Below are 56886 nucleotides of genomic sequence, written 5' to 3' on the forward strand. Positions count from 1 at the left end.
CGTCGAGATGCGGCACCTGCGCGCGGAGCGTCGCGCGCACCTTCTCCAGCACCGCGCTGGAGGCCAGCGGCTGGTGGAAGTCGCAGCCCTGCGCGCCGGCCAGCAACTCGATGCCGATGACGCCGACGGCGTTCTCCACCATGCCGGCAAGCCGGCGCGCGCCATGGGCGGCCATCGAGACGTGGTCCTCCTGGTTCGCCGAGGTCGGGATCGAATCGACGCTGGCCGGATAGGCCTTCTGCTTGTTCTCCGAGACGAGGGCCGCCGCCGTCACCTGCGGGATCATGAAGCCGGAGTTGAGGCCCGGCTTGGGGGTGAGGAAGGCCGGCATGCCCGACAGCGCCGGGTCGACCAGCATGGCGATGCGGCGCTCCGAGAGCGAGCCTATTTCACATACGGCCAATGCGATCATGTCGGCGGCGAAGGCCACCGGCTCGGCGTGGAAATTGCCGCCGGACAGCGCCACCCCGTCCTCGGCGAAGATCAGCGGATTGTCGGAGACGCCGTTCGCCTCGGTCTCCAGCGTGGCGGCGGCCTGCCGCAGCACGTCGAGCGCGGCGCCCATCACCTGCGGCTGGCAGCGCAGGCAATAGGGGTCCTGCACCCGCTCGTCGCCGACGAGGTGCGAGGCGCGGATCGCCGAGCCGGTCATCAGCAGCCGCAGCGCCTGCGCGGTCTCGATCTGGCCGCGATGCTTGCGCAGCGCGTGGATGCGCGGGTCGAACGGGGCATCGGAGCCGCGGGCGGCATCGGTGGACAGCGCGCCGGTGACCAGGGCGGAGCGGAAGAGGTTCTCCGCCTCGAACAGGCCGGCCAGCGCATTGGCGGTGGAGAACTGGGTGCCGTTGAGCAGCGCCAGCCCTTCCTTCGGCCCGAGCTGCGCCGGCGCGAGCCCGGCATCGGCGAGCGCGATGTCGGCGGGCAGGCGGGCGCCGCCGACGAAGATCTCGCCGACGCCGATCATGGTCGCGGTCATGTGCGCCAGCGGAGCGAGGTCGCCCGAGGCGCCGACCGAGCCCTGGCACGGCACCACGGGGGTGAGGCCCTTGGCGAGCATGGTTTCCAGCAGCGCCAGCGTGTCGGGATGGATGCCGGAGGCGCCCTGCGCCAGGCTGGCGAGCTTCAGCGCCATCATCAGCCGGGCGATCGGCACCGGCATCGGCTCGCCGACACCGGCGGCATGCGAGAGCACGATGTTGCGCTGGAGCGTGGCGAGGTCGGCATCGCCGATCTTCACCGTGGCGAGCTTTCCGAAGCCGGTATTGATGCCGTAGACCGGCTGGCCCTTGGCGAGGATGTCCGCCACCGCCTGGGCCGAGCGCGCCACCGCCGGGCCGCAGGACGGGTCGAGCCGGGCATCGGCGCCCCTATAGATGGCGCGCCACTCGCTGAGCGGGACGGCGCCGGGCTTTAGGACGATCTCGGTCATTTTCCCCTCCACACCCGCGCATGAAGCGGGTTGAAACCCATGCGGTAGACGAGCTCGGCCGGGCGCTCGATGTCCCAGATCGCGAGGTCGCAGGACTTGCCTTCCTCCAGCGTGCCGACCGAATCGAGCCGGCCGAGGGCGCGGGCGGCCTCGCGGGTCACCCCGGCGAGGCATTCCTCGACGGTCATGCGGAACAGGGTGGCGCCCATGTTCATCGTCAGCAGCAGCGAGGTGAGCGGCGAGGTGCCGGGATTGCAGTCGGTGGCGAGCGCCATGCGGGTGCCGTGGGCGCGGAACAGCTCGATCGGCGGCACCCTGGTCTCGCGGATGAAATAGAACGCGCCGGGCAGCAGCACCGCGACGGTGCCGGCCCGCGCCATGGCGGCGGCGCCTTCCGCGTCGGTATGTTCGAGATGGTCGGCCGACAGCGCGCCGAAATCCGCCGCCAGCTTCGCGCCATGCAGGTTGGAGAGCTGGTCGGCATGCAGCTTCACCCTCAGGCCGAGATCGCCGGCGGCCCTGAACAGGCGCGCCACGTCCTCGGGGGCGAAGGCGATGCCCTCGCAAAAGGCGTCGACGGCGTCGGCGAGGCCCTGTTCGGCGATGGCCGGCAGCAGGGCGATCATCCGGTCGATATAGGCGGCCTTGTCGCCATTGGCTTCCGGCGGCAGCGCATGGGCGCCGAGGAAGCTGGTCGTCACCGATACCGGCCGGGCACGGCCGAGCGCGCGGGCGGCCGCGAGGCTCTTCAGCTCGGCGTCTTCGGAGAGGCCGTAGCCGGACTTGACCTCGACGGTGGTGACGCCCTCGGCGATCAGCGCGTCGAGCCGGGCGAGGGCGGAGGCGACGAGCTCGTGCTCGCTGGCGGCCCGCGTGGCCTTCATGGTGGAGACGATGCCGCCGCCGGCGCGGGCGATCTCCTCATAGGAGGCGCCGGCGAGGCGCAGCTCGAATTCATGGGCGCGGTCGCCGCCGAACACCAGATGGGTGTGGCAGTCGATCAGGCCGGGGGTGATCCAGCGGCCCTCGACGTCGACGGTCTCGTCCGCCTCGAAGGCGGGCGCCTCGGAGGCCGGGCCGGCATGGAGGATGCGGCCGTCCTTCGCCGCGACCAGGCCGTCCTCGACGAGGCCGAGGCCGGGCAGGGACGGGGAGAGGGTGGCAAGCCGCGCGCGGCGCCAGACACGATCGCATCGCATGTCGTAGCCTCCCCAGAAGTGCCGGTCGACGAAAGCCGTTGGCAACGAAAGCCGTTGGCAACGGCATCAATATGTATATACATAAACAGACGCGAAGCGGCTTGTCCATATCGAATGCAAGAATGAGGCGGCGATGGCGAAGGCAGGGACTGGAATCTGGTGCGAGAGCGCGCTGCTTCCCGCGGGCTGGGCGCGGCAGGTGCGGATCGACATCGCCGACGGCAGGATTGCCGGCATCGAGGCCGGGGCGGCGCCGCAGCCGGGCGACGAGCCGGTGGCGGCGCTGGTTCCCGGCCTGCCGAACCTGCACAGCCACGCCTTCCAGCGGGTGATGGCCGGCCTCACCGAGGTGCGCGGGCCGGCGGGCGACAGTTTCTGGACCTGGCGCGAGCAGATGTACCGCGCCGTCGACCGGCTCGACCCCGACGACGTCGAGGCGATTGCCGCGCTCGCCTATGTCGAGATGCTGGAGGCGGGCTTCACCCGCGTCGGCGAGTTCCACTACCTGCACCATGACCTCGACGGGCGCGCCTACGCCGATATCGGCGAGCTCTCCGCCCGCATCGCCGCCGCCGCGTCGGCAACGGGAATGGCCCTCACCTTGCTGCCGGTCTTCTACGCCCATGGCGGCTTCGGCGCCGCGGGGCCCGGCCATGGCCAGCGCCGCTTCATCAACGATCTCGACGGCTTCGGCCGGCTGATGGAATCGGCCGCGCGGGCGGTGGCGGGGCTGCCGGACGCGGTGCTCGGCCTCGCGCCGCACAGCCTGCGCGCCGCGACCGCCGGGGAGATCGGCGCGCTGCTGCCGCTGACCGGCGGGCCGATCCATATCCATGTCGCCGAGCAGGTGAAGGAGGTCGACGACTGCGTGGCCTGGAGCGGACGCCGCCCGGTCGACTATCTCTACGACAACGCGCCGGTGGACGAGCGCTGGTGCCTGATCCACGCCACCCACATGACCGAGGCCGAGACCGAGCGGCTGGCTGCGAGCGGCGCGGTGGCCGGGCTGTGCCCGATTACCGAGGCCAATCTCGGCGACGGCATCTTTCCCGGCGCCCGCTTCGCCGAGCTCGGCGGCCGCTACGGCGTCGGCTCGGATTCCAACGTGCGGATCGATGCGGCGGAGGAATTGCGGCTGCTGGAATATTCGCAGCGCCTCGCCTTGCGGGCGCGCAACGTCATGGCGTTGGAGGCCGGCGCCTCCACCGGGCGGCGACTGTTCGACGCGGCGCTGGCCGGTGGGGCGCAGGCATTGGGGGCGCAGGCATTGGGCGGGAAGGCTCTGGGCGCAAAGGCGGGCCTCGCGCCCGGCAGCCCGGCCGACCTCGTCAGCCTCGCCGCCGGGGCGCCGTCGCTGTCCGGCAAGGGCGGCGACGCGCTGCTCGACGGCTGGATCTTCGCCGGCGGCCGGGCGCCGGTCGATTCGGTATGGCGTGGCGGGGCGAAGGTGGTCGCGGACGGCCGGCATCGCGACCGCGGCGCCGTCGAGGCCGGCTACCGGCGGGTGCTGCAAAAGCTGGCCGGCTGACAACCGCGGCGGAAGGGTCGCCGCCAGTCTGTATTTGGTATACTTAACGTCGGAGGGAGGACGCTCCGATGTGCCCCAACGAATCGGCGACAATGCTCGCCACCCGACAGGATGCCGGCGGCGTGCGCGATTTCCGCGTCAGCACGCGGCGCAAGGAGAGCGAGGTCATCACCTCGTTCGAGCTGGTTCCGTCCGACGGTGCCGGCCCGCCCGCCCATGTGGCCGGGCAATATCTCACCCTGTTCGCCGAGCTTCCCGGCATCGGCCCGGTGAAGCGCAACTACACGATCTCGACGGCGCCCAATGGCGACCACCTGCGCATCTCGGTAAAGCGCGAGAAGCAGGGCCAGGTGTCGCGCTGGCTGCACGACGCCGCCGAGCCCGGCACGGTGCTGAAGATCGCCCCGCCGGCCGGCGCCTTCGTGCTGCCGCAGGCGCGGGTGCGGCCGATCGTGATGGTGAGCGGCGGCGTCGGGCTGACGCCGATGATCGCCATGCTGGAGGCGCTCGTCGCCGAGGGCGCGCAGGTGCCGGTGCAGTTCGTCCATTGCACCCAGGACGGCGCCGCCCATGCCTTCGGCGCGCATGTGAGGAAGCTCGTCGCCGCGCTGCCCAATGCCCGCGCCACGGTCTTCTACAGCCGCCCGCGCCCGCAGGACCGGGCCGGGACGGATTTCGACGTCGCCGGCCGGCTGACCCTCGACTGGCTGGTGGCGGAGGCGCCGCTCGCCGAGGCGGAGGTCTATGTGTGCGGGCCGGTCGGCTTCCTGCGCGCGCTGGTGCCGGCGCTGGCCAAAGCGGGCGTCGCGCAGGAGCGGCTGCATTACGAGTTCTTCGGGCCGGTCGAGGACCTGTTCGACCCGGAAGGCGCCTCGGACGCCCCGGCGGCGTCGGCCGGCGGAGCCGTGCCGGTGTTCCGGGCGACGGCGGCCGGCGGCTTCAGCCGCGATTTCATCGCCGAAGGCCTCCTCGACAGCGCCTCCGATGCGATCGTCGCCAGCGACCGCGAGGGGCTGATCGTGCTGTGGAATCCCGGCGCGGTGCGCATTTTCGGCTTTACCGAGGCGGAGGCGCTGGGCCGCTCGCTCGACATCATCGTCCCCGAGCCGTTCCGGGCCCGTCACTGGGAGGGCTATGCCGAGACGGTGGCGAGCGGCCAGAGCCGCTACGGCGCCGGCGACCTGCTCGCCGTGCCGGGCCTGACCAAGGACGGACGGCGCATTTCGCTCGAATTCACCATCGTGCTGCTCAAGGATGAGGCAGGACGGGTGACCGGCATGGCCTCGGTGCTGCGCGACGTCACCCGCCGCTTCGAGGAAACGCGGGCGCTGAAGAAGGAGCTGGCGGCGCTGAAGGCGCCATGACGCAGGTGCCGGGCGGCAATCGGCCGACAAGCGGCCCGCCGCTTGCTTCGAAAGGCGTATGATCGCTGGTTCCTTCATCCCAGGCGTCGTCGTCCCCGTACGATGCGCCGCTCTGTCCTGCCTTGGTTCGAAACCGGTGATGCGTCGCGCCTATGTCGGCTGACCCGAGCCTGAAGATCGTCATCGTCGACGAGAGCCCGCTCCGCGCGGCCATTCTCGACGAGGGGCTGCGCGAGGCCGGCTATGTCAACGTGCTGTGCCTTACCGAGCGGCACAACCTGCTGGCGAGGCTGCACGCCATCGATCCCGACGTCATCGTCATCGACCTCGAGACCCCCTCGCGCGACGTGGTCGAGCAGATGTTCCAGGTGAGCCGCGAGGTGAAGCGCCCGGTCGCCATGTTCGTCGACCAGTCGGACAGCTCCACCATCGAGGAGGCGATCGAGGCGGGAGTGTCGGCCTATATCGTCGACGGGCTGAAGAAGGAGCGGGTGAAGCCGATCCTCGACATGACCATCAGCCGCTTCCGCGCCTTCGCCCGGCTGCGGGCCGAGCTGGAGCAGACCAAGACCCAGCTGGAGGAGCGCAAGACCGTCGACCGCGCCAAGGGCATCCTCATGCGGCTGAAGGGGCTGGACGAGGAGAAGGCCTATGCGCTGATGCGGCGCACCGCGATGAACGAGAAGAAGCGCCTCGTCGACATCGCCCAATCCGTCATCACCGCCGCGGAAATGCTGAAATGAAACGACTCGCGATCGGCTTCATCCCGCTGACCGACGCCGCCACGCTGATCGCCTGCGCCGAGCGCGGCTTCGCCATGGCCGAGGGGCTGGAGCTCGACCTCCACCGCGAGGTGTCCTGGGCCAATATCCGCGACCGCCTCAATGTCGGCCTGCTCGACGGCGCGCACATGCTGGCGCCGCAGGCCATCGCCTCCTCGCTGGGGCTCGGCCATGTCCGGGTGCCGCTGGTCGCCGCCTTTGCGCTCAACCTCAATGGCGGGGCGATCACGCTGGCGCCGGAGCTCTATGCCCGCATGGGCGGCACCGGCGAGGACCTCGCCACCGGCGCGGGCACGGCGCGGGCGCTCGGCCATGTGGTGCGCGAGCGGCAGGCGCGGGGGGAGGAGCAGTTCGCCTTCTCCTCGGTCTATCCGTTCTCCACCCACACCTATGCGCTGCGCCACCTGATGGAGGCCGGCGGCATCGACCCCGACCGCGACGTGCGCCTCGTGGTGGTGCCGCCGTCCTATACGGTGGAGAACCTGCGCAGCGGCCTCATCCACGGCTTCTGCGTCGGCTCGCCGTGGAACAGCGTCGCGGTGGAGGCCGGAGTCGGGCGCATCGCGCTGCTCGGCACCGAACTGTTCGCCCGCGCGCCGGAAAAGGTGCTGGGCGTGCATGCCCGCTTCGCCAATGCCGAGCCGGACGTGCTGCGCCGGCTGATCCGCGCGCTGGAGGCGGCGGCGCGCTGGTGCGAGGCGCCCCCGAACCGCGCCGACCTCGCCCGGCTGCTCGCCGAGCCGCGCTTCCTCGGCGTGCGCGCCGACATCATCGAGCGCACGCTCGGCGGCGAGCTGCGCGTCGGGCCGGGCGATGCCGAGCGCATCGATCCCGATTTCCTGCTGCTGCATCGCGGCGGCGTCACCCGCCCGGACCCGCGCCACGCGCTGTGGATCTACGCCCAGATGGTGCGGGCCGGGCAGGCCGCCTATGCGCCGGACGCCGCGCGCGAGGCGCAGGCGGTCTATCGTCCCGACCTCTACGATGCCGCGCTCGGCCTGCCGCACGCCGCGGCAATGGCGGAGGGCGATCCCGTGGGCACCCGTTTCGGCGTGCCCTTCGACGACGACGACGTGGAGGCCTATCTGGCCCGGCTGCAGGCCCGATAGGGCGTGGCGGTGATTTATTGCGCGGATGCGTGAAATATCCTCATAAAATGCGATGAATTGCTCACATTTTGTGCGCCGAAAAATCGGTGCCGCAATGCCGGGCAGGCGGGCCATTTCGTCTCTAACAGATTGAAACAATTCTAGTTTCAAGGTGCTGACGGGCGTTTTTGCCAGGTTGGCACGATTTGTGTATGTCTACTGGTGCCGATCGGTCAACGATGACCGCGGCATTCCCGATTTCCGCCCAGCGATGGGCTGCAGCAAAGCCGCTGCCACCGTGACGGAGCTTCTCCGTCCGCGGACCGTGGCTTGTTTGCGTTTTCATCGCCGCGCTCGAAACGGGTGCGGCTTCTGGAAGACATTCCGAGGGGCACACCCAATGACCGATCGCAAGACCATCGACAGCACCGCGACCGACAGCCTTTCCCGTCCGCAGGCCGGGGGCCAGCTGCCGTCTTCTGGCGTGTCCCGCCGCTCGCTGCTGAAATCCGGCGCCGCCGCACTCGGCTCCGCGGCGCTGTTCGACGCCGTGCGCATGGCCTTCCCCGGCGGCGTGCCCTTCGCCCATGCCGCCGCGCCGGAAACCACCAGGGCGGTGCTCGGCTATATCGCGCTGATGGACGCCGCCCCGCTGGTGATCGCCAAGGAGAAGGGGCTGTTCGCCAAGCACGGCGTGCCGGATGTCGAGGTCGCCAAGCAGGCCTCCTGGGGCGCCACCCGCGACAATCTCGTGCTCGGCGGCGCCGCCAACGGCATTGACGGCGCGCATATCCTCTCGCCGATGCCCTACCTGATCTCCGCCGGCAAGGTGACGCAGAACAACGTGCCGACGCCGATGTACCTGCTGGCGCGGCTCAATCTCGACGCGCAGGCGATCTCGGTCTCCAACGAGTACAAGGACCTCAAGGTCACAGCCGACGCCTCGGCGCTGAAGGCCGCCTTCGAGGCCAAGAAGGCCGCCGGCAAGGACGTGAAGGTCGCCATGACCTTCCCGGGCGGCACCCACGACCTGTGGATCCGCTACTGGCTGGCCTCGGCCGGCATCGACCCCGACAAGGACGTCTCCACCATCGTGGTGCCGCCGCCGCAGATGGTGGCGAACATGAAGGTCGGCAACATGGACGCCTTCTGCGTCGGCGAGCCGTGGAACGAGCAGCTGGTCAATCAGGGCATCGGCTTCACCGCCTGCACCACCGGCGAGATCTGGAAGCAGCACCCGGAAAAGGCGCTCGGCATGCGCGCCGACTTCGTCGACAAGAACCCCAATGCCACCCGCGCGATCCTGATGGCGGTGATGGAAGCCCAGCAATGGTGCGACCAGATGGCCAACAAGGAGGAGATGTCGACCATCGTCGGCAAGCGGCAATGGTTCAACGTGCCGGTCGCCGACATTCTCGGTCGCGCCCGGGGCGACATCAACTACGGCAACGGCCGGGTGGTGAAGGGCTCCGACCAGTACATGAAGTTCTGGCAGGACCAGGCCTCCTATCCGTTCAAGAGCCACGATGCCTGGTTCATCACCGAGGACATCCGCTGGGGCAAGTTCGAGCCGACCACCGACGTCAAGGCGCTGGTCGACAAGGTGAACCGCGAGGACCTCTGGCGCGGCGCCGCCAAGGAGCTCGGCGTCGCGGCCGCGGACATCCCGGCCTCGGACTCGCGCGGCAAGGAGACCTTCTTCGACGGCAAGGTGTTCGATCCCGCCGACCCGTCCGCCTATCTCGCCAGCCTCGGCATCAAGCGCATCGCCTGACGCCGCCCGCCGCGCGCGGGTGGCGCGCTTCTTCGATCCCTTCGAGCCGGGAGCTCTCCATGTCCCTGACCGCACTCAAGCGCGAGGCCGTCGCCTCGACGGTGAAGACAAGCGCCGCGCCCAAAACCGCCGCGTCCAAGACCGCGGCGTCCAAGACGGCCGAGGTGCTGAAGCTGGCGCCGGCGCGTCGTCCCGCCGCCGGGTCGCGCATGGCCGGCTATGCGCGCGGCGTCGCGGTGGCGGTGGTGCCGCCGCTCATCATGCTGGTGCTGCTGCTCGGCATCTGGGAACTGCTGTGCTCCAGCCCCGGCGCCACGCTGCCGCCGCCCTCCACCATCTGGCGGGAATCCTACGACCTCATCGTCAACCCGTTCTTCGTCAACGGCTCGCAGGATATCGGCCTCGGCTGGCGGGTGCTGATCTCGCTGCAGCGCGTCGCCATCGGCTTCGGCCTCGCGGCGGTGGTGGGCATCGTGCTCGGCGTGCTGGTCGGCCAGTCGGTCTGGGCGATGCGCGGGCTCGACCCGATCTTCCAGGTGCTGCGCACCGTGCCGCCGCTGGCCTGGCTGCCGATCGCGCTCGCCGCCTTCCGCGATTCGAGCCCTTCGGCGATCTTCGTCATCTTCATCACCGCCATCTGGCCGGTGATCATCAACACCGCGGTCGGCGTGCGCAACATCCCGCAGGACTATCGCAACGTCGCCAAGGTGCTGCGGCTCAACCCGCTGGAATTCTTCGTGAAGATCATGCTGCCCTCGGCGGCGCCGTACATCTTCACCGGCCTTCGGATCGGCGTCGGCCTCTCCTGGCTCGCCATCGTCGCGGCGGAAATGCTCACCGGCGGCGTCGGCATCGGCTTCTTCATCTGGGACGCGTGGAACTCCTCGCGCCTGTCCGACATCATCGTGGCGCTGGTCTATATCGGCGTGGTCGGGTTCATCCTCGACCGCCTCGTCGCCGGCATCGGCGCCTTCATCACCCGCGGCACCGCGGCAGCCTGAAGGAGGATCCGATGACCGCCTATCTCAAGCTCGACCATATCGACAAGGCCTTCTCCCGCGGCGGGTCCACCACCGAGGTGCTGAAGGAAGTCAGCCTCGACATCGCCAAGGGCGAGTACATCTCGATCATCGGCCATTCCGGCTGCGGCAAGTCGACCCTGCTCAACATCGTCGCCGGCCTGACCCAGGCCACCGCCGGCGGGGTGATCCTCGAGGGACGGCAGGTCGATTCACCCGGCCCGGACCGCGCGGTGGTGTTCCAGAACCATTCGCTGCTGCCCTGGCTGTCGGTCTACGACAATGTCCGCCTCGCGGTGGACAAGGTGTTCTCCGGGGTGAAGAGCCGCGCCGAGCGCCACGACTGGACGCTGCACAATCTCGACCTGGTGCAGATGGGCCATGCCCGTGACAAGCGCCCCTCGGAAGTCTCCGGCGGCATGAAGCAGCGCGTCGGCATCGCCCGCGCGCTGTCCATGGAGCCGAAGGTGCTGCTGCTCGACGAGCCGTTCGGCGCCCTCGACGCGCTCACCCGCGCGCATCTGCAGGACTCGGTGATGCAGATCCACGCCGCGCTCGGCAACACGGTGATCATGATCACCCACGATGTCGACGAGGCGGTGCTGCTCTCCGACCGCATCGTGATGATGACCAACGGCCCCTCCGCCCGCATCGGTGAGGTGCTCGCGGTGACGCTGCCGCGCCCGCGCCGCCGGCTCGAGCTGGTCACCGACCCCTCCTACCTCGCCTGCCGCGAGGCGGTGCTGAAGTTCCTTTACGAACGCCACCGCTTCGTCGAAGCGGCTTGAGGAGAGCGCCATGACCCCCGACCGCATCGCCCAGCAGCACGTCGTCCTCTTGCGCGAGAGCTTCGACAAGGTCCGCCCGATTTCCGACCAGGCCGCGGCCCTGTTCTACGGCCGGCTGTTCGAGATCGCCCCCGAGGTCCGCCCGCTGTTCAAGAGCGACATGACCGAGCAGGGCCGCAAGCTGATGGCGACGCTCTCGGTGGTGGTGAACGGCATGGACAATCTGCCGGCGCTGATCCCGGCGGTGGAGCGGCTCGGCGCCCGCCATGCCGGGCTCGGGGTCACGCCCGAGCATTTCGTGCCCGTGGGCGAGGCGCTGCTGTGGACGCTGGAGCAGGGGCTCGGCGAGGCCTTCACCCCGCCGGTGCGCGCCGCCTGGACCGAGGCCTATGGCGTGCTGTCGGCGGTGATGATCGACGCGGCCAAAGCTGCCGGGGAATCGGCGCCGGGGCAGGACCCGCAATTTGGCCGCCTCGCCGGGGTGGTCCACCTATGAGCCCCGAGCGCGTCCTCGTCATCGGCAACGGCATGGCGGCGGCGAAGCTCTGCGAGGAGCTGACCGCCCGTGCCCCCGGCCGCTTCGCGCTGACCGTGGTCGGGGCCGAGCCTCGCCTCGCCTATAACCGCGTGCTGCTCTCCTCGCTGCTGGCCGGCGAGGTGAGCGCCGCCGACCTCGTGCTGCACGAGGCCGGCTGGTGGGCGGCGCGGGGCGTCGCGCTGCATCTCGGCAACCCGGCGACGGCGATCGACACCGCGGCGAGGCAGGTGCGCCTCACCGACGGGACGGTGCTCGACTACGACAGGCTGGTGCTGGCCACCGGCTCCAACCCGATCCGCCTGCCGGTGCCGGGCATGGAACTGCCCGGCGTGATGACCTTCCGCGACATGGCGGATGTCGACGCGCTCGCCGCCGCCGCCCGGCCGGGCCTGCGCGCCATCGTCATCGGCGGCGGGCTCCTGGGGCTGGAGGCCGCGACCGGCCTCGCCGGCGCGGGGGCCGATACCGCCATCATCCATCTCGCCGACCGGCTGATGGAGCGCCAGCTCGACGCCCATGCCGCCGCGCTGCTGCGGCAGGCGGTGGAAGCGCGCGGCATCGCCGTGCATCTCGACGCCTCGACGCTGGCCATCGAGGGCGACGTGCGGGGCGAGGCACGGGTCCGGGGCTTGCGCCTGGCCGATGGGCGCGTGCTGCCGGCCGACCTCGTGGTGGTCGCCTGCGGCGTGCGGGCGAACGCCGATCTCGCCCGCGCGGCCGGCATCGGCTGCGGGCGCGGCATCCTCGTCGATGACGGGCTCGCCACCGATGTGCCCGGCGTGTTCGCCATCGGCGAATGCGCCGAGCATCGCGGCCAGGTCTACGGCCTCGTCGAGCCGGCTTACGAACAGGCGCGGGTGCTGGCCCGCCGGCTGGCGGGGGAAAGCGCGGTCGCGGGGGCGGCCTATGCCGGCAGCGTGCTCGCCACCAATCTCAAGGTCTCCGGCGTGCATGTGTTCTCGGCCGGCGATTTCCTCGGCGCCGAGGGGACGCAGGACCTCGTGCTCGCCGATCCCGGCCTCGGGCTCTATCGCCGACTGGTGCTGCGCGACGACGGCGCCGCGACTCGTCTGGTCGGGGCGGTGCTCTATGGCGATACCGCCGACGGGCTGTTCTATCTCGACCTGATGCGTTCCGGCCGCGACATCGGCCCGGCGCGTGACGCACTCGCCTTCGGGCGGGCCTATGTCGCGCTCGAATCCGACCAGGCATCCGACCACGAACTCGACCGGGAGGCCGCGTGATGGGCACCGATTTCAATCCGGAACAGAAGCGCTATCTTGAAGGCTTCGTCGCCGGTCTCGCCGCCACCCGCTCGGCCGGCGGCCTCGGTGCCGCGCCGGCCGCGCCGGCCAGGGCGGCGCCGGCCGGGGAGACCGGGCCGGACGCCAGCGCTCACCGCGCCATGGCCCGCTTCGAGGCGCAGGGGCGCAAGCTCGCCAACGAGGAGAAGGCCAAGCGCGAGGAGCTCGGCCTCGATTCCTATGGCCGCATGAAGCAGCACGCCCGCGACGGCGCCTTCCCCAAAGGCCCCGATGTGTTCCGCTGGAAGTTCCACGGCCTGTTCTACGTCGCCCCGACGCAGGACAGCTATATGTGCCGGCTGCGCATTCCCAACGGCATCGTGAAATACTGGCAGTTCGCCGGCGTCGCCGACCTCGCGGAAAAGCATGGCGGCGGCTACAGCCACGTCACCACCCGCGCCAATTTGCAGATCCGCGAGATTCCGGCGAGTGACGGGCCGGCGGTGCTGGAGGGGCTGATCGGCCTCGGCCTCACCGCCCGCGGCTCGGGGGCCGACAATATCCGCAACGTCACCGGCGGCCCGACCGCCGGCATCGACCCGCAGGAACTGATCGACACCCGCCCCTTCGCGCTGGACTGGCACTACCACATCCTCGCCGACCGCTCGCTCTACGGCCTGCCGCGCAAGTTCAACGTCGCCTTCGACGGCGGCGGGCGCATCGGCGCGCTGGAGGACACCAACGATATCGGCTTCCAGGCGGTGGAGGTGGCGGACGGCCATGGCGTCGAGCCGGGCGTGTGGTTCCGCGTAGTGCTCGGCGGCATCACCGGCCATATGGACTTCGCCCGCGACACCGGGGTGATCGTGAAGCCGGAACAGGCCAGCGACGTCGCCGACGCCATGGTGCGGGTGTTCATCGACCATGGCGACCGCACCGACCGCAAGAAGGCGCGGCTGAAATACGTGCTCGACGCTTTCGGCTTCGAGAAGTTCCTCGCCCTCACCGAGGAGAAGCTCGGCTGGAGCCTGCCGCGCGTGCCGGCCGCCGCCGTCGCCCCGCGCCCGGAGCCGGACCGGCTCGCCCATATCGGCGTGCACCGGCAGAAGCAGCCGGGCCTCAACTGGGTCGGCGTGGTGCTGCCCACCGGCAGGATGACCGTGGAGCAGATGCACGGCCTCGCCCTTCTCGCCCGCGACCTCGGCGATGGCGAATTGCGGCTCACCGTCTGGCAGAACCTCATCCTCTCCGGGGTGCCGGACGACAAGGTGGCGCTGGTCGAGGCGGCGGTGGAGGCTCTCGGCCTGTCGACCCGCGCCACCGCGATCCGCGCCGGCCTCGTCGCCTGCACCGGCTCGATCGGCTGCCGCTTCGCCAATGCCGACACCAAGGGCACTGCCGAGGCGATCGCCCGCCATTGCGAGGAACGGGTTGTCCTCGACCTGCCGGTGAACATCCACGTCACCGGCTGCCCGCACAGCTGCGCCCAGCATTATATCGGCGATATCGGCCTGGTCGGTGCCCGCGTGCCGGTGAACGAGGACGGCGACACCGTGGACGGCTTCCACCTCGTGGTCGGCGGCGGCTTCGGTTCGGATGCGACGATCGCCCGCGAGCTCTATCGCGACGTGAAGGCGGACGAGGCGCCCGTCGTCGTCGAGGGGTTGCTGCGCGCGTGGCTCGCCCACCGCGTTGACGGTGCCGAGACGCTGGCCCGCTTCACCCGCCGCCACGCGCCCGAGGCGCTGCGCGCCCTCGTCGAGGAGGAGACGCACGCATGAACGCCGCTAGCCCGACCCCGGTACCGCCCGCCATCGCCTTCTTCCCGGAGACCGCGCCCTTCAGCGAGGAGCAGCGCGCCTGGCTGAACGGCTTCTTCGCCGGCATGCTCACCCCGCAGGGCGCGCCGACCGCCTTGTCGCCGGCCGAGAACGCGGCGCTGATGCCCGGCGCGGCCGCCGAGGAGGACGACGGTGCCCCCTGGCACGACGCCTCCATGCCGCTCGACGAGCGCATGAAGCTCGCCGAGGGCCGGCCGCTCGCCCGCCGGATGATGGCGGCGATGGCGCAGCAGGATTGCGGCCAGTGCGGCTATCTCTGCGACAGCTACAGCGCCGCCATCGCGTCGGCCAAGGAGACCAAGCTCAATCTCTGCGCCCCCGGCGGCAAGGAGACGATGCGGATGCTGAAGGCGCTTGCCGCCGAGATCGGCGAGGCGCCCGCCTCCGCCCCCGCCGAGGCGGTCCCGGCCGCGCCGGCGGGGGCGCCCGGCACCTCGCGCGACAATCCGGCGCTGGTCTCCTTCGTCGCCCGCCACCGCCTCAACAAGGGCGCCTCGGAGAAGCAGACCTGGCATGTCGAGTTCGACCTCGCCAGCGCCGGGCTCGACTACACGGTCGGCGACAGTTTCGGCATCTTCCCGCTCAATGACGGCGAACTCGTCGACGCGGTGCTGGAGGCCATCGGCGCCAGCCGGCAGGACATGATCGGCGAGCGGTTCGCCCGCGACGTGCTGATGCAGGACGTCGCGCTCGGCGCCGCCCCGGACGGCCTGTTCCAGCTGCTGACCTACCACACCGGCGGCGAGATGCGCCGCAAGGCCCGCGCGCTGGCCGCCGGCGAGGACCCAGACGGCGATGCCGCCAGCCTCGACGTACTGGCGGCGCTGGAGAAATTCGGCCGCCCGCGCATCGCTGCGGAAGTGCTGGCCGAGGCGCTGGAGCCGCTGCAGCCGCGGCTCTACTCGATCTCGTCGAGCCCAAAGGCGACGCCGGGCCGGCTCTCGCTCACCGTCGACACGGTGCGCTACCGCATCGGCGCGCGCACGCGGCTCGGCGTCGGCTCGACCTTCCTCGCCGCCCGCATCCCGGAGGGCGGGCAGATGCGCGCCTATGTGCAGAAGGCGCACGGCTTCGCTTTGCCGAACGACTTGTCCCGGCCCGTCATCATGGTCGGGCCCGGCACCGGCATCGCGCCGTTCCGCGCCTTCCTGTGGGAGCGGATGGCGGTGAAGGCGCCGGGGCGCAACTGGTTGTTCTTCGGCCACCAGCGCAGCGAGTGCGACTTCTTCTACGAGGAGGAGCTGGAGGGCATGCGCGCGAGCGGCCATCTCGCGCGCCTGACGCTCGCCTGGTCGCGCGACGGCGACGAGAAGGTCTATGTGCAGGACCGCATGCGCCAGGTCGGCGCCGACCTCTATGCCTGGCTGGAGGAGGGCGCGCATTTCTACATCTGCGGCGACGCCAAGCGGATGGCGAGGGATGTCGAGCATGCGCTGGTCGATGTCGTCGCCGCGCATGGCGGCAAGTCGACCGACGAGGCGCTGGCCTATGTCGCCGCGCTGAAGAAGGCCGGGCGCTACCAGGCGGACGTCTATTGATGAACGCGCCGGTGCCGCTCGCGCTCGCCGAAGCCGCCCTCCTGCCGGCGGTGCGCACCACGGTGAAGACCACCTGCCCCTATTGCGGGGTGGGGTGCGGCGTGCTCGCCAGCCCGGACGGGGCCGGCGGCGCGGCGGTGGCGGGCGATCCCGAGCATCCGGCCAATCTCGGCCGGCTGTGCTCCAAGGGATCGGCGCTGGGCGAGACGCTGGCGCTCGGCACCCGGCTGCTGCATCCGATGGCGCAGGACGGCCGGGGGTCGCTGCTGCGGGTGTCCTGGGACGCGGCGCTCGAGCGTATCGCCGGGGCCTTCGGCCGGACCATTGCCGCTCATGGGCCGGATTCGGTGGCGCTCTATCTCTCCGGCCAGTTGCTGACCGAGGATTATTACGCCGCCAACAAGCTCGCCAAGGGCTTCCTCGGCACCGCCAATGTCGACACCAATTCGCGCCTCTGCATGGCTTCCTCGGTGGCCGGCCACAAGCGCGCCTTCGGCTCCGACACCGTGCCGGGCGCCTATGCCGACCTCGACGAGGCCGACCTCGTGGTGCTGGTCGGCTCCAACGCCGCCTGGTGCCACCCGGTGCTGTTCCGCCGGCTGGAGGCGGCGCGGGCGCGGCGGGGGACGAGGCTGGTCGTCGTCGATCCGCGCCGCACCGCGACGGCGGAGGAGGCGGACCTGTTCCTGCCGGTGGCGCCGGGCATGGATTCGGTGCTGTTCGCCGGGCTGCTGGTGCATCTGGCGGATACCGGCGCGCTCGACGAGGCCTATGTCGCCGCCCATACCGCCGGCTTCGCGCCGGCGCTTGCCGGCGCGCGGGCCCTGGCGCCGGATGTCGCGGCGGTGAGCGCCGCGACCGGCGTGCCCGCCGCCGACATTGCCCGCTTCTACGCGCTGTTCGCCGCGACCGGGCGGGTGGTCACCTGCTACTCGCAGGGGGTGAACCAGTCGGCGCAGGGCACCGACAAGGTCGGCGCGATCATCAATTGCCACCTCGCCACCGGCCGCATCGGCCGGCCGGGCATGGGGCCGTTCTCGCTCACCGGCCAGCCCAACGCCATGGGCGGGCGCGAGGTCGGCGGCCTCGCCAACCAGCTCGCCGCCCATATGGGCTTCTCGGCAGACGAGGTCGGCCGCGTGCGCCGCTTCTGGGATGCGCCGCGCATGGCGACGCGGGAGGGCCTGAAGGCGGTCGACATGATGCGGGCGGTGGCGGACGGCCGCATCAAGGCCCTGTGGGTGCTCGGCACCAATCCGGCGGTGAGCCTGCCGCGCGCCGACGAGGTGCGCAAGGCGCTGTCCGGGCTCGATTTCCTCGCCGTTTCCGACAATGTGCGCTCGAACGACACGCTGGCCTGCCGGCCGCATGTGGTGCTGCCGGCGCTCGGCTGGGGCGAGAAGGACGGCACGGTCACCAATTCCGAGCGCCGCATCTCCCGCCAGCGCGCCTTTCTCGACGCGCCGGGCGAGGCGAAGCCGGACTGGTGGGCGCTCGCCGAGGTCGGCCGGCGGCTGGGCCATGACGATGCGTTCGGCTGGCAGTCCGCGGCAGACGTGTTCCGCGAGCACGCGGCGCTCTCCGGCTTCGAGAATGGCGGCACGCGGGATTTCGACATTGGCGGCCTCGCCGGGCTGGACGATGACGGTTTCGACGCCATGGCGCCGCAGCAATGGCCGGTGCGCGCGCCGGGCGAGGGCGGCGAGAAGCGCTTCTTCGCCGAGGGCGGCTTCTTCACCCCGGACCGCCGCGCCCGTTTCATCACCCCCGCCGCGCCGGCGCTGGCAGCGTCGATCGATGAGGACTTCCCGCTATTGCTGAACACCGGCCGCATTCGCGACCAGTGGCACACCATGACCCGCACCGGGCTGTCGCCGCGCCTCGCCGGACACCTGCCGGCGCCGTTCGTCGAGCTCCATCCCGCCGATGCCGCCCCGCTCGGCGTGGCGGCGGGCGATCTGGTGCGGCTGACCTCGGCGCAGGGCAGCGCGGTGCTGGAGGCGCGGCTGTCCGACGGCCAGCGGCGCGGCGAATTATTCGCGCCGATCCACTGGTCGGACATGAACGCCGCCCATGCGCGGGTGAATGCGCTGGTGGCCGGCGCCGTCGATCCGTTCTCCGGCCAGCCGGAATCCAAGGCGGCGCCGGTGCGGGCGGAGCGGGTGACGATGCCGCTGCGCGGCTTCCTGCTCGCTCGCGGAGCCGTCGCGCCGCCGCCGGCGGCGTGGTGGGCGCGGGTGGCGCTGCCGGGCGGCGAGGGCTGGCTGATCGCCGATGACGCAGGCGCGCCGGTCTGGCGGCAGCGGGCGGACGCGCTGTTCGGGCCGGCGGAGCGGGCGGCGTTCCTCGATGCCGCCGCCGGCATCTACCGCACCGCCGTCTACGATGCCGACGGCCGGCTCGATGCGGTGCTGTTCATTGGCCCGGCGGCGGACGCGCCGTCCTGGGAGGCGATCAAGGGCTTCCTCGCCGGCGACGCGCCGACCCCGGCCGAGCGCCGCGCCGTGCTGGCGGGCCGGATGGCCGGCGCGGCGGCGTCCTGCGGGCCGCTGGTGTGCTCCTGCTTCGGCGTGCCGCTCGACCCGATCCGCGCCCTGCTGGCCGCCGAGCCGGCGGCGGATGTCGCCCGCATCGGCGCGGCGCTGAAGGCCGGCACCAATTGCGGCTCCTGCGTGCCGGAGCTCAGGCGCATCCTCGCCGGCGCGATCGCGGGCTGATCGCCTACTCGCCGAAGATCGACCAGCCCATGCGCTTGGTCAGCGCCTCCAGCGCGATGCGCCCGAGATGCGAATTGCCGACGGCGTCCAGCCCCGGCGCCCACACGGCGATCGAGGCCTCGCCCGGCGCGATGGCGAGGATGCCGCCGCCGACGCCGCTCTTGCCGGGCAGGCCGACGCGATAGGCGAACTCGCCCGAGCCGTCATAATGGCCGCAGGTGAGCATGATGGCGTTGATGCGCCGCGCCCGCTCCGGGCTCACCACCGAATGGCCGGTGGTCGGGTTCCTGCCGCGCCAGGCGAGGAAGCGGCCGGCGGCGGCGAGCTGGCGGCAGCTCATGGCGATGGAGCAATGGTGGAAATAGACGCCGAGCGTGTAGTCCACGGGGTTCTGCAGCACCCCGTAGGACTTCATGTAATTGGCGAGCGCGGCGTTGCGGAAGCCGGTGCGCCGCTCCGACGAGGCGACCTTCTCGTCGATGGCGATCGAGGTGTCGTCGGCGATGAAATGCATGAAGCGCAGGATCTCGCCCAGCGCCTCGCGCGGCTCGTGGCCGGCGAGGATCTGGTCGGTCACCGCGATGGCGCCGGCATTGATGAACGGGTTGCGCGGGATGCCCTGCTCGTATTCGAGCTGCACGATGGAATTGAAGGCGCTGCCCGAGGGCTCGCGCCCGACATGCCGCCACAGCCGGTCGCCGATCTTGCCGAGCGCCAGGGTGAGGGTGAACACCTTGGACACGCTCTGGATGGAGAACGGCACCTCGGCATCGCCGGCTGCCGCCACGCCGCCCTTCGCGTCGACCACCGCGATGCCGAACTGGTTCGGATCGACCCGCGCCAGCTCCGGGATATAGGTGGCGACCTCGCCGCGGTCGGGGCGGGTGCGCATCTCCTCGGCGATTTCCTCAACGACGGTCTTCAGATCGGGCACGGGCTGGCTTTCCTGGCGTTTCGACGATGCGACGGGGTCAGCCGGTGCGAGCGGCCGGCCGGCCGCCGGCGGGTGCGGCGAGCCGGGCGAGGACAGTCATGGCTGCGACGGTCATGGGCGGGAAACCTGGGGCTTGGATCGTTCGCGTTCTCCGGCAGGGCATGACGGCGGGCGCCTGCTGTCAAGCCCTGTCGCGCGCCCGGATCCCGCGGTGGCGGGAACGCTTGGCCGCGCGGTTCGTTGGCTAGGGGCGGGACGGCGGGATTGCAAGCGAAGGAGGACGCCATGCCGCGTGGCGACAAGTCGGCCTATACCGGCAAGCAGATCCGCAAGGCCGAGCATATCGAGGAAAGCTACAGGGATCGCGGCGTGCCGGAAGACGAGGCCGAGCGCCGGGCCTGGGCCACCGTGAACAAGGATGACGGCGGCGGCAAGAAATCCGGCTCCGGCCGCGGCACCCATACCGGCCATCCGGCCGCCCATCGCGGCGGCGAGATCGGCGGGCGGGCCTCGGCCGAACGCCCGGCGGCCGAACGCTCCGTCGCGGCCCGCAAGGCCGCCGCCACCCGCAAGCGCAACGCGGAGAAGCGCAATGCCGAGCACCGCGCCGGCTGAGGCGCGGACAGGCCGGCCCGGAAATTCCCGGCGTCCAGAAACGGAGAATCCCCATGAAAGTAAGTGATGTGATGACCCGCGACGTGCAGGTCGCCGGCCCGAACGAGACGCTGGAGCAGGCGGCGCGGATGATGGCGCTGCTCGATGCCGGCATCCTGCCGGTGGGCGAGGACAACCGGCTGGTCGGCATGATCAGCGACCGCGACATCGCGGTGCGCGGCGTCGCCCTCGGCAAGGGCCCGGCGACACTGGTGCGCGAGGTGATGACGCGCGAGGTCAAATATCGCTTCGACGATCAGGACCTCGACGAGGTAAGCCGCAACATGGGCGACCTGCAGGTACGGCGCCTGCCGGTGGTCGACCGCGAGAAGCGGCTGGTCGGCATCCTGTCGCTCGGCGACATCGCGGTGGCCGGCCGCGAGGTGATCGCCGGCAACGCGCTCGGCGACATCTCCCGGCCCGGCGGAGCCCACAGCCAGGTCATGTAGGCGGGGTCGTATAGGCGGGCCGTGCAGGCTGGCTGATGCAGGCAGGCCGTGCAAGCCGACGCAGCAAGGCGCGGCCGCACTTTAATTGCGCGCGCGGCGTCCGCGGCCGCGCGCCTCTTTCGCCCGGCGGAGGGAACTTCTCGCTGCGTTGCGGCTTCCTCTCGTGCAGCGCGACGCCCATGGTTTCTTTCGCAACGGGATGTAAATGAATCGCCGACAGCTGTTTCTCGGAGCGGCGCTCCTGCCCGCCATCGGCGTGGCCGGGGCGCCGCCGCTCTCGTTCCTCTCCACCGACGCCCAAGCGCAGGATGCCGCCGCGCCGGCGGGCAAGGCCGCTCCGCCGCCCGCTGGCGAGGCGACGCCCTTCGATGCCAATACGGTGCGCGAAGCCGCCCGGACGCTCGCCGCCAAGCCCTACAAGGCGCCGGACGCGACCTTGCCGGAGGGGCTGCAGAATCTCAGCTACGACAAGTATCGCGACATCCGCTTCAATGCCGACCGCGCGATCTGGCGCGGCCAGAACCTGCCCTATGAGATGCAGCTCCTGCATCGCGGCTTCCTGTTCAAGGAGCGGGTGGACCTGTATCTGGTCGCCGACGGCAAGGCGCAGAAGCTGGCCTATGACCGCGACTTCTTCCGCTTCGAGCACGGCCTCACCCCGCCCGACCCGAAAGTCGATCTCGGCTTTTCCGGCTTCCGCCTGCACGGGCCGCTGAACCGGCCGGATTATTTCGACGAGATCGCGGTGTTCCAGGGCGCCAGCTATTTCCGCGCGCTGGCCCGGAACCAGGTCTACGGCACCTCGGCGCGCGGCCTGTCGATCAAGACCGGCGACGCCGGCGGCGAGGAATTCCCCAGCTTCCGCGCCCACTGGATCGAGCAGCCGCGTTCGGGCGGCGATTCCATCGTCGTGCATTCGCTGATCGACAGCCCGAGCGCGGCGGCGGCTTTGCGCTTCACCATCCGGCCGGGCGACGCCACGGTGATGACGGTCGAGCTCGCGCTCTATCCGCGTGCGGACATCGACCAGGCCGGCATCGGTTCGCTGACCAGCATGTTCCTGTTCGGCCCCAATGACCGCGACAATATCGACGATTTCCGCCCGGCGGTGGGCGATGCGCAGGGGCTCGCCTTCATCAACGGCAATGGCGAGCGGGTCTGGCGGCCGCTCACCAACCCGAACCGGCTGCAGATGAGCGTGTTCGGCGACGCCAATATACGCGGCTTCGGGCTGATGCAGCGCCAGCGCTCCTTCTTCGACTACCAGGACCTGGAGGCGCGCTACGAGAAACGCCCCAGCGTCTGGATCGAGCCGATCGGCGACTGGGGCGAGGGCGCGGTGCAACTGGTCGAGATCCCGACCAAGGAAGAGGTGCACGACAATATCGTCACGTTCTGGCGGCCGAAGCAGCCGCTGCGCAAGGGCGGCGAATACACCTTCACCTATCGCCTGCACTGGACCTGGGAGAGCCCCGACCGCGATCCTATCGCCCGCTTCGGCGCCACCCGCGTCGGCGGCACCGCCGAGAAGCGGCTGTTCGTCGTCGACCTCGTCGGCGAGGGGGTGAAGGACGGCAAGACCGACGGCCTCGCCGCCAGGGTGAGCGCCGGCGAGGGCGCGATCTCCGACGTGGTGCTGCAGCCCAACCCGGATGTCGGCGGCATGCGGCTGTCCTTCGGCTTCGAGCCGGGCGGGGCGAACCTCTCGGAGCTGCGTGCCGTGGTCCAGCGCGGAGAGGAGCGGGTCAGCGAGACCTGGATCTATCGATGGACGCCCTGACGGTGGATCGCGCGGCCGGGAGGCCGCCCGGCGCGGCCGGTGCTCCGGTGACGGCTGGCTTCCTGCCGCCGCCGGCACCGCTGGACATGCCGGTGCAGTCGCTGCGGGCCAGGGGCGCGCGTGGGTTGGCGGGCGGGCTGCTGCTAGGCCGGCGCTTCCTCGTCTTCGGCGCCGCGGCGGTGCTGACCGCCTTCGCCGCCTACGAAATGTACAGGGTGCTGGAGGTCGGCGGGCTGACCTTGCTGGAAATGCTGGTTTTGGGCCTGTTCGTGGTGCTGTTCGCCTGGATCGGCCTCGCCTTCACCAGCGCGCTCGGCGGCGCCATCGCCCGGCTCGGGGGACCGGACCGCCGGCTCGGCATCTCCCCGGACGGGCCGCTGCCGGCGCTCGCCATCCGCACCGCGCTGCTGATGCCGACCTATAACGAGGCGCCGGAGCGGGTGTTCGCCGGGCTGCAGGCGATCCTCGAATCGCTGGAGGCGACCGGCCGCCTCGACCGTTTCGACCTGTTCGTACTCTCCGACACCACCGATGCCGATGTCTGGGTGGCGGAGGAGGCGGCCTTCCTCGCCCTGCGCGAGCGCACTGGCGGGGCGCGCATCTTCTACCGCCGCCGCGCCCGCAATATCGACCGTAAGGCCGGCAATATCGGCGAATGGGTCGCCCGCTTCGGCGGCGCCTACGAGGCGATGCTGGTGCTCGACGCCGACAGCGTGATGACCGGCGAGTGCATCGTCCGCCTCGCCGCCGGGCTGGAAGCCAATGAGCGCGCGGGCCTCATCCAGACGCTGCCGATGATCGTCGGCGGGCGCAGCCTGTTCGCGCGGATGCAGCAATTCGCCGGACGGCTCTACGGGCCGCTGATCGCCGAGGGGCTGGCCTGGTGGTCGGGTTCCGAGAGCAATTACTGGGGCCATAATGCCATCATCCGCACCCGCGCCTTCGCCTCCTGCGCCGGGCTGCCGCATCTGAAGGGCCGCAAGCCGTTCGGCGGCCATATCCTCAGCCACGACTTCGTCGAGGCGGCGCTGATCCGCCGCGGCGGCTGGGGCGTGCATATGGCCCCGAGGCTGGAGGGCAGCTACGAGGAGGGCCCGCCCTCGCTCACCGACCTCGCCATACGCGACCGGCGCTGGTGCCAGGGCAATCTCCAGCACGCGGCGGTGCTGCCCGCGCGCGGGCTGCACCCGGTCAGCCGGCTGCACCTGCTCACCGGCATCGGCTCCTACGTCACCGCGCCGCTCTGGCTGATCATGCTGATCGCCGGCCTGCTCACCGCCCTGCAGGCGCGCTTCGTGCCGCCGGACTATTTTCCCGCGCAGTTCTCGCTGTTCCCCGCCTGGCCGGCGCAGGACCCGGTGCGCGCCGCCTGGGTGTTCGTCGGCACCATGGCGGTGCTGCTGGCGCCGAAGCTGATCGCCTATGGCCTGATGCTGTTCGACGGCCCCGCCCGGCGGGCCTTCGGCGGCGGTATCCGCACCTTTCTCGGCGTGCTGGCGGAGACGCTGATCGGCGGCCTCGCCGCGCCGGTGATGATGGTGGCGCAATCCTCCGCCGTGGCCAGCATCCTCGCCGGCCGCGACGGCGGCTGGCAGCCGCAGCGGCGCGGCGACGGGCGAGTGCCGTTGCGCGAGACGCTGGTCTACTACGCCCCGCATACGCTGCTGGGCCTGATCTTCGGCGCCGCCGCCTTCGCCATCGCCTGGCCGCTGTTCTTCTGGATGGCGCCGGTGATCCTCGGGCTGGTGCTGGCGGTGCCGATCGTTTCGTGGACGGCGCGCGAGGGCGCCGGCCGTGCCTTTGCCCGCGCCGGGCTGCTGGTGACGTCCGAGGAGCGGGAGCCGCCGCCGGTGCTCGCCCGCGCGGTGGCGCTGCGGGCGGAGTGGGGGGTGCAAGCCGTCGGCGAGGCGGTCGCCCGGCTCGCCGCCGATGCCGGGCTCGAGGCCGCGCATCGCGCCATGCTGCCGGAGGCGGGGGAGCGCGCGCGCGGCGACCATGCGCCGGAGCGGCTGATCGCCCGCGCCAAGGCCGCCGATGCCGACACGCTCGCGAGCGCCCTCAAGATGTTGACGCCGCGCGAAAAGGCGGCGGCGCTCGGCGACCGCGCGGCGCTCGACCGGCTGCTGGCGCTGGCGCGCGGCTGATCAGCGGGCGCGGATGCGCTCGGAAAAGTCCGGCGCGTTGCCGGCCGCCTGGCCGAGCGGGGTGATCACCGCCCGGCGTTCGACCTCGGCGAGCGGGGCGTCGGTGGCGATGAGCCCGTGCTCGTAGAGATAGCCGGGGAGATAGCCGGAGAGCAGGATCCGCCAGTCGCGCGGGATGTCGGGCTCGAGCAGCCGGACCAGGCGGAAGATCACCGTGGTGCAGTTGGTGGTGACGGTCTGGTACCATTGCGGCTGGCGGGCCAGTTCGTTGCCGAGCTCGGCGAAGGAGACGAACAGTTCCCGCCGGCGCTCCGGCGACAGTTCGAGCGGGAACAGCGACACCGTCTCGCGGCGCTCGTTGGTGCGCAGGCGCACGATGTCGCGCTCGTCGGCGGCGATCAGCACCAGCTCGAATTCCCTGAAGAAACCGCCGATCTCGGAGAATTCCTCGCCCTTCTCGCGCCGGATCTCGGCGGAGAACACCACGCGCTGGCCATCGGCGAAGGAGAAGCCGACCAGCGTATGGGCGACGGCCGGGTTGTCCCAGACCGAGGAGAACAGATCGACGCCGGTGATCCGGTCGAGCCGGTAGCGGCGGTCCTCCCAGCGCTCGGTCGCCTCGCTCGCCGACGTCCAGTCGAAATCGCGCACGTCGTGCAGCGTCACCTCGTCGCCGTCGAAGGTCCCGGTGACGCCGCGCGCGACGTCCGGCGCCCATTCGCGGTCGTTCGACGGCAGGGTGGTCGACCACCACAGGGCGAGCAGGCCGCTGCCCGCGAGCACGACCAGCCATCCGGCGCCGGGGCGGCCGCGACAGGCGAGGGCGAGTGCCGCCAGCACGGCCGCCGCCAGCGCCGCGAAGGCGAGCGCGCGCGCCGCCCCCTCGGCCTGGAACCACAGCGCGAGCACCGCCACCGGCGTGCCGGCGAGCAGCACGAGGACCAGCAGGACCGTCGGGACGAGGCGGGCGGGGGATGAAGCGCGGGGCGGCACGGGCAACCTCGGATGTGGGGTCCCGACTGTGCCCGGCGCCGGGCGGCTTGTCGTCCCGCGACCGCGGCCCGTCCACTTTATTCGCGTGCGCCCAATGGGGCCCATACGGATGAAGTGCGGCCCGGTCCGCCCTATATTCACCGCGAGCGTCGCCGCGCGCGTTGCCGAAGGGCCTTCGAGAGGGCTTGCAAGAGGGGCTTTGCCATGTCGATCCTGATGAACCTTGCCGTCGCCCGGCGTCGGCTCCTGATGCCGTTCGTCCTCCTCGCGCTGGCCGCCGGTCTCGCCGGCTGCGGGGTGAACACCATCCCGACCAACGAGGAGAAGGCCAAGGCGGCATGGAGCGACGTGCTCAACCAGTATCAGCGCCGGGCCGAACTGATCCCCAACCTCGTCGAGACGGTGAAGGGCTATGCGCAGCAGGAAAAGGACGTGCTGACGCAGGTGACGGAGGCGCGCGCCAACGCCACCTCGATCAAGGTCGATGCCTCCACCATCACCGATCCCGAGACATTCAAGAAATTCCAGGACGCGCAGGCGCAGCTCTCCGGCGCGCTCGGCCGGCTGATCGCGGTGTCGGAAGCCTATCCCGACCTCAAGTCGAACCAGAACTTCCTCGCCCTGCAGGCGCAGATCGAGGGCACCGAGAACCGCATCGCGGTGGCGCGGCGCGACTATATCGAGGCGGTGCGGGTCTATAATACCGAGCTGCGCACCTTCCCCGGGGTGCTGTGGGCCTCGACGCTCTATCGGTCCAGCAAGCCGATGGAGACCTTCACCATCTCCGAGGAGCAGATGAAGGTGCCGCAAGTGAAGTTCAACTAATGAAGTTCAACTGATGACGTTCAACTGAACGGCGCCCCTCCATGAACCGGCTCCGCATCGCGCTCGTCCTCGTGCTGCTGCTGGCGGCAGCGGCCGTCCTGCGCGCGGATTTCACCTTTCCGCCGCTGACCGGGCGGGTGGTGGATGCGGCGGGAATCCTCACCCCGGCGGCAAGGGCGGGGCTGGAGGCGAAGCTGGCGGCGCAGGAGGCGCGCACCAGCGACCAGTTCGTGGTGGCGACCGTGCCCTCGCTGGAAGGCACCTCGGTGGAGGATTACGCCAACCGGCTGTTCCGCGCCTGGAAGCTCGGCCAGAACGACAAGAACAACGGCGCGCTGCTGCTGGTGGCGCCGAACGACCGCAGGGTGCGCATCGAGGTCGGCTACGGGCTGGAGGGCGTGCTGCCGGACGCGGTGGCCTCGACCATCATCCAGACCGTGGTGGTGCCGGCCTTCCGTGCCGGGGACTTTGCCGGCGGCGTGGAAAAGGGCGCCGACGCGGTGATCGAGATCCTCAATCTCGACCCGGAAGAGGCCAGGGCCCGCGCCCGGCAGGCGGAGCAGCCGGCGATGACGCCGGAGGACTGGATCCCGCTGCTGATCTTCGCGGCGATGATCCTGTTCTGGATCTTCGTGTTCTACCGGCAGGTCCGCGGCGGCTATGTCGGGCGGCGAGGCGGGCGCGGGGCGGCGCTGCCGGGCGGCGTCGCCGGCTGGGAATGGTCGCGCGGACGCGGGTTCGGCGGAAGCTCGTCCGGCGGCGGCTGGTCGGGCGGCAGCGGGGGAGGCGGCTTTTCCGGCGGTGGCGGCTCGTCGGGCGGCGGCGGCGCCTCCGGTAGCTGGTGACGGGAGCTGGTGAGATGGCCAAGGCGGCGGGCGACATGTGGCTGACCGCGGACGACCATGCCGCCCTCGCCGAGGCGGTGCGCCGTGCCGAAGCCGGCACCAGTGGCGAGATCCGGCTGCTGGTTGTCACCGCGCCGCTGGTGCGGCATCCGTTCTTCGCGCTGATGTGGGCGGCGCTGATCGCGCTCGCCCTGCCCTGGCCGCTCGCCTTCCTCACCACGCTGGGGACGCCTGAGCTGCTGGCGGCGCAGGCCGCCGCCTTCGCGCTGATCGGCGGGCTGACGGTCTTCACGCCGCTCGGGCGGGTCCTGGTGCCGCGCGCGGCGGCGGAAGCGGCGGGGCGGGCGCAGGCGCTCGACCATTTCCTGGCGCTCGGCATGCACGGCACGCGCGGGCGCACCGGGGTGCTGATCCTGGTGGCGCCGGGCGACCGCGTCGTCGAGGTGGTGGCGGACGCGGCGATCCATTGCCGCGTCGGTCCCGATGCCTGGCGCGGCGTATGCTCGGCCGTGCTCGCCGGCGCCCGCGACGGGCGGCTCGCCGAGGGGCTCGCGGCCGGCGTCGAGCAGGCCGGACACCTGCTGAAGGCGCACGCGCCGGCCTCCGGGGACGACGTCAACGAATTGCCGGACCGCGTGCTGGTCATTTAGGCGCTGCCCGCCGCCTGGGCACGACGCGGCGCAGCAACCCGGATTCCGGCCACGCGCAAGGATAACGGCCGCATGAGCGCCACAATCTTGCTGCGTTGCATCTAAACGAAAGTTAGAATCTTTCGTTTTTAACCGAGTTGCGCGCGTTTATGGTTTCATATAGCGTCCATACGAACATAATAACGAAATCGCTCCTAAGGTAAGAGCGGTCGACCGGGAGGTTTCGTGTGAACGCGCGTGCGCTCGATGCGATCTATGATCTCGCCGTGATCGGCGGCGGGGTGAACGGCTGCGGCATCGCCCGCGACGCGGCGGGGCGGGGTGCCTCGGTCGTGCTGTTCGAGCAGGGCGACTTCGCCGGCGCGACCTCCTCCGCCTCCACCAAGCTGATCCATGGCGGCCTGCGCTATCTCGAGCATTACGAGTTCCGGCTGGTGCGCGAGGCGCTGATGGAGCGCGAGGTGCTGTGGGCGATGGCGCCGCACATCATCCGCCCGCTGCGCTTCGTGCTGCCGCATCATGACGGCCTGCGCCCGGCCTGGCTGCTGCGCCTCGGCCTGTTCCTCTACGACCATCTGGGCGGGCGCAGGCTGCTGCCGCCGACCCGGACGCTGGACCTGACCCGCGATCCGGCCGGCAAGCCGCTGCGCGCCGGCTTCACCCGCGGCTTCGAATATTCCGACTGCTGGGTCGAGGACTCGCGGCTCGTGGTGCTGAACGCCCTCGACGCCGCCGAGCGCGGCGCCGACATCCGCCCGCGCTGCCGGGTGGTCTCCGCCGAGCGCGCCGGCGACCACTGGCGCATCGAGGTCGACGAGGACGGACGGCGCGAGACGATTCGTGCCCGCGTCCTCGTCAATGCGGCGGGCCCCTGGGTGCACCAGGTGCTGGCGAAGGTGGTGGGCGTCAATTCGCCGGCCAATGTCCGCCTCGTCCAGGGCAGCCATATCGTGGTGCGCAAGCTCTACGACCACGACCGGGCCTATATCTTCCAGAACGCCGACGGGCGCATCGTCTTCGCCATTCCCTACGAGCGCGATTTCACGCTGATCGGCACCACCGACCGCGACTACAAGGGCGCCCCGCACGAGGTGAAGGCGAGCGAGGAGGAGATCGCCTATCTCTGCAGGGCGGCGAGCGAATATTTCAAGGCGCCGGTGACGCCGGACGACGTGGTGTGGACCTATTCCGGGGTGCGCCCGCTCTATGACGACGGCGCCTCCAAGGCGCAGGAAGCCACCCGCGACTACGTGCTGGAGCTGGAGGACGGCGAGGGCAACGGGGCGAGGCTGCCGCCGCTGCTCTCGGTGTTCGGCGGCAAGATCACCACCTATCGCCGTCTCGCCGAGCACGCGCTGGAAAAGCTGAAGGCCTACCTGCCGGCCGCCGCCAGGCCGTCCTGGACCCGCGGCGCGCCGCTGCCGGGCGGCGATTTCGGCGTTGCCGACCAGCCGCGCGTCGTCGCCCAGCTGCGCCGCGCCCACCCGTGGCTCGACGAGGCGCTCGCTCGCCGGCTGGTCATCGCCTATGGCACCCGCGCCCTGCGCCTGCTCGACGGCGCGCGCAGCGCCGCCGATCTCGGCCGTGTGTTCGGCGCCGACCTCACCGAAGCGGAGGTGCGCTACCTGATGCGCGAGGAATGGGCGCGCAGCGCCGCCGACATATTGTGGCGCCGTTCCAAGCTCGGCCTGCGCTTCAGCCCCGACCAGGTCGCCGCCCTCGACGCCTACATGACCGCCGATGCCGCCGCGCGGCCGGCTATCGCCCTTTCGCGGGGGGCCGCGCAATGACGCTGGAACTCGCAGGCGTGCGGCGCGAGGTCCGGGGCCTCGTCCATATAAGGGACGTCTCGCTGCTTCTGGAGCGCGGCAGCCTCAACGTGCTGCTCGGCGCCACGCTGGCCGGCAAGACCAGCCTGATGCGGCTGATGGCCGGCCTCGACGCGCCGAGCGCGGGCCGGGTGATCGCCGACGGGCGCGACGTCACCGGCCTGCCGGTGAAGAAGCGCAGCGTCGCCATGGTCTACCAGCAGTTCATCAACTACCCGGCGCTCAGCGTCTACGAGAACATCGCCTCGCCGCTGCGCGTCGCCGGCCTGCCGAGGACGGAGATCGAGGCGCGGGTCGCCGAGGCGGCGCGGCTGCTCAAGCTGGAGCCCTATCTGCAGCGTACGCCGCTGGCGCTGTCGGGCGGCCAGCAGCAGCGCTGCGCCATCGCCCGCGCGCTGGTGAAGCGCGCCGATCTGGTGCTGCTCGACGAGCCGCTGGCCAATCTCGACTACAAGCTGCGCGAGGAACTGCGCGAGGAATTGCCGCGCATCTTCGCCTCCACCGGCGCGGTGTTCGTCTATGCCACCACCGAGCCGACCGAGGCGCTGCTTCTCGGTGGCAACACCGCGACGCTGATGGAAGGCGCGGTGACCCAGTTCGGGCCGACGGCGCAGGTCTATCGTCATCCCGCCGACCTCGCCACCGCCCGCGTGTTCTCCGACCCGCCGCTCAACACGCTGCGCGTCACCAAGAACGGCGGCACGGTGCGGCTGGAGAGCGGCATGAGCGTGCCGGCCACCGGCGCCTTCGCCACCGTGCCGGACGGCGCCTATACGATGGGGGTGCGGGCGCATCACCTCGAGGTCGAGGACCGCACCTATGACGAGACGTCCGGCCATGACGGCGGCCGGCCGGGCGGGCTGATCCGCCTCGCCGCCACCGTCGCGGTGACCGAGGTCACCGGCTCGGAGAGCTTCCTGCACATGGATGTCCTCGCCGATGGCCGGGGTGCCGAACGGCTGACCGCGCTGGTGCCCGGCGTGCGGCGGCTGGAGCCGGAGGCGCCGGTCGAGGTGCGGATCGATCCGCGTCACATCCTGCTGTTCGACGCCGCCGGCCGCAGCGCCGGGCGCGTGCTCGACGCGGCGGCCTAGGGAGGGAGCGATGGCCAGCATCACACTCGACGGTCTCGCCCACGCCTACCGGCCGGATCCGCGCGGTCCGCAGGACTACGCGCTGAAGGAGATCAACCATGTCTGGCGGCAGGGCGGCGCCTATGCGCTGCTCGGGCCTTCCGGCTGCGGCAAGACCACGCTTCTCAACATCATTTCCGGCCTCGTGGTGCCGACGCGCGGGCGCATCCTGTTCGACGGGCGCGACGTGACCCGGCTGCCGACCGAGGCGCGCAACATCGCGCAGGTGTTCCAGTTCCCTGTCGTCTACGACACCATGACGGTGCGCGAGAACCTCGCCTTCCCGCTGAAGAACCGGCATCTGCCGCGCGAGACGATCGCCAGGCGGGTGGAGGAGATCGCCGCCCGGCTCGACATGACGAAGGTGCTCGACCGCAAGGCGTCGAACCTTACCGCCGACGCCAAGCAGAAGATCTCGCTCGGGCGCGGGCTGGTGCGGGCCGACGTCGCCGCCATCCTGTTCGACGAGCCGCTCACCGTCATCGACCCGCATCTGAAATGGCAGCTGCGCTCGACGCTGAAGGAGCTGCACCGCTCGCTCGACCTGACCATGATCTATGTGACGCACGACCAGACCGAGGCGCTGACCTTCGCCGACACGGTGGTGGTGATGCATGACGGCGCGGTGGTGCAGACCGGCACGCCGGAGGAGCTGTTCGAGCGGCCGGCGCACACGTTTGTCGGCCATTTCATCGGCTCGCCGGGCATGAACGTGCTGCCGGCGCAGGTCGAGGGGCGCATGGCGCATGTCGGCGAGGTCGCCATCGATCTGGTCCGCGCCTATCCGGCGCTGCCGGCCGGCGAGCGCATCGAGCTCGGCGTGCGGCCGGAATTCGCCACGCTGGCCCGCGCCGGCAGCGGGCTGCCGGTGAAGCTGAAGCGCATCGACGATATCGGCCGCGCCCGCATCGCCCGCATCGAGATCTCCGGCCATCCCGCCGCCGCCATGATGCCGGAGGGGCTCGCCCTCGACGGCGATGTCGCCGGGCTGCGGCTCGATCCGCGCCAGATCCACATCTATGCCGGCGGCGTGCTGGTGCCCGGCGAGGGAGGCGCGTGATGAGCATGTCATCGTTCACGTCATTCCCGTTCCTTACCCCTCCCCGAGGGGGAGGGGCCGGATGGCGACGCCATCCGGGTGAGGGGCCTGCGTGGCGGATCGCCTCTGCTGCGTCTCACCACGGCCGTCCCCCTCACCCCACCCCTCTCCCCGTCGGGGAGAGGGAGCAGAAAGCGGGGGCGTTCTGATGGACAAGCCGATCAACAACCGTGCCTGGTGGCTGGTGGCGCCGGTTTTCCTCATCGTCGCCTTCTCGGCCATCCTGCCGATCATGACGGTGGTGAACTATTCGGTTCAGGACACGTTCGGCAACAACCAGTTCTTCTGGAACGGGCTCGGCTGGTTCCAGGAGTTGCTCGACCCGACCACCGAGCTCGGCGGCCGCTTCTTCGACGCGCTGTGGCGCAACCTGATGTTCTCCGCCATCATCCTCGCCATCGAGGTGCCGCTCGGCATCCTGGTCGCGCTGTCCATGCCGCGCGACGGCTGGAAGGTCGCCGCCACGCTGGTGGTGATGGCGCTGCCGCTGCTGATCCCGTGGAACGTGGTCGGCACCATCTGGCAGGTCTTCGCACGCGCCGATATCGGCCTGCTCGGCTACGGGCTGAATGCGCTCGGCATCGACTACAATTACACCGGCGATTCCCTCTCCGCCTGGATCACCATCGTGGTGATGGATGTGTGGCACTGGACCAGCCTCGTCGCGCTGCTGTGCTATGCCGGGCTGAAGTCGATCCCGGACGCCTATTACCAGGCGGCGCGCATCGACGGCGCCTCGCGCTGGGCGGTGTTCACCACCATCCAGCTGCCGAAGATGAAGCGGGTGCTGCTGATCGCGGTGCTGCTGCGCTTCATGGACAGCTTCATGATCTATACCGAGCCCTTCGTGCTCACCGGCGGCGGGCCGGGCAACGCCACCACCTTCCTGTCCATCGACCTCGTCAAGCTGGCGCTGGGCCAGTTCGACCTCGGCAAGGCGGCGGCGATGTCGCTGGTCTACAACCTCATCGTGCTGGCACTGTGCTGGGTCTTCTACACCGTGATGACCCATACCGGGGCCGAGCGTACCGAGCGGGAGAGCGTGGCATGAACCAGAACACGCGCGGCGGCGCCCTGGTGATGGCGCTGTATCTCATTTTCCTGATCCTGCCGATCTACTGGCTCGTGAACATGAGCCTGAAGACCAATTTCGAGATCAACACCACGGTCACGCTGTGGCCGCGCGACCTGACCTTCGATCACTACATCAAGATCTTCACCGACAGCTCGTGGTATTCGGGCTACATCAACTCGCTGACCTATGTGGTGCTGAACACCATCATCTCGATCAGCCTCGCGCTGCCGGCGGCCTACGCCTTCTCGCGCTATACCTTCGTCGGCGACAAGCACCTGTTCTTCTGGCTGCTGTCGAACCGGATGGCGCCGCCGGCGGTGTTCGCGCTGCCCTTCTTCAATCTCTATTCGGCGATCGGCCTGTTCGACACTCCCTGGGCGGTGGCGCTGGCGCATTGCCTGTTCAACGTGCCGCTGGCGGTGTGGATCCTCGAAGGCTTCATGTCCGGCGTGCCGCGCGAGATCGACGAGACCGCGGCGATCGACGGCTATTCCTTCCCGCGATTCTTCGTGAAGATCTTCATGCCGCTGATCGCCTCCGGCATCGGCGTGGCGGCGTTCTTCTGCTTCATGTTCTCGTGGGTGGAGCTCCTGCTCGCGCGCACGCTGACCGCCACCAACGCCAAGCCGATCGCCGTGACCATGACCCGCACCGTCTCGGCGGCCGGCATGGACTGGGGCCTGCTCGCCGCCGCCGGCGTGCTCACCATCATCCCCGGCGCCTTGGTCATCTGGTTCGTGCGCAACTACATCGCCAAGGGCTTCGCCCTCGGGCGGGTGTGACGGGGAGGCTGTGATGGACGATCTCTCGACCCGCCTGTCCGAAAACCTCGCCTGGATGGCGTGGACCTGGCAGACCGGCCTGTTCTTCGCCGTCATCGCCAGCCTGCTCGCCGTCTTCACCGTGCTGGCGCTGTGGAAGCCGGAGCGTGCCCGCGTCGGCGTGCTGCGCATCCCCACCACGCGCGGCGACCGGCTGTTCATCACGCTGCTCGGCAGCGCCTTCATCAATCTCGCCTGGCTCGGCCTGGTGGGACCCGATCTCGGCTGGGCGCTCGCGCTCTGCCTTGTCTACGCACTGGCGGTGTTCCGCCTCGTGTGAATTCGCCTGAAGCGGCGGCAGGCCGCAGGGCTCTGGGAAGGAAACGGGAGGACAGACCCATGTTGCAGTCAACGAGTCGAAAGCGGCTCCTTCTGGCCGCGAGCGCCGTGGCGCTGATCGCGCTGGCGACGCCGGTGCGCGCCGACGAGGCGGCCGCCAAAAAGTGGATCGACGCTGAGTTCCAGCCCTCGACGCTGTCGAAGGACGACCAGCTGAAGGAGATGCAGTGGTTCATCAAGGCGGCGGAGCCGTTCAAGGGGATGGAGATCAACGTCGTCTCCGAGACCATCACCACGCATGAATATGAATCCAAGGTGCTGGCCAAGGCATTCTCGGAGATCACCGGGATCAAGCTCACCCACGACCTCATCCAGGAGGGCGACGTGGTGGAGAAGATCCAGACGCAGATGCAGTCCGGCAAGAACATCTACGATGGCTGGGTGAACGACTCGGACCTGATCGGCACGCATTTCCGCTACAAGCAGGCGGTGCCGCTGACCGACTGGATGGAAGGCGAGGGCAAGGACGTCACCTCGCCGACGCTGGACCTGTCGGATTTCATCGGGCTCTCCTTCACCACCGCGCCGGACAAGAAGCTCTACCAGCTGCCCGACCAGCAATTCGCCAACCTGTACTGGTTCCGCTACGACTGGTTCACCAACCCGGACTACAAGGCCAAGTTCAAGGCCAAGTACGGCTACGAGCTCGGCGTGCCGGTGAACTGGTCGGCCTATGAGGACATTGCCGAGTTCTTCTCCAAGGACATCGGCACCATCGACGGCACCAAGGTCTATGGCAACATGGACTACGGCAAGAAGGACCCCTCGCTCGGCTGGCGCTTCACCGACGCCTGGCTGTCCATGGCCGGCAACGGCGACAGGGGGCTGCCGAACGGGCTGCCGGTCGACGAATGGGGCATCCGCATGGAAGGCTGCCGCCCGGTCGGCTCCTCGGTGGAGCGCGGCGGCGACACCAACGGACCGGCGGCGGTCTACTCGATCGTCAAATATATCGATTGGCTGAAGAAATACACGCCGCCGCAGGCGCTCGGCATGACCTTCTCCGAGGCCGGGCCGGTGCCGGCGCAGGGCAATATCGCCCAGCAGATGTTCTGGTACACCGCCTTCACCGCCGACATGGTGAAGCCCGGCCTGCCGGTGATGAATGCCGACGGCACGCCGAAATGGCGCATGGCCCCCTCGCCGAAGGGCGCCTACTGGAAGGACGGCATGAAGCTCGGCTATCAGGATGTGGGCTCCTGGACGCTGCTGAAGTCGACCCCGGTGGACCGCCGCAAGGCGGCCTGGCTCTATGCGCAGTTCGTGACCTCGAAGACGGTGTCGCTGAAGAAGAGCCATGTCGGCCTGACCTTCATCCGCGAGAGCGACATCTGGGACAAGTCGATGACCGAGCGGGCGCCCAAGCTCGGCGGCCTGGTCGAGTTCTATCGCTCGCCGGCCCGCGTGCAATGGTCGCCGACCGGCTCGAACGTGCCGGACTACCCGAAGCTGGCGCAGCTGTGGTGGCAGAATATCGGTGACGCCTCGTCGGGGGCCAAGACCCCGCAGGCGGCGATGGACGCACTTGCGGCGGCGCAGGACTCGGTGATGGAGCGTCTCGAGCGCTCCGGCGTGCAGGGCGATTGCGGCCCGAAGCTGAACGCCAAGCACCCGATGGAGTACTGGGTGGAGCAGGCGAAGAAGAACGGCACGCTCGCCCCGCAGCCCAAGCTCGCCAACGAGAAGCCGCAGGGCGAGACCATCGACTATGACGCGCTGATCAAGTCCTGGCCGGCGACCCCGCCCAAGAAGACCACGAACTGAACGGCCCTGAACTGAACGGCCCTCGGCTGAGGCCGACAGCGAAGACCACGTCCCGGAGGCGCCCGCGCCGTCCGGGACGTTCCTTTCCCGCCTGTCGTCGTGCCGGCCGAAGGTGAGGCCGCCAAGCCGGCACCGTCTGTCCAGATGAGCCTCCCCCGTTCCCGGACGCGGCCGCGCCGCGCTTCGGGGCGACGCCTGTCCGCGGAGTGCACCGTGACGACCTATATCCTCGCCATCGACCAGGGCACCACGTCCTCGCGCGCCATCCTGTTCCGCCCCGACACCAGCATCGCGGCGCAGGCGCAGCAGGAATTCCCGCAGCATTTCCCCGCCTCCGGCTGGGTCGAGCACGAAGCCGGCGACCTCTGGCGCACGACGCTCGCCACCTGCCGCGACGCGATGGAGAAGGCCGGCGCGCGCGCCGCCGACATCGCCGCGATCGGCATCACCAACCAGCGCGAAACCACGGTTGTATGGGATCGCAAGACCGGCGCCGCCATCTATCGCGCCATCGTCTGGCAGGACCGCCGCACCGCCGAGTTCTGCGCCCGCCTGAAGGCGGAGGGGCACGAGCCGATGGTGAGCGAGCGCACCGGGCTGATCCTCGACCCCTATTTCTCCGGCACCAAGATCGGCTGGATCCTCGATTCGGTGCCGGGCGCGCGGGCGCGGGCCGAGCGCGGCGAGCTCGCCTTCGGCACGGTGGACTCGTGGCTGCTCTGGCACCTGACCGGCGGCGCCGTCCATGCCACCGACGCTACCAATGCCGCTCGCACGCTGCTGTTCAACATCCATACCGGCGCATGGGACGACGACCTCCTGGCGCTGCTGCGGGTGCCGCGCTCGATGCTGCCGGAGGTGAAGGATTCCTCCGCCGATTTCGGCACCGCGCGGCCGGAGCTGCTCGGCGGGCCGATCCGCATCGCCGGCATTGCCGGCGACCAGCAGGCGGCCACCGTCGGCCAGGCCTGCTTCCAGCCCGGCATGATCAAGTCGACCTACGGCACCGGCTGCTTCGCGCTGCTCAATACCGGCACGACGGCGGTGACCTCGGCCAACAAGCTGCTCACCACCGTCGCCTACCAGCTCGACGGCAAGCGCACCTATGCGCTGGAGGGCTCGATCTTCGTCGCCGGCGCGGCGGTGCAATGGCTGCGCGACGGGCTCGGCATCATCAAGACCTCGGCGGAAAGCGAAGCCTTGGCCGACGCCGCCGATCCGGCGCAGCAGGTCTATCTGGTGCCGGCCTTCGTCGGGCTCGGCGCGCCGCACTGGAACCCGGATGTGCGCGGCGCGATGTTCGGGCTGACCCGCGCGACCTCCCGCGCCGAGATCGCCCTCGCGGCGCTGGAGAGCGTCTGCTACCAGACCGCCGACCTGCTCGACGCCATGCGCGCCGACTGGGCGCAGGCCGGCGGCAATGCCGCCAGGCGCGCCACGGTGCTGCGCGTCGACGGGGGCATGGTGGCGTCGAATTTCGCCATGCAGCGGCTGTCCGACCTGCTGTCGGCGCCGGTCGACCGGCCGGTGGTGAAGGAGACCACGGCGCTGGGGGCGGCCTATCTCGCCGGACTGAAGGCGGGGGTGTTCCCGGCGCCGGGACGCTTCGCCGATTCATGGCGGCTGGAGCGGCGCTTCACCCCGTCGATGGAGCCGGCGACGCGGGAGACGAAGCTCGCCGGCTGGCGTGACGCGGTGCGCCGCCTCACCATGCCGTGACGGGCAACTCCCCCGCCTTTCCCTCTCCCCATTGGGGAGAGGTGGCCCGCCCACGGGTCTCGCCTATGGCGAGCCCGAGGACAGGCTCCGCGGGTCGGTGAGGGGTTGCGCGGTTGGGAACCCGGAAAGTCCCCTCACCCCAGCCCTCTCCCCGACGGGGAGAGGGGGCTATCCGGCTTGGTGCAGGCGCTCAGCGCCCGCCGACCTGCCCGGCTTCCCAGCCGAGAATGGCGCGCTTGCGGGTGAGGCCCCAGTGATAGCCGGTGAGGTCGCCGCTCTTGCCGAGCACGCGATGGCACGGCACCACGAAGGACATCGGGTTCTTGCCCACCGCCGCGCCGATGGCGCGGGCGGCCTTCGGCTTGTCGATATGGCCGGCAATGGCGGAATAGGTGGTGGCGCGACCCATGGGGATTCGCATCAGCGTCTCCCACACCCGCACCTCGAAATCGGTGCCGATGAAGACGATGCGCAGCGGATCGTCCGGGCTCCAGGCGTTCTGGTTGAAGATGCGGGCCGCATAGGGCGCGGTCGCCAGCGGATCCTCGACATAGAGCGCGTTCGGCCAGCGCCGGCGCATGTCGGCCAGCGCCTCGTCCTCGCTGCCCTCGTCGGCGAAGGCGAGGCCGCACAGGCCGCGCGGCGTCACCATGGCGAGTGCCCGGCCGAACGGCGAGGGGTGGAAGCCCCAGCGGATGACGAGGCCGGCGGCGCCGCTCTTCCACTCGCCGGGCGAGAGCGATTCATGCACCACGAACAGGTCGTGCAGCCGTCCCGGCCCGGACAGGCCGAGCTCATAGGCGGCGTCGAGCACATTGTTGGATTCGGCCAGCACCTGCCGGGCGGCGTCAAGCGTCACCGCCTGCAGGAAGGCCTTGGGGCTCAGGCCGCACCAGCGGCGGAACAGGTCGGTCAGCGCGCGGGGCGTGACGCCGGCGGCGCGGGCGATCTCCTCCACCTCCGGCTGGTCGCGGAAGCGGCGGTTCACGAACTCGACGGCGCGGCGGACGGTCTCATAGTCGGCGGCGGCGATTTCGAGCGGGCGGGCATTCTCCAATGTGGGTGCGAGCACGGCGGTCTCCTCCTGTTGCACCCATCCGACCACGTCCGTCACCAGGGGGCCACCCGATTTCGACATGGGGTCGTTCACGGCGCGCGCCGTCACGGGTCGGAGCGCACGACGCCGCGCCTGGCGTGCGCCAGCGCGAGGCCGAGTCCCTCGGCGAGTTCCTCGCGCTGCTGCGTATGCAGGAAGCCGCCGACCACCACCGGGGTGCCGCGCGAATGCAGCGTCAGCCGCTGCAGGCCGAAATCCTCGTGGGTTTCCTTGTGCAGCCGCGTCCAGAGCGGGTTCATCCGCGCCTCGTCCGCCGCCCCGCGCGGATCGATCTTGCGCACCCGCACCAGGCTCGGCGTCACGGTGATCTCCTCGCGGGCGCGGGCGGAGCGGAAGCTCAGGCGGAAGGCGACATAGATGGCGAGCACGTCGAGGCCGAACACGCCGAATACCGGCCAGGCGCCCATCATGAGAAAGGCGGTGCCGCACACCGCGCTCACCCCGGCGACGATGAGCATGACGACCCTGAAGCCGCGCGCGTCGAGCGAGCGATAGGGCGCGAGGTCGGCCCGGTAGAGGGTCGGCTCGTCGCCCGGATCGTCCGTTGTGGCGAAGGCGCTATTGGCAGAGCTCATGACCCGGCATTATAGGTCGCAAATGGCCGAAAACGACAAGAATTCGCCGCCGAAACCATCGCGCGCCGGGCGGCCGCGCAAGAACGGTGCACCGGCGCCCATCACCGCCCCGCCCGCCGCCGATCCTCCCGCCGCCGCCCCGCCCGCCCGGCGCCGCGCGGTGGCGAATGCCGCCGCAATGCTGACCGGACGGCAGATGACGCCCTGGACCCCCGCCGAGGTGGAGGAGGCCTTCGCCCGCTTCGCGGCGGCCGATCCCGAGCCGAAGGGCGAGCTCGATTATTCCGACCCCTTCACGCTGCTCGTTGCGGTGGTGCTGTCGGCGCAGGCGACCGATGTCGGGGTGAACAAGGCGACGCGCGGCCTGTTCGCCGCCGCCCCGACGCCGCAGGCGATGGTGGCCCTGGGCGAGGAGGGCGTGGCCGGCCATATCCGCACGCTCGGCCTCTATCGCGGCAAGGCGAAGAATGTCGTCGGGCTCTCCCGCCGGCTGGTCGAGGAATTCGGCGGCCGGGTGCCGGACGACCGCGCGGTGCTGGAGACGCTGCCCGGCGTCGGGCGCAAGACCGCGAATGTCGTGCTCAACATCGCCTTCGGCCATCCGACCATCGCCGTGGACACCCACCTGTTCCGCGTCGCCAACCGCACCGGGCTCGCCGCCGGCAACACGCCGCTGGAGGTGGAGCTCGGGCTGGAGCGCGTCATCCCCGAGCGCTTCAAGCTGCACGCGCATCACTGGCTGATCCTGCACGGGCGCTATGTGTGCAAGGCGCGCGTGCCGGAATGCGGGCGCTGCCTGATCGAGGACCTGTGCCGCTGGCCGACTAAGACGTCCGAGGAAGCGGCTGCGACCGCCGGGTAAGGCGCTTGTGCAGCCGCACCATGAAGATGGTGGCGAAGACCGGCGTGACGAGATTGAGGATGGGCACCGACACCACCGCCGCGACGACGAGGCCGGCAAGGAAGATGCTGACGGCGTGACGCCGCCGCAGCGCCGCCGCCTCTTCCTCGGTGCGGAAGCGCATGGCGGCGAGCTGGAAATATTCGCGGCCGAGCAGGTAGCCATTGGCGATGTAGAACACCACGAGATTGACGCCCGGCACCAGCAGCAGCGCCAGCGCGACGAGATTGACGATCACCATCACGCCGAAGAATTTCAGCGTCATCGCCAGCGAGCGGGCGAAGGGCAGCGCCTGCCCCGGCGGATCGGCGGGGAAGTCGCCGATCTCCACCAGCTCGGCGACCTCGTCGAGGAACAGGCCGGCGACCAGCGAGGTCACCGGCGGCACCAGGAAGATCGCGCCGATGAGGATGCCGAGCGCGGCGAGGATATCCAGCGTCAGCTCGGCCCAGCCCCATTGCAGCGTCACGAAATGCGTGAGCGCGGCCTGCGCGCCGACGCCCAGCGCCGCCACCAGGGCGAGGGCGATGAGGATGGCGCGGATCAGCACCCGGCGGTAGCGCGGGGAAAACGTGCGCCCGAAGGCGGCGAAGGCATCCTGAAGCATGGTCTCTCGCGACGGTGGAGGGCCTCCCTAGGTAATGCTCCGACTCGCCGGGTTCAAACCGCGCCGGCGAGATAGGCTGCGGCGGCACGGTGATTTTCCACTTGCGCGATGTTCAATTCCGATTCGAGTCGTGATTCGTTCTTTTCGAACAAACCATGATTCCCACGGATGCTCGCCCGTGCGTTCCGGGTCGTTGCCGCCCGTGCTAGCGTGGGTGCCGATGCCGGAACCGATGACCCATGATCTCATGACCCGATCCCCATCCCTCTCGCGCCGCTTCTTCCTCGCCGGACTGTCGGCGACGGCGCTCGCCGCGCCGGCGCTGGCTCAGAGCGCCGGCGACGTCGATGTCGCCATCGTCGGTGCCGGTGCGGCCGGCATCGCCGCGGCGCGCCGGCTCGCCGCCGCCAACCGCTCCTATGTGCTGCTGGAGGCTGGCGCGCGGGTCGGGGGACGGGCGCGCAGCGAGACCGCGTTCGGGCAGGTATTCGACCTCGGTGCGGCGCGTTTTTCGCGCGGCGACGGGACGCTTGCCGACGCCGCCGAGGCGGCCGGCCTGCCGCTCGCCGCGGTGCCGGCATCCGTGCGGCTCTATGTCGAGGGGCACGAGGCGGCGGAGGGCGGCTATGACGCCTTCGCCCTCGCCCTCGGGCGGTTGAGGCGCGACGTGCTGGCCGCCGCCGATGCCGGCAAGGACGGGCCGGCCGGGTCGCTCGTCGCCAGCCGCGGGCCGTGGACGGCGACGGTTGAGGCGATGCTGGGTCCGCTCGGCTGCGGGAAGCCGCTCTCGGCGGTGTCGACGCTGGACCTGGCGCGCCGCGCGCCGGGCCCCGACGACGTGACCTGCCCGCTCGGCGTCGGCACCATGCTGGAGCGGCTCGGCGCCTGGCTGAACCTGCGCAGCAATGCGGCGGTGACGCAGATCACCAATGCCGGCCGGTTCTACACGCTGGCCATTCGCGGCCAGAGCGGCGTGGTGCGGGCGCGCACGGTCATCCTCGCGGTGCCGGCGTCGGTGCTGGCCTCGGGCTCCATCCGCTTCAATCCGGTGCTGCCGGCGCGGATCGCCCTGGCGCTGCGCGGTTGCCCCGCCGGGGCGATGGAGCAGGTCGCCTTCATGCTGCCGGGCAATCCGCTGCGCCTCGGCGACGACGAGACGGTGCTGGCGCAGGCGGGGGAGGGACCGTCCGCCCTGCTGCGCGGGCGGATCGGCGGCAGCGATCTTCACATGCTGCGCTTCGGCGGCGCGCCGGCGCTCGCCATCGCGGAAAAGGGCGAGGCGGCGGCGAGGGAGCTTGCCCGCACCTTCATGCACACGGCTTTCGGTATCGCGGTCTCCGGCATCGACAAGGTTTCGCTATCGGGATGGACGGCCGATCCGCTGATCCGCGGCGCGATGGCCGTGGCGGCGCCCGGACAGGGCGTCCAGCGCCGGCTATTCGCCGAGCCGCTGGGCCGCATCATCTTCGCCGGCGAGTACACCACGCCCGCCGGCTGGGGCACGCTGACCGGTGCGTGGACGTCCGGCGAGGTGGCGGCCGAGCGCGCCATCCGCCTCGCGGGCGGCCCGGCCTGAGCCGGGGCGTGATGCCGGAGCGACCCTCCCGCATCGGGAGGGGAAGGGAAGACTGTCATCCCGGACGGCCCGCAGGCCGCGGCCGGGATGACGGCTCTCTCTGGCTTCGCAAATCGCGTGGCCCCTCACCGACCCGCTTCACGGGTCACCTCTCCCCAATGGGGAGAGGAATGGATGGGCCTTGGATCTGGAGGCGAGCCTCAGCTGCGCAGGGTGGCGCCGGTCTTCTTCCCCACGTCGGCGACGATCCTGGCCGCGACCGCCTCGATCTCGGCGTCGGTCAGCGTCTTCTCGCGCGGCTGGAGGGTGACGGACAGCGCCACCGACTTCCTGTCGGCGTCGATGCCGGGCCCTTCATAGATATCGAACACGTTCACCGCCGTGATCAGCTTGCGGTCGACGCCGGCCGCCGCCTTGGCGATGTCGCCGGCGCTTACGGTCCGCGCGACCACGAAGGCGAAGTCGCGCTCCACCGGCTGGAAGGGCGAGAGCTCCAGCAGCGGCTTCACCCGCGTCGGCTTGGCCTTCGGTTCGGGGATCCTGTCGAGCACGATCTCGAAGCCGACCAGCGGCCCCTCGACATCCAGCGCCTCGATCAGCGCCGGATGCAGCTCGCCGAAATGGCCGATGGCATTGGCGCCGAGCCGGAAGCTGCCGGAGCGGCCGGGATGGAACCAGGAAGGCGCATCGGCGCTGACCTGAAGGTTCGCCACCGGCGCCCCGCAGGCGGCGAGCACGGCGAGCGCGTCCGCCTTGGCGTCGAAGGCGTCGACCGCGCCGGCCTTGCCCGACCAGTGACGGCCGGCGCCGGACGGTTTGGCACTCGCGCGGCGCAGCCCGGTGGCGCAGATGAACTGGTCCTGCGGCCGGTCGCCCTTGAACACCTGCCCGACCTCGAACAGCGCGGTGTCGTCGAGCCCGCGATCCGCGTTGGCCTGCGCCGAGCGGATGAGGCCCGGCAGCAGGCTCGGGCGCATGTCCGAGAGATCGGCGGCGATCGGGTTGGCGAGCGCCAGTTCCGGCGCGCCGCCGCCGAACAGCTCGGCGGACGCCTTCGGTACGAAGGACCAGGTGACGGCCTCCACCAGCCCGCGCGCGGCCAGCGCCCGCTTCGCCTTGCGGGTGCGCAGCTGCAGCGTGGTGAGAACCGTCTTGCGGGCGGTCTCGTCGCGCGGGAACGGCGTCGCCGGCACCCGGTCGAGGCCGATGATGCGCACCACTTCCTCGACGAGGTCGGCCTTGCCCTCGATGTCGCCGCGCCAGGACGGCGGCGTCACGTTCACCGTCTCGGCCGGGGCGGAGATCTTGAAGCCGAGCTTTTGCAGCGTCTCCACCTGCTCGGTGTCGCTGGCCTCCAGCCCGGTCAGCCTGGCGGTGAGCGACAGTGGGAAGGCGATGGTGCGGGTGGTGTCGGGGATCGCCCCGGCCAGCACCGTCTCGGACGGCTCGCCGCCACAGAGATCGAGGATGAGCTGGGTGGCGAGCTCGAGGCCCGGCAGGGTGAATTCCGGGTCGACGCCGCGCTCGAAGCGGAAGCGGGCGTCGGAATTGATGCCGAGCCTGCGGCCGGTGGTGGCGATGTTGATCGGGTCCCACAGCGCCGATTCCACCAGCACGTCGGTGGTGGCCTCGTCGCAGCCGGATTCCTCGCCGCCCATGATGCCGGCGAGCGATTCCACCGCCGATCCCGTGGAATGCGCGTCGGCGATCACGCACATGCTCTCGTCGAGTGCATAGGTCTTGCCGTCGAGCGCCAGCAGGCTCTCGCCGGCGCGGGCGCGCCGCACCACGAGCTCGCCGCTCACCTTGGCGGCGTCGAAGACGTGCAGCGGCCGGTCGCGGTCGAAGGTCATGAAATTGGTGACGTCGACCAGCGCGTTGATCGGGCGCAGGCCGATGGCGCGCAGCCTGGCCTGCAGCCAGTCCGGCGACGGGCCGTTCTTCACGCCGCGGATCAGCCTGAGGCCGAAGGCCGGGCAGGTGGCCTCGTCCTCGATGGTCACCTTGACCGGGCAGGGGAAGGCGCCGGGAACGGGCGCCGGCGCGCCGGTCTTCAGCGCGCCGATTCCGGCGGCGGCGAGGTCGCGGGCGATGCCGGCAATGCCGAGGCAATCGGCGCGGTTCGGGGTCACCGCGATCTCGATCACCGGATCGCCGAGGCCGATCCAGTCGGCATAGGCGGCGCCGACCGGGGCGTCCTCCGGCAGGTCGAGGATGCCGTCATGATCCTCGGAGATCTGCAGCTCGGCGGCCGAGCACAGCATGCCGCGGCTCTCGACGCCGCGAATGGTGCCGATGCCGAGCGTGATGTCCTTGCCGGGAATATAGGTGCCGGGCGGCGAGAACACGCTCTTCATGCCGGTGCGGGCGTTCGGCGCGCCGCACACCACCTGCACCGGATCGCCCTGCCCGGTATCGACCATGCAGACGCGCAGCTTGTCGGCGTTCGGGTGCTGAACGGCGGAGACGACATAGGCGATGGAGAAGCCCTTGAGCTTGGCCGCCTTGTCCTCGACGCCCTCGACCTCCAGCCCGATGCGGTTCAGCGCATCGAGCACGTCATCGAGCGCGTAGTCGCCGGCAAGGTGTTCGCGCAGCCAGGAGAGGGTGAATTTCATGCGTCTAACTCCTCGCCGCGATCAGTTCGACAGGCCGCCGGCCAGCGTCGGGAAGTCGAGCGGGCGGAAACCGTAATGGGAGAGCCAGCGGGCGTCGGCCTCGAAGAAGGCGCGCAGGTCCGGCATGCCGTATTTCAGCATCGCGATGCGGTCGATGCCCATGCCCCAGGCGAAGCCCTGGTACTCGTCCGGGTCGATGCCGCAATTGCGCAGCACGTTCGGGTGCACCATGCCGCAGCCGAGGATCTCCAGCCAGTCATTGCCCTCGCCGAAGCGGATCTCGCCCGGACGCGAGCGATCGCACTGGATGTCGACCTCCATCGACGGCTCGGTGAAGGGGAAGAAGGACGGCCGGAACCGCATCTTCACATTGTCGACCTCGAAGAACGCCTTGCAGAACTCCTGCAGGATCCATTTCAGGTGGCCGAGATGCGAGCCCTTGTCGATAACCAGCCCCTCGACCTGGTGGAACATCGGCGTGTGGGTCTGGTCGCTGTCGCAGCGATAGGTGCGGCCCGGACAGATGACGCGGATCGGCGGCGTCTTGGTCTGCATGGTGCGCACCTGCACCGGCGAGGTGTGGGTGCGCAGCACCAGGCGCGAGCCGTCCTTCTTGGTGGGGAGGAAGAAGGTGTCGTGCATCTCGCGCGCCGGGTGGCCGGCCGGGAAGTTCAGTGCGGTGAAATTGTGGAAGTCGTCCTCGATGTCCGGCCCTTCGGCAACCGAGAAGCCCATATCGGCGAAGATGGCGGTGAGCTCGTCGATGACCTGGCTGATCGGATGCACGCGGCCGAGCTCCGCCGGGGTCTCGCGGACGGGGAGGGTCACGTCGACCCGCTCGGTCTCGAGGCGCCTGGCCAGCGCGGCGGTCTTCAGCGCGGCACGGCGGTCGGCGATGGCGGCGTTGAGCCGGTCGCGCAGGCCGTTAATGACGGGGCCGGCGGTCTTGCGCTCATCAGGGCTCATCGAGCCGAGGCTCTTCAGGAGTTCGGAGACCGAGCCCTTCTTGCCGAGCGCCGCGACGCGCGCGGCCTCCAGCGCGGCCTCGTCGGACGCGGCGGCGACGCCGGTGGTCAGCTCGGCTTCGAGCGCATCGAGATCGGGAAGGGCGGCGACGGACATGGTGGCTCCTCGGCGGAACGGGACGGGCGGCGGCGCCGGCTTCGGTCCGGCAGTCCGCGCCTTGCGGGCGCGACGATGGTCGGGACGGCGGCCGGGCCGGACGAGGCCCGGCCATGGCGGGATCAGCTCGCGGCGCTTATAGCGGCGGCGCCGGGCGACGCAAAGCGCCGTCGGGCCGCCTCGGGCGCATCAACACGAAAAGCCCCAACGCTTGCGCGCGGGGCTCCTCGCAATTCGGTCCCGGCAATGCGGGAGATCAGGCGGCTTTCGGCTCCAGAGCGGCCTTCGCCTGCTCGACCAGCGCCTTGAACGCCTCGGGCTCATGGATGGCGATATCCGAGAGCACCTTGCGGTCGACCTCGATCCCGGCCTTGCCGAGACCGTCGATAAATCGGCCATAGGTGAAATCGAGTTCGCGGGTCGCAGCGTTGATGCGCTGGATCCAAAGCGCGCGGAAGTTGCGCTTCTTAACCTTGCGGTCGCGATAGGCGTATTGCTGCGCCTTCTCGACGGCCTGCTTGGCGACGCGGATGGTATTCTTGCGGCGGCCGAAATAACCCTTCGCTGCCTTCAGCACCTTCTTGTGCTTGGCATGGGAGGTTACGCCGCGCTTGACACGGGCCATGGGGAATTCTCCTGGTACGGGCTAAGGGCTGGCGTCAGCCGTTGGGCAGAAAATACTTGCGGACAACCACCGCATCCGGCTCGGCCATCACGGTGGTGCCGCGCTGGTTCCGGATCTGCTTGTTGGTGCGCTTGATCATGCCATGGCGCTTGCCTGCCTGGGCCATGATCACCTTGCCGGTGCCGGAGAGCTTGAAGCGCTTCTTCGCTCCGGACTTGGTCTTCATCTTGGGCATTTGGCTCGATCTCCGCGGCCGAGCGCCCGCATTGCGGCAGGCGCAGCCTGATTGTTTGGTGTTGAGCGTTCGAACCGCCACGGCAGCCCTAATTCGCCGGGCGGTTCAACAAGGCCGCACCCTCTACAGGAGCGCGGCCGCCATTTCAAGGGCCGGCAGGTCCCGAAAGCGCGATGGGCGGCCGGAAAGGCCGGTCGCCCATGTGACGGTGTCGCGACGTTGGGGTGACGCCGTCGGCTTTTTCTCCGCTCAGCAATTGCCCTTCTGGGCATTCTGGCGGTTGCAGCTGCCATCGGGATTGTCACCGGGCTGCTGCGGACGAGGATTGCCGCCCTGCTGGGGCGGCATCGGCCGCGGCTGCTGCTGCGGCGCAGCCTGCTGCTGGGGCGGCGGGCCAGACGGACGGCCCTGCTGCTGCGGCGGTTGCTGCTGCGGAGGCGGCCCCGAGGGGCGACCCTGCTGCCGGCGCGGCGGCGGCGGGCCGTCGTTCCAGTTGTTGCCGGGCGGCGGACCGCCGCGTCCGCCGCCGTTCCAGTCGCCGGGAGGCGGACCGCCGCGTCCGCCGCTCCAGTCGCCACCCTGCGGCGGGCCGCCACGCCCACCGTTCCATCCGTCCCCGCTCCACCCGCCGCCGGGAGGCGGGCCGTCATACCAGCCGCCGCCGGGAGGCGGAGGGCCGGGCGGACCGCCATACCAGCCTCCGTCCTGGGGCGGCGGGCGCGGGCGGCCCGGCGGCGGAGCCCAGCGATAGCGGTCCTCGTACCAGGGCCGGTCGCGGTAATAGCGGCCCCAATAGTCGCCGACGCTGAAGCCGATGATCGGCACGCCGATGGTCGGCGCATAGTCGGGCAGCACCACGCGCCGGCCGCGATAGTCATATTCGAGGTAGCGGGACGACACCCAGCCGCGATAGCCGCGCCATTCCACGTCGCACCAAGTGTATTGGTTGAGGCAGCCGAAAATATCGATCGGCGAGCCGGCGCCCAGCACCGCGACCGCGGGATAGCTGGTGCCCGGCCCCGCGCGCAGGTTCACATTGGTGGTGACGTAGCCTTCCGTCTGTGCGGAAGCCGCGCCGGTCAGGGCGATCAGGCCCCCTAACGCGGCCAAAACACGTTTCATGCTTACTCTCCACAACGTTGCATTACCCGTACAACGCCGACCTTGGGGAAATGGATTACCTTCCTGAGGCGGAATCGTGATGGGACGGTGTCGGCGCGGCGTCGACGATGGATTTCACGACGCAGCGTCACGTTGATCGCCGGGCGCGAAGCGGACAGGATGCGGCGCGTCCGCCGTCCCGGCGGCCGCCGGACATTCCGTCCGCCGTCATTCACCGGGTTGTCTCATGTCGTTCGGCACATTGCTCGAAGCCCTTCTGCTCGGCCTTCTCGAAGGGTTCACCGAATTCCTCCCGGTCTCCTCCACCGGTCATATCCTGCTCGCCGGCCATTTCCTCGGCTTCGAGAGCCAGGGCAAGGCATTCGAGGTGCTGATCCAGCTTGGCGCCATCCTCGCCATCGTCACCGTCTATTTCCAGCGTTTCTGGCGGGTGCTGGTGACGCTGCCCTCCAGCGTCCGTTCGCGCCGCTTCGTCTTCGGCATCCTCGTCGCCTTCCTGCCGGCGGCGGTGATCGGCGCCTTCGCGCACGGCTTCATCAAGCAGGTCCTGTTCGAATCGCCGGCGCTGATCTGCGTGATGCTGATCCTCGGCGGCATCGTGCTGCTGTGGGTGGATACGCTGAAGATCCGCCCGCGCTATACCGACGCCATGGCGCTGCCGCCGACATTGGCGCTGAAGATCGGCTTCATCCAGTGCCTCGCCATGGTGCCCGGCGTGTCGCGCTCGGGCTCGACCATCGTCGGCGGGCTGCTGATGGGGATGAGCAAGCCGGCGGCGGCGGAATTCTCCTTTTTCCTCGCCCTGCCGACCATGGCGGGGGCCTTCGCCTACGATCTCTACAAGAATCGCGACGCCCTCTCCATGGATGACGGCATCCTCATCGCCGTCGGCTTCGTCGCCGCCTTCCTCGCGGCGGTGGCGGTGGTGCGCTCGCTGCTCGCCTTCGTCTCGAAGCACGGCTACACGCCATTCGGCTGGTGGCGCATCGCGGTGGGCGGCGTCGGCCTCGTGGCGCTGGCCCTGGTGGGCTGACCGCCCCTCTCGGACCCCGAAACGCAACAGGCCGCCGGAGGCGATCCCCGGCGGCCTTTTCATTGCAGGTCGCCGACCGGTCAGGCGACGAGGCGGGTGAACTGGCCGGCCTTGCGGTAGCGCCACAGATAGCCCGGCAGCACCGCGCCCAGCGCCGTCGGCGTGATGCCGAGCCCTTCCAGCGTGCGGCGCTCGGCGATGGCGGCCGCCGAGACAACATTGTCATGGGCGAGCAGCTTCACCTGGTCGCGGGTGAGCAGCGGGCTCGGCAGCAGCTCCAGCAGCCGCGCCTGCAGCGAGGCGACGGCGAAGGGCATCGACACCAGCAGGCGCTTGCGGTCGATCTCCTTCAGCATGATCTCCATGAGCTGCTTGAAGGTCAGCACCTCCGGCCCGCCGAGCTCGTAGACCGTGCCGGGCGTGGCGATCTCGTCCACCGCCTTGGCCACCGCTGCGGCGACATCGCCCACGAATACCGGCTGGAAGCGGGTGGTGCCGCCGCCGATCAGCGGCAGCACGGGCGAGAGCCGCGACAGCGCGGCGAAACGGTTGAAAAAATCATCCTCCGGCCCGAACACCACCGAGGGGCGGAAGATCACCGCTTCCGGCACCGCCTCGCGAGCCGCCGCCTCGCCGGCCGCCTTGCTTCTAGCATAGGACGATTCGGAAGCCGCATCGGCGCCGATGGCCGAGACGTGGATCAGGCGGGCGCCGACCTCGCGCGCGGCGTGCGCCACCTGCTTGGCGCCGAAACCGTGCACCGCCTCGAAGCTCTGGCGGCCGCTCTCGTGCAGCACGCCGACAAGGTTGATGACGACCTCCGCGCCTTCCGCGGCGCGCAGCACCGAGGCGGGATAGCGCAGGTTGGCCTGCACCGGATTGATCTGGCCGACGGCGCCGAGCGGCTGGAGATGGCCGGCGAGGTCGGGCCGGCGGACGGCGACGCGCACGCGCCAGCCGAGCCGGGCCAGCGAGCGCACCACATGGCGCCCGATGAAGCCGGAGCCGCCATAGACGGTGACGAGGCGCTCCATCGGCGCGGCAAGCCTTTGCAGTTCCGCCTCGTCGGGAAGCGGCATCTCGTCGGAAATGGCGGCATCGACCATGGCGTTCTCCCGGCCCGGACAGTCGTGTATGCCAGACGATTAGCGCGCCGCCGCGCCAGCGTCCAGCACCGAGCGCGCGGTGCGCCGATCGGATGCATGCGAGGCCGCGACGGACATTTCCCCACAAGAGAAGCGACGATGATGCGATTGTCTCGTTGACAAGCAGGAGGTCGCCCGACTATGTCTCGCCGCCGTGCCGCAAGGCACATGCCCAGGTGGCGGAATTGGTAGACGCGCTGGTTTCAGGTACCAGTGGGTAACACCGTGGAGGTTCGAGTCCTCTCCTGGGCACCATCACTTCCCTTTTTGCGTGATATCGCGGGAAGTTAGGTCTTGTCAGAGAGTTGCGGTTGCCGGCCTGTGTAACAGGACCGTGTAACAATGCTCTGGCGGTTGGTGCGTGGCGAAGCCGTGCACGATCCTGCGCGCCGTACTCCCACTGAGGTGAGCGACCTTGCGATTGGCCGAGCGATTCGAAAGATCGGTCGCCCAGCAAGGGGTGCTTGGGAGTGTTCGAGCGACCGCTCAAGCCATAGACCTGCCGCGCACCGGTATTTCAGGAAGCCAAGGCCGGTCAGGCAGCAATCGACGGCCATCTCGAGCGCGTGCGGTACGCTCCGCAAATGAGGCCGTCGCTCTTTCCCGAAAAGCAGGTTCGCCAGCGGCCGAGGTCTGCGGGACAGGTTGAGGGTCCTGTGGTCGAGGGCCTGCTCATCGAAGGCAATTCCTCGCCGCTCTGCCTTGCCGATGTAGCTCGGCAGGTCCGCATGCGACTGTGCCCTGCGTCCACGCACTGACCAGGATCGACCTTCTCAGGGATGTTTCCAGTCGGGCTTATCCGTCGGGCCCATGAAGTGGCCGGCCATCCGCTATGTCGCGGTTCGCCGATCCCTCGGCGAGCCGATGTTTCCAGCTTCGCTACCGCCAATAATCGCGTGCGCCCAGCGTGGCGTCCCGGCTTCGAACGCCCATCCCGGCATTTCAGCCCTTCTTCTTCGGGAGCGTCATCGGGGGCGCCCCTTTCGCCGACGTCGGTACTGCGGCGGGCTCCTTTGCCTTTTTCGGTTTCTTGGCTTCTCTATTGCTGCGTACCTGACCCTTGGCCATGATCGTCTCCTCCTGGTCGTCGCGGTTTGCGCCGCCGATAAAACGAAAGCCCCGCGACCTCGGAGAGGCGCGGGGCAAAGGGCGCCTGGCGCCTCACATCGTCCTGCTCATCCGGGCCGCCGGTCCATCATGGCCGGCGCGGCGCGGACAGTTCCGGCCGCGGCAGACGCAACATGCACCGCCGAGACCGTCGGATCAGCCCAGTGCCTGCAGCTTGTCGGCGGTCATCTTGCCGCTTCTCCGGTCAGCGACCAGTTCGAAGCCGACCTTCTGTCCCTCGCGCAGGTCGCTGAGGCCGGCACGTTCCAAGGCACTGATATGAACGAATGCATCGCTGCCGCCATCATCCGGTGCGATGAATCCGAAGCCCTTCTGGGCATTGAACCATTTTACGGTTCCCGTCGCCATGGGAAACTCTTTCTTGATTGTAATTGTAGCTTGCCGGCGAACACGCAGGCCGTCGAAATCGCATTTTCAGGAAAAAGAGCCTGACATGCGCAGAATCATCCACGCGGCAGAAGCTCATCTTGCCGTTTATCGACGAAAACAATATGGCTCCCTAATCGGAGTATTACAAGGACGATAAAACCAAATCGACGGGCATCACGATTCATCGGCCCAGTACGTAAAATGCGCCTGGGAATGATTGAAATGCTGGGGTGCCACGAACGGCACACGGCCGGCCCGCCGACCGAGCGCGAGCGCCACGTGCCGATCCAGCCGCCCCGGGGAGGGCGAACTCGATAGCTTGCGGCTATCCCGCTTCCTGCACCTCATATGTCCAAACCCGAAATGACTTCAGGAGGTGAGGTCCGAAGGAATTGATGAGCGGTATGTCCGTCGCGTCGCGACCGCGGGCGACCACGATCCTGCCGATCCGCCGCACATTGTTGCGCGGATCGAACGTGTGCCAGGCCCCGTCGAGGAAGACCTCGATCCACGCGCTGAAATCCATCGGATCGACGACAGGCACGCCGATGTCTCCAAGATGGCCGTTCACATAGCGCGCCGGAATATTGAGGCAGCGGCAGAACGCGACGGCGAGATGGGCGAAGTCGCGGCAGACGCCGATGCGCTCGTGGAACGCCTCGAAAGCCGTCCGCGTCGAGCGAGCCTGCATGTAGTCGAACGTGATGTGGTTGTGGACGAAGTCGCACACCGCCTGCACCCGGCCCCAGCCGGGCGGGATCGCGCCGAACAGGTCCCAGGCCGTCTGGCTGAGACGGTCGGTCTCGCAATAGCGGCTGCCCATGAGAAAGACGAGGCAATCGTCCGGCAGTGCCGGCACCGGCACTTCCCGCGCGTCGGGAAACACCGGGTCGAGATGGCCGTCATCCTCGATCGTGGCATCGCCCCAGATCGTCAGATCGCCCGCCGGCGCGACCAGCCGCCGGCAGCGATTGCCGAACAGGTCGTGATAGGTCGTGGTCGGCACGTCGGGAGTGGTGAAAATGGTTTCCGGGGCCCGGATATCGCCCGCGCGATCCTCATGGACGGACAGAAGGCAAACGAGTGCGGTCGGCTGCTGACAGGTCAGCGTGATCTCATAGCCGTAGCGAATCAGCATGAACCAGTCCCGAGGGTATCGATCCGTCCACCGGAAATCGGAGGCGGTCAGGGTGTAAGACGTGCGACGGCCGTTTGAAGAGGCCATGCGCGCGACACCGTGGATGGTCGTGCGCATGGCGTCGAATGCTGAAAGACAGGTCGTTTCAAGTGGTTCCGTCGCGTGCAGGTCGTCGTTCGATTTACCAGCGCGCCGGTCTCCAGGAAGAATGAAACGTCAAACCACCATCATAGCCCGCGAAGCTGGCGGCCTTGCGGGTTTTGTTGAGGCTGCGGCTCGGATTTGGGAAGGCCAGTGTCATTATGGCCACGTCCTGATGGCGACGTCCTGATGGCGACGTGCTGGCTTCAGCTGATCCGCATCCTAGGGCATCGCTCTTCAAGCGAGGGTCCGGCCGCTCTTCGACCCGCAACCGGTGCCAGCAGGGCGCCACGGTGGGGAACAGGCCCGGCGGGCGCGGGAGCCCGGTGCGTGCCGTAAACAAAAAGGCCCCGGCGATGCCGGGGCCTCGATATGTGGAACCCGTCTGGCGAGGGCTCAGTTGTTCCGGTTGCCGAACAGCTGGAGCATCATGATGAACAGGTTGATGAAGTCGAGATAGAGCGTCAGCGCGCCCATGATGGCCTTGCGGCCGGCGACCACGTCGTCGTCTCCGGCGAAGTACATCTCCTTGATGCGCTGGGTGTCGTAGGCGGTGAGGCCGGCGAAGACCAGCACGCCGACCACCGAGATCACGAATTGCAGCATCGACGAGCCGAGGAAGATGTTCACCAGGCTCGCGATGATGATGCCGAACAGGCCCATGAGCAGGAACGAGCCCATGCCCGACAGGCTGCGCGAGGTGGTGTAGCCGTAGAGGCTCAGCGCGCCGAAGGTGGCGGCGGTGATGAAGAACACCCGCACGACGCTGTCATGCGTGTAGACGAGGAAGATGGTCGACAGCGAGACGCCGACCAGCGCCGCATAGAGCCAGAACACCGTCTGCGCCGCGGAAACGCTCATGCGGTCGACGCGGAACGAGAGGAAGAACACGGCGGCGAGCGGGGCGAGCACGACCACCCATTTCAGCGGGCTGACGAACAGCGCATAGCCGAACGGGGTGAGATAGACATTGGCGCCGAGCGCGTAGGCGGTCGGTTCCGCCGAGACGGCGAGCATGTAGATGCCGAGCGCCGCGGCGCCGGTGATGGCGAGGCCGAGCGTCATGTAGTTGTAGACGCGCAGCATGTAGGAGCGGAGGCCCTGATCGATCGCGGCCTCCGTCCGCGACGCCGTCGTGCCGAAGCGCGGGGTGGTGATGTTGCGATCGTAGTCTGCCATTTTGGCGGATCCCTTTGAAAAGCCGCTGCGGCGGCGCCATGGCGCCACGCGCAATCATACGCGAAATATGAGCAAGCCGGTGGTTGCCCGCAAGTGAAGTTTCCGCAAGAAATTCCGTTGCGGCACCCCGCTCAGAGGCTGCGCAGGATGCGCGCGGGCTTCTGGCCGAGCGCCCACCAGGTGCCGATCAGGCCGAAGGCGACGGTGAGGACCAGCGCCACCGCCACCGCGCCGAGCGCCGCCGTGGCGGAGAAGGCGAAGCCGATCTTCATCACCCCGACGACCACCGCATAGGCGGCCACCGAGCCGGCCAGCACCGCCACCACCGCGGTGGCGAGGCCGAGCGCGGCATATTCCAGCGCATAGGCCAGCACGAGGCGCGCGCGCGTCGCCCCGAGCGTCTTGAGGATCACCGCGTCATAGACCCGGTGGTGCTGCCCGGCCGCGAGCGCGCCGGCGAGCACCAGCACGCTTGCCACCAGCGTCACCAGGCTGGCGCCGCGTATGGCCAGCAGCAGATTGGCGACGATGGCGCCGATTTCCGCCAGCGCCTCCTTCACCCGCACGGCGGTGACGCCGGGATAAGCCGTGGCGACGGAACGGGAAATCGTCCGCTCGTTCGTTTCGTCGGCACCGTTCGGGAAGGTGAGGGTGGCGAGCGAGGTGTGCGGGGCGCCGCGGAAGGTGTTGGGCGAGAACACCATGACGAAATTGATCGCGAGGCGTTCCCATTCCACCTTGCGCAGATTGCCGATGCGGGCGGTGATCGGGCGGCCCAGCACGTTCACGGTGACGCTGTCGCCGATCCTGAGGCCGAAGGCATCGGCGATCTCCTTCTCGAAGGAGACCAGCGGCGGGCCGGTATAATCGGCCGGCCACCACTCGCCCTCCACCAGCGTGGAGCCTTCCGGCACCTGGCCCGCATAGGTGACGCCGCGGTCGGAGGACAGCACCCAGGCGAATTCCGGCGGCGGCGTGATGGCCTCCACCGGCCGGTCGCCGAGGCTGATCAGCCGGCCGCGCAGCATCGGCACCACCTCCACCTTCGCGCCCGGCGCCTCGCGGGCGAGGAAGTCGGAAAAGGCTTGCGATTCAGTGCTTTGGATGTCGAGGAAGAAGAAGCTCGGCGCCTGCTGCGGCAGCCGGGCGGTGAGCTCGCGGGTCAGCGAGCGGTCGATCAGGGAGAGCGTCACCAGCAGGGTGAGGCCGAGGCCGAGCGAGAGCACCACGGTCGGGGTCAGCGCTCCGGGGCGGTGGATATTGGCCAGCGCCAGCCGCGCGCCGGTGGAGCGCGGGCGCGGCAGGCGGCGGGCGATCGCCATGATGCCGCTCGCCACCAGCCGCAGCGTGATCAGCACGCCGGCGGAGGCCGCGAGGTAGTAGAGCGCGATGCGCCGCTCCTCGCTGGCCGCCACCGCCAGCGTGGCCAGCGCGAAAATCGCGAGGCCCGTCAAGGCGATATAGATGGCGCGCGGGCGGCGCCGGCCGCTCACGTCCCATTGGCGGAACAGCGCCGAGACCGGCACGTCATGGGCGAGGCCGAGCGGCCACAGCGCGAAGGCCAGCGCGATGAGCAGTCCATAGGCGAGGGCGAGCAGCAGGGCGGCCGGCTGCACGCTCGGCTCGATGGCGATCGGCAGCAGATGGCCGAAGGCGGCGTCGAGCACGAAGGGCAAGGCGGTGCCGGCGACGAGGCCGATGAGGAGACCGATGAGGGCAATTAGTACGACTTCGAGAACATAAATCGCGAAGATCAGGCTGCCCGGCGCGCCGAGCGACTTGAAGGTGGCGATCACCTCCCGCTTGGCGTCGAGATGGCTCTTCACCGCATTGGCGACGCCGACCCCGCCGACCAGCAGCGCGGTCAGCCCTACCAGGGTGAGGTACTGGGTGAAGCGGCGGACATTGTCCTCCAGCCGCGGCGCGGCGGCCTCGCGGGTGCGCACCTCGAAGCCGGCCTGCGGCACGGCGGTCTTCACCTCGTCGAGGAAGCCGGACAGGCGGCCGGGATCGGTGAGCTTCACCCGGTAGTGCCAGCGGGCGAGGCTGCCGGGCTGGATGAGCTCGGAGGCACGCAGCGCATCGAGCGACACCATCAGCCGCGGGCCGAAGCCAAGACCGGTCGCCAGTGCGTCCGGCTCGTTGGCAATGAGGCCGGCGAGCCGCAGCCGGGCGGCGCCGAGCTGGAAATCGTCACCGGGCTTGAGGCCCAGCCGCTCGGCCAGCACCGGGTCGACCACGGCGCCGAAGCGCCCGTCCGCCTGTGCCAGCGCCCGCGCGGCGGGCTGCGGCGGGTCGAGTTTCAGCTCGCCGGCGAGCGGATAGGCACCGTCGACCGCCTTCACCTCGGCGA

General features: G+C 69.7%; 48 protein-coding genes, 1 tRNA gene and 1 pseudogene (2 of these 50 cut by a window edge). 32 read left to right on the forward strand and 18 right to left on the reverse strand.

The genetic code is table 11. The features are described from left to right. Together hutH and hutI are read right to left on the reverse strand one after the other, a co-directional pair. On the reverse strand, positions 1–1429 hold the 5' portion of the coding sequence (hutH, locus tag AC1RU4_RS20790) for a histidine ammonia-lyase (protein ID WP_492893047.1). 107 nt of this gene lie to the left of the window's left edge; the window shows 1429 of its 1536 coding nt (coding positions 1–1429); its start codon is at positions 1427–1429; its stop codon lies beyond the left edge, outside the window. Then, positions 1426–2628 carry an imidazolonepropionase gene (hutI, locus tag AC1RU4_RS20795; protein ID WP_492893048.1) on the reverse strand — a complete coding sequence of 401 codons (1203 nt, stop codon included), beginning with the start codon at positions 2626–2628 and terminating at the stop codon, positions 1426–1428. Before hutI ends, hutH begins: the two co-directional genes overlap by 4 nt. A 133-nt stretch (positions 2629–2761) precedes the next feature. Between hutI and AC1RU4_RS20800 the strand changes: the two genes are divergently transcribed. The 13 genes and pseudogenes from AC1RU4_RS20800 to AC1RU4_RS20860 all read left to right on the forward strand — a co-directional run bounded on the left by AC1RU4_RS20800 (position 2762) and on the right by AC1RU4_RS20860 (position 18849). Further along, a complete protein-coding gene (locus AC1RU4_RS20800; RefSeq protein WP_492893049.1) occupies positions 2762–4156 on the forward strand; it encodes a formimidoylglutamate deiminase in 1395 nt (464 codons plus the stop codon). 92 nt (positions 4157–4248) lie between these two features. Beyond that, positions 4249–4920, forward strand: a pseudogene (locus AC1RU4_RS20805) (FAD-binding oxidoreductase); the annotation flags it as partial. Between the two features lie 189 nt (positions 4921–5109). Then, entirely contained in the window at positions 5110–5520 is a 411-nt protein-coding gene (locus AC1RU4_RS20810; protein WP_492893119.1) for a PAS domain-containing protein, read from the forward strand. Between the two features lie 152 nt (positions 5521–5672). Continuing rightward, the gene (locus AC1RU4_RS20815; RefSeq protein WP_492893050.1) at positions 5673–6263 is read left to right on the forward strand and encodes an ANTAR domain-containing response regulator; all 591 of its coding nucleotides are present in this window, start codon (positions 5673–5675) and stop codon (positions 6261–6263) included. Further along, a complete protein-coding gene (locus tag AC1RU4_RS20820) occupies positions 6260–7411 on the forward strand; it encodes a CmpA/NrtA family ABC transporter substrate-binding protein (RefSeq protein ID WP_492893051.1) in 1152 nt (383 codons plus the stop codon). Before AC1RU4_RS20815 ends, AC1RU4_RS20820 begins: the two co-directional genes overlap by 4 nt. 379 nt (positions 7412–7790) lie before the next feature. Continuing rightward, the gene (locus tag AC1RU4_RS20825) at positions 7791–9164 is read left to right on the forward strand and encodes a CmpA/NrtA family ABC transporter substrate-binding protein (RefSeq protein ID WP_492893052.1); all 1374 of its coding nucleotides are present in this window, start codon (positions 7791–7793) and stop codon (positions 9162–9164) included. A gap of 59 nt (positions 9165–9223) precedes the next feature. Then, a complete protein-coding gene (gene ntrB / locus AC1RU4_RS20830) occupies positions 9224–10165 on the forward strand; it encodes a nitrate ABC transporter permease (protein ID WP_492893053.1) in 942 nt (313 codons plus the stop codon). A gap of 11 nt (positions 10166–10176) precedes the next feature. Next, positions 10177–10971: an ABC transporter ATP-binding protein gene (locus tag AC1RU4_RS20835; protein WP_492893054.1), complete on the forward strand. Its 795-nt coding sequence runs from the start codon at positions 10177–10179 to the stop codon at positions 10969–10971. A gap of 10 nt (positions 10972–10981) precedes the next feature. Further along, on the forward strand, positions 10982–11467 hold the full coding sequence (locus AC1RU4_RS20840; RefSeq protein WP_492893055.1) for a globin family protein: 486 nt from the start codon (positions 10982–10984) through the stop codon (positions 11465–11467). Then, entirely contained in the window at positions 11464–12753 is a 1290-nt protein-coding gene (locus AC1RU4_RS20845) for an NAD(P)/FAD-dependent oxidoreductase (RefSeq protein ID WP_492893056.1), read from the forward strand. The genes AC1RU4_RS20840 and AC1RU4_RS20845 overlap by 4 nt, the downstream gene beginning before the upstream one ends. Next, positions 12753–14534 (forward strand): NirA family protein, encoded by a 1782-nt coding sequence (locus tag AC1RU4_RS20850; protein ID WP_492893057.1) that lies wholly within the window; start codon positions 12753–12755, stop codon positions 14532–14534. Before AC1RU4_RS20845 ends, AC1RU4_RS20850 begins: the two co-directional genes overlap by 1 nt. Further along, positions 14531–16132 carry a sulfite reductase subunit alpha gene (locus AC1RU4_RS20855; protein WP_492893058.1) on the forward strand — a complete coding sequence of 534 codons (1602 nt, stop codon included), beginning with the start codon at positions 14531–14533 and terminating at the stop codon, positions 16130–16132. Before AC1RU4_RS20850 ends, AC1RU4_RS20855 begins: the two co-directional genes overlap by 4 nt. Next, the gene (locus AC1RU4_RS20860) at positions 16132–18849 is read left to right on the forward strand and encodes a molybdopterin-dependent oxidoreductase (protein WP_492893059.1); all 2718 of its coding nucleotides are present in this window, start codon (positions 16132–16134) and stop codon (positions 18847–18849) included. The genes AC1RU4_RS20855 and AC1RU4_RS20860 overlap by 1 nt, the downstream gene beginning before the upstream one ends. Before the next feature lie 4 nt (positions 18850–18853). Here the strand turns inward: AC1RU4_RS20860 and AC1RU4_RS20865 are convergent, their stop codons facing one another. Then, positions 18854–19783: a glutaminase gene (locus tag AC1RU4_RS20865; RefSeq protein WP_492893060.1), complete on the reverse strand. Its 930-nt coding sequence runs from the start codon at positions 19781–19783 to the stop codon at positions 18854–18856. Between the two features lie 285 nt (positions 19784–20068). Here AC1RU4_RS20865 and AC1RU4_RS20870 point away from each other — a divergent pair, with 285 nt between their 5' ends. The 4 genes from AC1RU4_RS20870 (at position 20069) to mdoH (ending at position 24810) form a co-directional block, all read left to right on the forward strand. After that, positions 20069–20398: a plasmid stabilization protein gene (locus AC1RU4_RS20870; RefSeq protein WP_492893061.1), complete on the forward strand. Its 330-nt coding sequence runs from the start codon at positions 20069–20071 to the stop codon at positions 20396–20398. 53 nt (positions 20399–20451) lie between these two features. Further along, positions 20452–20886, forward strand: coding sequence for a CBS domain-containing protein (locus AC1RU4_RS20875; RefSeq protein ID WP_492893062.1), 435 nt, complete (start codon positions 20452–20454; stop codon positions 20884–20886). Between the two features lie 205 nt (positions 20887–21091). Beyond that, on the forward strand, positions 21092–22666 hold the full coding sequence (locus AC1RU4_RS20880) for an OpgD/OpgG family glucan biosynthesis protein (RefSeq protein ID WP_492893063.1): 1575 nt from the start codon (positions 21092–21094) through the stop codon (positions 22664–22666). Then, complete coding sequence (gene mdoH / locus AC1RU4_RS20885) at positions 22654–24810, forward strand: glucans biosynthesis glucosyltransferase MdoH (RefSeq protein ID WP_492893064.1); 2157 nt, start codon at positions 22654–22656, stop codon at positions 24808–24810. Before AC1RU4_RS20880 ends, mdoH begins: the two co-directional genes overlap by 13 nt. On the opposite strand, the gene AC1RU4_RS20890 is transcribed toward mdoH, so the two are convergent. Further along, the gene (locus tag AC1RU4_RS20890) at positions 24811–25803 is read right to left on the reverse strand and encodes an Lnb N-terminal periplasmic domain-containing protein (protein ID WP_492893065.1); all 993 of its coding nucleotides are present in this window, start codon (positions 25801–25803) and stop codon (positions 24811–24813) included. 216 nt (positions 25804–26019) lie between these two features. Here AC1RU4_RS20890 and AC1RU4_RS20895 point away from each other — a divergent pair, with 216 nt between their 5' ends. The 11 genes from AC1RU4_RS20895 to glpK all read left to right on the forward strand — a co-directional run bounded on the left by AC1RU4_RS20895 (position 26020) and on the right by glpK (position 37902). Then, positions 26020–26628, forward strand: coding sequence for a LemA family protein (locus AC1RU4_RS20895; protein WP_492893120.1), 609 nt, complete (start codon positions 26020–26022; stop codon positions 26626–26628). A gap of 41 nt (positions 26629–26669) precedes the next feature. Next, the gene (locus AC1RU4_RS20900; protein WP_492893066.1) at positions 26670–27473 is read left to right on the forward strand and encodes a TPM domain-containing protein; all 804 of its coding nucleotides are present in this window, start codon (positions 26670–26672) and stop codon (positions 27471–27473) included. Positions 27474–27487: 14 nt separating this feature from the next. Beyond that, complete coding sequence (locus AC1RU4_RS20905) at positions 27488–28123, forward strand: TPM domain-containing protein (RefSeq protein ID WP_492893067.1); 636 nt, start codon at positions 27488–27490, stop codon at positions 28121–28123. Positions 28124–28350: 227 nt separating this feature from the next. Further along, on the forward strand, positions 28351–29913 hold the full coding sequence (gene glpD, locus AC1RU4_RS20910) for a glycerol-3-phosphate dehydrogenase (RefSeq protein ID WP_492893068.1): 1563 nt from the start codon (positions 28351–28353) through the stop codon (positions 29911–29913). Next, positions 29910–31046: an ABC transporter ATP-binding protein gene (locus AC1RU4_RS20915; RefSeq protein WP_492893069.1), complete on the forward strand. Its 1137-nt coding sequence runs from the start codon at positions 29910–29912 to the stop codon at positions 31044–31046. The genes glpD and AC1RU4_RS20915 overlap by 4 nt, the downstream gene beginning before the upstream one ends. Before the next feature lie 10 nt (positions 31047–31056). Next, positions 31057–32145 carry an ABC transporter ATP-binding protein gene (locus AC1RU4_RS20920; RefSeq protein ID WP_492893070.1) on the forward strand — a complete coding sequence of 363 codons (1089 nt, stop codon included), beginning with the start codon at positions 31057–31059 and terminating at the stop codon, positions 32143–32145. Positions 32146–32332: 187 nt separating this feature from the next. Beyond that, positions 32333–33235 carry a carbohydrate ABC transporter permease gene (locus AC1RU4_RS20925; RefSeq protein WP_492893071.1) on the forward strand — a complete coding sequence of 301 codons (903 nt, stop codon included), beginning with the start codon at positions 32333–32335 and terminating at the stop codon, positions 33233–33235. Beyond that, a complete protein-coding gene (locus tag AC1RU4_RS20930; RefSeq protein ID WP_492893072.1) occupies positions 33232–34041 on the forward strand; it encodes a carbohydrate ABC transporter permease in 810 nt (269 codons plus the stop codon). The genes AC1RU4_RS20925 and AC1RU4_RS20930 overlap by 4 nt, the downstream gene beginning before the upstream one ends. Before the next feature lie 13 nt (positions 34042–34054). After that, a complete protein-coding gene (locus AC1RU4_RS20935; protein ID WP_492893073.1) occupies positions 34055–34360 on the forward strand; it encodes a DUF2160 domain-containing protein in 306 nt (101 codons plus the stop codon). Positions 34361–34419: 59 nt separating this feature from the next. After that, a complete protein-coding gene (locus tag AC1RU4_RS20940) occupies positions 34420–36183 on the forward strand; it encodes an ABC transporter substrate-binding protein (RefSeq protein ID WP_492893074.1) in 1764 nt (587 codons plus the stop codon). Positions 36184–36396: 213 nt separating this feature from the next. Then, entirely contained in the window at positions 36397–37902 is a 1506-nt protein-coding gene (glpK, locus tag AC1RU4_RS20945; RefSeq protein WP_492893075.1) for a glycerol kinase GlpK, read from the forward strand. A 190-nt stretch (positions 37903–38092) separates the two neighbouring features. On the opposite strand, the gene AC1RU4_RS20950 is transcribed toward glpK, so the two are convergent. Both AC1RU4_RS20950 and AC1RU4_RS20955 read right to left on the reverse strand, forming a co-directional pair. Further along, on the reverse strand, positions 38093–38974 hold the full coding sequence (locus tag AC1RU4_RS20950) for a methylated-DNA--[protein]-cysteine S-methyltransferase (protein WP_492893121.1): 882 nt from the start codon (positions 38972–38974) through the stop codon (positions 38093–38095). Between the two features lie 89 nt (positions 38975–39063). Further along, positions 39064–39594, reverse strand: coding sequence for a DUF2244 domain-containing protein (locus AC1RU4_RS20955; RefSeq protein WP_492893076.1), 531 nt, complete (start codon positions 39592–39594; stop codon positions 39064–39066). Between the two features lie 22 nt (positions 39595–39616). On the opposite strand from AC1RU4_RS20955, the gene nth reads away from it, so the two are divergent. Beyond that, entirely contained in the window at positions 39617–40456 is an 840-nt protein-coding gene (gene nth, locus AC1RU4_RS20960) for an endonuclease III (protein ID WP_492893077.1), read from the forward strand. On the opposite strand, the gene AC1RU4_RS20965 is transcribed toward nth, so the two are convergent. Beyond that, positions 40419–41102 (reverse strand): sulfate transporter family protein, encoded by a 684-nt coding sequence (locus tag AC1RU4_RS20965; RefSeq protein WP_492893078.1) that lies wholly within the window; start codon positions 41100–41102, stop codon positions 40419–40421. The genes nth and AC1RU4_RS20965 overlap by 38 nt on opposite strands. Positions 41103–41334: 232 nt before the next feature. Here AC1RU4_RS20965 and AC1RU4_RS20970 point away from each other — a divergent pair, with 232 nt between their 5' ends. Then, entirely contained in the window at positions 41335–42678 is a 1344-nt protein-coding gene (locus AC1RU4_RS20970) for a flavin monoamine oxidase family protein (protein WP_492893079.1), read from the forward strand. A gap of 200 nt (positions 42679–42878) precedes the next feature. Here AC1RU4_RS20970 and pheT read toward each other — a convergent pair whose 3' ends face one another. The 5 genes from pheT to AC1RU4_RS20995 all read right to left on the reverse strand — a co-directional run bounded on the left by pheT (position 42879) and on the right by AC1RU4_RS20995 (position 48400). Next, positions 42879–45296, reverse strand: coding sequence for a phenylalanine--tRNA ligase subunit beta (gene pheT / locus AC1RU4_RS20975; RefSeq protein WP_492893080.1), 2418 nt, complete (start codon positions 45294–45296; stop codon positions 42879–42881). Positions 45297–45317: 21 nt separating this feature from the next. After that, positions 45318–46418, reverse strand: a complete 1101-nt coding sequence (pheS, locus tag AC1RU4_RS20980) for a phenylalanine--tRNA ligase subunit alpha (RefSeq protein WP_492893081.1) — start codon at positions 46416–46418, stop codon at positions 45318–45320. 256 nt (positions 46419–46674) lie between these two features. Continuing rightward, positions 46675–47043: a 50S ribosomal protein L20 gene (rplT, locus tag AC1RU4_RS20985; protein WP_492893082.1), complete on the reverse strand. Its 369-nt coding sequence runs from the start codon at positions 47041–47043 to the stop codon at positions 46675–46677. A 34-nt stretch (positions 47044–47077) separates the two neighbouring features. Next, positions 47078–47278 (reverse strand): 50S ribosomal protein L35, encoded by a 201-nt coding sequence (rpmI, locus tag AC1RU4_RS20990; protein WP_492893083.1) that lies wholly within the window; start codon positions 47276–47278, stop codon positions 47078–47080. 249 nt (positions 47279–47527) lie between these two features. Beyond that, complete coding sequence (locus AC1RU4_RS20995; protein ID WP_492893084.1) at positions 47528–48400, reverse strand: SH3 domain-containing protein; 873 nt, start codon at positions 48398–48400, stop codon at positions 47528–47530. 226 nt (positions 48401–48626) lie between these two features. Here AC1RU4_RS20995 and AC1RU4_RS21000 point away from each other — a divergent pair, with 226 nt between their 5' ends. Then, positions 48627–49433, forward strand: coding sequence for an undecaprenyl-diphosphate phosphatase (locus AC1RU4_RS21000; protein WP_492893085.1), 807 nt, complete (start codon positions 48627–48629; stop codon positions 49431–49433). An 80-nt stretch (positions 49434–49513) separates the two neighbouring features. On the opposite strand, the gene AC1RU4_RS21005 is transcribed toward AC1RU4_RS21000, so the two are convergent. Beyond that, positions 49514–50512 (reverse strand): complex I NDUFA9 subunit family protein, encoded by a 999-nt coding sequence (locus AC1RU4_RS21005; RefSeq protein WP_492893122.1) that lies wholly within the window; start codon positions 50510–50512, stop codon positions 49514–49516. A 236-nt stretch (positions 50513–50748) separates the two neighbouring features. On the opposite strand from AC1RU4_RS21005, the gene AC1RU4_RS21010 reads away from it, so the two are divergent. Next, positions 50749–50833: transfer RNA gene (locus AC1RU4_RS21010), tRNA-Leu, on the forward strand. 687 nt (positions 50834–51520) lie between these two features. Here AC1RU4_RS21010 and AC1RU4_RS21015 read toward each other — a convergent pair. From AC1RU4_RS21015 to AC1RU4_RS21035, 5 genes are all read right to left on the reverse strand, one after another. Then, on the reverse strand, positions 51521–51646 hold the full coding sequence (locus AC1RU4_RS21015; protein WP_492893086.1) for a hypothetical protein: 126 nt from the start codon (positions 51644–51646) through the stop codon (positions 51521–51523). 195 nt (positions 51647–51841) lie between these two features. Beyond that, positions 51842–52054: a cold-shock protein gene (locus AC1RU4_RS21020; protein WP_492893087.1), complete on the reverse strand. Its 213-nt coding sequence runs from the start codon at positions 52052–52054 to the stop codon at positions 51842–51844. Between the two features lie 346 nt (positions 52055–52400). Continuing rightward, positions 52401–53213, reverse strand: a complete 813-nt coding sequence (locus AC1RU4_RS21025) for a transglutaminase-like domain-containing protein (protein WP_492893088.1) — start codon at positions 53211–53213, stop codon at positions 52401–52403. 537 nt (positions 53214–53750) lie between these two features. Further along, the gene (locus tag AC1RU4_RS21030) at positions 53751–54533 is read right to left on the reverse strand and encodes a Bax inhibitor-1/YccA family protein (RefSeq protein ID WP_492893089.1); all 783 of its coding nucleotides are present in this window, start codon (positions 54531–54533) and stop codon (positions 53751–53753) included. A gap of 131 nt (positions 54534–54664) precedes the next feature. After that, positions 54665–56886: the 3' portion of an ABC transporter permease gene (locus tag AC1RU4_RS21035; protein WP_492893090.1), read on the reverse strand. Its footprint extends 379 nt past the window's final position; only the last 2222 of its 2601 coding nucleotides appear in the window; the start codon falls outside the window, past its right edge; it ends in the stop codon at positions 54665–54667.

The organism is Ancylobacter sp. GW821-FHT10E12 (assembly GCF_058809335.1).

Excerpts from the sequence above, each read along its gene's own strand:
- rplT (WP_492893082.1), bottom strand. The coding sequence starts at position 47,043 with ATGGCCCGTGTCAAGCGCGGCGTAACCTCCCATGCCAAGCACAAGAAG.
- AC1RU4_RS20940 (WP_492893074.1), top strand. The coding sequence starts at position 34,420 with ATGTTGCAGTCAACGAGTCGAAAGCGGCTCCTTCTGGCCGCGAGCGCC.
- AC1RU4_RS20920 (WP_492893070.1), top strand. The coding sequence starts at position 31,057 with ATGGCCAGCATCACACTCGACGGTCTCGCCCACGCCTACCGGCCGGAT.
- AC1RU4_RS20900 (WP_492893066.1), top strand. The coding sequence starts at position 26,670 with ATGAACCGGCTCCGCATCGCGCTCGTCCTCGTGCTGCTGCTGGCGGCA.
- AC1RU4_RS20905 (WP_492893067.1), top strand. The coding sequence starts at position 27,488 with ATGGCCAAGGCGGCGGGCGACATGTGGCTGACCGCGGACGACCATGCC.
- AC1RU4_RS21030 (WP_492893089.1), bottom strand. The coding sequence starts at position 54,533 with ATGGCAGACTACGATCGCAACATCACCACCCCGCGCTTCGGCACGACG.
- AC1RU4_RS20815 (WP_492893050.1), top strand. The coding sequence starts at position 5,673 with ATGTCGGCTGACCCGAGCCTGAAGATCGTCATCGTCGACGAGAGCCCG.
- AC1RU4_RS20870 (WP_492893061.1), top strand. The coding sequence starts at position 20,069 with ATGCCGCGTGGCGACAAGTCGGCCTATACCGGCAAGCAGATCCGCAAG.
- mdoH (WP_492893064.1), top strand. The coding sequence starts at position 22,654 with ATGGACGCCCTGACGGTGGATCGCGCGGCCGGGAGGCCGCCCGGCGCG.
- AC1RU4_RS20995 (WP_492893084.1), bottom strand. The coding sequence starts at position 48,400 with ATGAAACGTGTTTTGGCCGCGTTAGGGGGCCTGATCGCCCTGACCGGC.
- AC1RU4_RS20930 (WP_492893072.1), top strand. The coding sequence starts at position 33,232 with ATGAACCAGAACACGCGCGGCGGCGCCCTGGTGATGGCGCTGTATCTC.
- AC1RU4_RS20955 (WP_492893076.1), bottom strand. The coding sequence starts at position 39,594 with ATGAGCTCTGCCAATAGCGCCTTCGCCACAACGGACGATCCGGGCGAC.
- AC1RU4_RS21025 (WP_492893088.1), bottom strand. The coding sequence starts at position 53,213 with ATGCTGATTCGCTACGGCTATGAGATCACGCTGACCTGTCAGCAGCCG.
- AC1RU4_RS21000 (WP_492893085.1), top strand. The coding sequence starts at position 48,627 with ATGTCGTTCGGCACATTGCTCGAAGCCCTTCTGCTCGGCCTTCTCGAA.
- AC1RU4_RS21005 (WP_492893122.1), bottom strand. The coding sequence starts at position 50,512 with ATGCCGCTTCCCGACGAGGCGGAACTGCAAAGGCTTGCCGCGCCGATG.
- rpmI (WP_492893083.1), bottom strand. The coding sequence starts at position 47,278 with ATGCCCAAGATGAAGACCAAGTCCGGAGCGAAGAAGCGCTTCAAGCTC.
- AC1RU4_RS20845 (WP_492893056.1), top strand. The coding sequence starts at position 11,464 with ATGAGCCCCGAGCGCGTCCTCGTCATCGGCAACGGCATGGCGGCGGCG.
- AC1RU4_RS20850 (WP_492893057.1), top strand. The coding sequence starts at position 12,753 with ATGGGCACCGATTTCAATCCGGAACAGAAGCGCTATCTTGAAGGCTTC.
- AC1RU4_RS20925 (WP_492893071.1), top strand. The coding sequence starts at position 32,333 with ATGGACAAGCCGATCAACAACCGTGCCTGGTGGCTGGTGGCGCCGGTT.
- AC1RU4_RS20895 (WP_492893120.1), top strand. The coding sequence starts at position 26,020 with ATGAACCTTGCCGTCGCCCGGCGTCGGCTCCTGATGCCGTTCGTCCTC.
- AC1RU4_RS20840 (WP_492893055.1), top strand. The coding sequence starts at position 10,982 with ATGACCCCCGACCGCATCGCCCAGCAGCACGTCGTCCTCTTGCGCGAG.
- ntrB (WP_492893053.1), top strand. The coding sequence starts at position 9,224 with ATGTCCCTGACCGCACTCAAGCGCGAGGCCGTCGCCTCGACGGTGAAG.
- pheT (WP_492893080.1), bottom strand. The coding sequence starts at position 45,296 with ATGAAATTCACCCTCTCCTGGCTGCGCGAACACCTTGCCGGCGACTAC.
- AC1RU4_RS21015 (WP_492893086.1), bottom strand. The coding sequence starts at position 51,646 with ATGGCCAAGGGTCAGGTACGCAGCAATAGAGAAGCCAAGAAACCGAAA.
- hutI (WP_492893048.1), bottom strand. The coding sequence starts at position 2,628 with ATGCGATGCGATCGTGTCTGGCGCCGCGCGCGGCTTGCCACCCTCTCC.
- AC1RU4_RS20875 (WP_492893062.1), top strand. The coding sequence starts at position 20,452 with ATGAAAGTAAGTGATGTGATGACCCGCGACGTGCAGGTCGCCGGCCCG.
- AC1RU4_RS20820 (WP_492893051.1), top strand. The coding sequence starts at position 6,260 with ATGAAACGACTCGCGATCGGCTTCATCCCGCTGACCGACGCCGCCACG.
- AC1RU4_RS20835 (WP_492893054.1), top strand. The coding sequence starts at position 10,177 with ATGACCGCCTATCTCAAGCTCGACCATATCGACAAGGCCTTCTCCCGC.
- AC1RU4_RS20855 (WP_492893058.1), top strand. The coding sequence starts at position 14,531 with ATGAACGCCGCTAGCCCGACCCCGGTACCGCCCGCCATCGCCTTCTTC.
- AC1RU4_RS20825 (WP_492893052.1), top strand. The coding sequence starts at position 7,791 with ATGACCGATCGCAAGACCATCGACAGCACCGCGACCGACAGCCTTTCC.
- AC1RU4_RS20935 (WP_492893073.1), top strand. The coding sequence starts at position 34,055 with ATGGACGATCTCTCGACCCGCCTGTCCGAAAACCTCGCCTGGATGGCG.
- AC1RU4_RS20915 (WP_492893069.1), top strand. The coding sequence starts at position 29,910 with ATGACGCTGGAACTCGCAGGCGTGCGGCGCGAGGTCCGGGGCCTCGTC.
- nth (WP_492893077.1), top strand. The coding sequence starts at position 39,617 with ATGGCCGAAAACGACAAGAATTCGCCGCCGAAACCATCGCGCGCCGGG.
- AC1RU4_RS20970 (WP_492893079.1), top strand. The coding sequence starts at position 41,335 with ATGACCCATGATCTCATGACCCGATCCCCATCCCTCTCGCGCCGCTTC.
- AC1RU4_RS20880 (WP_492893063.1), top strand. The coding sequence starts at position 21,092 with ATGAATCGCCGACAGCTGTTTCTCGGAGCGGCGCTCCTGCCCGCCATC.
- pheS (WP_492893081.1), bottom strand. The coding sequence starts at position 46,418 with ATGTCCGTCGCCGCCCTTCCCGATCTCGATGCGCTCGAAGCCGAGCTG.
- AC1RU4_RS20800 (WP_492893049.1), top strand. The coding sequence starts at position 2,762 with ATGGCGAAGGCAGGGACTGGAATCTGGTGCGAGAGCGCGCTGCTTCCC.
- AC1RU4_RS20860 (WP_492893059.1), top strand. The coding sequence starts at position 16,132 with ATGAACGCGCCGGTGCCGCTCGCGCTCGCCGAAGCCGCCCTCCTGCCG.
- AC1RU4_RS21020 (WP_492893087.1), bottom strand. The coding sequence starts at position 52,054 with ATGGCGACGGGAACCGTAAAATGGTTCAATGCCCAGAAGGGCTTCGGA.
- AC1RU4_RS20965 (WP_492893078.1), bottom strand. The coding sequence starts at position 41,102 with ATGCTTCAGGATGCCTTCGCCGCCTTCGGGCGCACGTTTTCCCCGCGC.